Source organism: Flavobacterium algoris (genome assembly GCF_048158525.1).
In the GTDB taxonomy this organism is placed as follows: Bacteria; Bacteroidota; Bacteroidia; order Flavobacteriales; family Flavobacteriaceae; genus Flavobacterium; species Flavobacterium algoris.
Map to the genome: position 1 here is coordinate 115,344 of NZ_JBLNKT010000001.1, position 57,671 is coordinate 173,014.

At 34.8% G+C, this 57,671-nt stretch carries 34 protein-coding genes and 1 tRNA gene (2 of these 35 cut by a window edge); 13 read left to right on the top strand and 22 right to left on the bottom strand.

Annotation, left to right across the window (positions count from 1 at the left end; all coding sequences use genetic code 11):
* Together ACM55I_RS00465 and ACM55I_RS00470 are read left to right on the top strand one after the other, a co-directional pair.
* Positions 1-3,688 carry the 3' portion of a T9SS sorting signal type C domain-containing protein gene (locus ACM55I_RS00465; RefSeq protein WP_416844827.1) on the top strand. The gene continues 929 nt to the left of window position 1, outside the view, so the window shows 3,688 of its 4,617 coding nt (coding positions 930-4,617); the start codon falls outside the window, past its left edge; it ends in the stop codon at positions 3,686-3,688.
* Between the two features lie 314 nt (positions 3,689-4,002).
* Complete coding sequence (locus tag ACM55I_RS00470) at positions 4,003-7,857, top strand: T9SS sorting signal type C domain-containing protein (protein WP_416844828.1); 3,855 nt, start codon at positions 4,003-4,005, stop codon at positions 7,855-7,857.
* A 69-nt stretch (positions 7,858-7,926) separates the two neighbouring features.
* Here the strand turns inward: ACM55I_RS00470 and bioB are convergent, their stop codons facing one another.
* The 4 genes from bioB to ACM55I_RS00490 form a co-directional block, all read right to left on the bottom strand.
* Positions 7,927-9,012, bottom strand: coding sequence for a biotin synthase BioB (bioB, locus tag ACM55I_RS00475; protein ID WP_416844829.1), 1,086 nt, complete (start codon positions 9,010-9,012; stop codon positions 7,927-7,929).
* Positions 9,013-9,108: 96 nt separating this feature from the next.
* Positions 9,109-9,546, bottom strand: coding sequence for a hypothetical protein (locus ACM55I_RS00480; RefSeq protein ID WP_416844830.1), 438 nt, complete (start codon positions 9,544-9,546; stop codon positions 9,109-9,111).
* A 204-nt stretch (positions 9,547-9,750) separates the two neighbouring features.
* Entirely contained in the window at positions 9,751-10,200 is a 450-nt protein-coding gene (locus tag ACM55I_RS00485) for a hypothetical protein (protein ID WP_416844831.1), read from the bottom strand.
* 122 nt (positions 10,201-10,322) lie between these two features.
* Positions 10,323-11,252: a bifunctional riboflavin kinase/FAD synthetase gene (locus ACM55I_RS00490; protein WP_416844832.1), complete on the bottom strand. Its 930-nt coding sequence runs from the start codon at positions 11,250-11,252 to the stop codon at positions 10,323-10,325.
* A 217-nt stretch (positions 11,253-11,469) separates the two neighbouring features.
* Between ACM55I_RS00490 and ACM55I_RS00495 the strand changes: the two genes are divergently transcribed.
* Positions 11,470-14,142 carry a zinc-dependent metalloprotease gene (locus tag ACM55I_RS00495; RefSeq protein WP_416844833.1) on the top strand — a complete coding sequence of 891 codons (2,673 nt, stop codon included), beginning with the start codon at positions 11,470-11,472 and terminating at the stop codon, positions 14,140-14,142.
* Between the two features lie 52 nt (positions 14,143-14,194).
* Here the strand turns inward: ACM55I_RS00495 and pth are convergent, their stop codons facing one another.
* From pth to ACM55I_RS00510, 3 genes are all read right to left on the bottom strand, one after another.
* Positions 14,195-14,869: an aminoacyl-tRNA hydrolase gene (gene pth / locus ACM55I_RS00500; protein ID WP_416844834.1), complete on the bottom strand. Its 675-nt coding sequence runs from the start codon at positions 14,867-14,869 to the stop codon at positions 14,195-14,197.
* A 284-nt stretch (positions 14,870-15,153) separates the two neighbouring features.
* Positions 15,154-15,765 (bottom strand): 50S ribosomal protein L25/general stress protein Ctc, encoded by a 612-nt coding sequence (locus ACM55I_RS00505; RefSeq protein WP_416844835.1) that lies wholly within the window; start codon positions 15,763-15,765, stop codon positions 15,154-15,156.
* A 105-nt stretch (positions 15,766-15,870) separates the two neighbouring features.
* Positions 15,871-16,812 carry a ribose-phosphate pyrophosphokinase gene (locus ACM55I_RS00510; RefSeq protein WP_416844836.1) on the bottom strand — a complete coding sequence of 314 codons (942 nt, stop codon included), beginning with the start codon at positions 16,810-16,812 and terminating at the stop codon, positions 15,871-15,873.
* Positions 16,813-17,032: 220 nt separating this feature from the next.
* On the opposite strand from ACM55I_RS00510, the gene ACM55I_RS00515 reads away from it, so the two are divergent.
* Positions 17,033-17,112, top strand: a tRNA-Leu gene (locus ACM55I_RS00515).
* A 231-nt stretch (positions 17,113-17,343) separates the two neighbouring features.
* The gene (locus tag ACM55I_RS00520) at positions 17,344-19,260 is read left to right on the top strand and encodes a glycoside hydrolase family 97 protein (RefSeq protein ID WP_416844837.1); all 1,917 of its coding nucleotides are present in this window, start codon (positions 17,344-17,346) and stop codon (positions 19,258-19,260) included.
* 433 nt (positions 19,261-19,693) lie between these two features.
* Here the strand turns inward: ACM55I_RS00520 and ACM55I_RS00525 are convergent, their stop codons facing one another.
* From ACM55I_RS00525 to ACM55I_RS00580, 12 genes are all read right to left on the bottom strand, one after another.
* Complete coding sequence (locus ACM55I_RS00525) at positions 19,694-20,881, bottom strand: aldose epimerase family protein (protein ID WP_416844838.1); 1,188 nt, start codon at positions 20,879-20,881, stop codon at positions 19,694-19,696.
* A gap of 18 nt (positions 20,882-20,899) precedes the next feature.
* Positions 20,900-22,414, bottom strand: coding sequence for an L-arabinose isomerase (gene araA / locus ACM55I_RS00530; RefSeq protein WP_416844839.1), 1,515 nt, complete (start codon positions 22,412-22,414; stop codon positions 20,900-20,902).
* 176 nt (positions 22,415-22,590) lie between these two features.
* Positions 22,591-23,283, bottom strand: a complete 693-nt coding sequence (locus ACM55I_RS00535) for an L-ribulose-5-phosphate 4-epimerase (RefSeq protein WP_416844840.1) — start codon at positions 23,281-23,283, stop codon at positions 22,591-22,593.
* Complete coding sequence (locus tag ACM55I_RS00540) at positions 23,276-24,967, bottom strand: ribulokinase (protein WP_416844841.1); 1,692 nt, start codon at positions 24,965-24,967, stop codon at positions 23,276-23,278. The genes ACM55I_RS00535 and ACM55I_RS00540 overlap by 8 nt, the downstream gene beginning before the upstream one ends.
* Positions 24,968-25,134: 167 nt before the next feature.
* Positions 25,135-27,120: an alpha-L-arabinofuranosidase C-terminal domain-containing protein gene (locus ACM55I_RS00545; RefSeq protein ID WP_416844842.1), complete on the bottom strand. Its 1,986-nt coding sequence runs from the start codon at positions 27,118-27,120 to the stop codon at positions 25,135-25,137.
* A 92-nt stretch (positions 27,121-27,212) separates the two neighbouring features.
* The gene (locus tag ACM55I_RS00550) at positions 27,213-29,204 is read right to left on the bottom strand and encodes a glycoside hydrolase family 127 protein (protein WP_416844843.1); all 1,992 of its coding nucleotides are present in this window, start codon (positions 29,202-29,204) and stop codon (positions 27,213-27,215) included.
* A 9-nt stretch (positions 29,205-29,213) separates the two neighbouring features.
* Entirely contained in the window at positions 29,214-30,194 is a 981-nt protein-coding gene (locus ACM55I_RS00555) for an arabinan endo-1,5-alpha-L-arabinosidase (RefSeq protein ID WP_416844844.1), read from the bottom strand.
* A gap of 203 nt (positions 30,195-30,397) precedes the next feature.
* Positions 30,398-31,393: a glycoside hydrolase family 43 protein gene (locus ACM55I_RS00560; protein WP_416844845.1), complete on the bottom strand. Its 996-nt coding sequence runs from the start codon at positions 31,391-31,393 to the stop codon at positions 30,398-30,400.
* Positions 31,394-31,479: 86 nt separating this feature from the next.
* On the bottom strand, positions 31,480-33,093 hold the full coding sequence (locus ACM55I_RS00565) for an arabinan endo-1,5-alpha-L-arabinosidase (protein WP_416844846.1): 1,614 nt from the start codon (positions 33,091-33,093) through the stop codon (positions 31,480-31,482).
* Between the two features lie 11 nt (positions 33,094-33,104).
* Positions 33,105-34,652 (bottom strand): alpha-N-arabinofuranosidase, encoded by a 1,548-nt coding sequence (locus tag ACM55I_RS00570; protein ID WP_416844847.1) that lies wholly within the window; start codon positions 34,650-34,652, stop codon positions 33,105-33,107.
* 99 nt (positions 34,653-34,751) lie between these two features.
* Complete coding sequence (locus ACM55I_RS00575; protein ID WP_416844848.1) at positions 34,752-36,314, bottom strand: RagB/SusD family nutrient uptake outer membrane protein; 1,563 nt, start codon at positions 36,312-36,314, stop codon at positions 34,752-34,754.
* Between the two features lie 31 nt (positions 36,315-36,345).
* Positions 36,346-39,393 (bottom strand): SusC/RagA family TonB-linked outer membrane protein, encoded by a 3,048-nt coding sequence (locus ACM55I_RS00580; RefSeq protein WP_416844849.1) that lies wholly within the window; start codon positions 39,391-39,393, stop codon positions 36,346-36,348.
* Positions 39,394-40,026: 633 nt separating this feature from the next.
* On the opposite strand from ACM55I_RS00580, the gene ACM55I_RS00585 reads away from it, so the two are divergent.
* The gene (locus ACM55I_RS00585) at positions 40,027-40,716 is read left to right on the top strand and encodes an NUDIX hydrolase (protein WP_416844850.1); all 690 of its coding nucleotides are present in this window, start codon (positions 40,027-40,029) and stop codon (positions 40,714-40,716) included.
* 202 nt (positions 40,717-40,918) lie between these two features.
* Here the strand turns inward: ACM55I_RS00585 and fsa are convergent, their stop codons facing one another.
* From fsa to ACM55I_RS00600, 3 genes are all read right to left on the bottom strand, one after another.
* The gene (gene fsa, locus ACM55I_RS00590; protein ID WP_039110452.1) at positions 40,919-41,575 is read right to left on the bottom strand and encodes a fructose-6-phosphate aldolase; all 657 of its coding nucleotides are present in this window, start codon (positions 41,573-41,575) and stop codon (positions 40,919-40,921) included.
* A 27-nt stretch (positions 41,576-41,602) separates the two neighbouring features.
* Positions 41,603-43,642 carry a transketolase family protein gene (locus ACM55I_RS00595; RefSeq protein WP_416844851.1) on the bottom strand — a complete coding sequence of 680 codons (2,040 nt, stop codon included), beginning with the start codon at positions 43,640-43,642 and terminating at the stop codon, positions 41,603-41,605.
* 411 nt (positions 43,643-44,053) lie between these two features.
* On the bottom strand, positions 44,054-45,052 hold the full coding sequence (locus ACM55I_RS00600; RefSeq protein WP_416844852.1) for a GntR family transcriptional regulator: 999 nt from the start codon (positions 45,050-45,052) through the stop codon (positions 44,054-44,056).
* 128 nt (positions 45,053-45,180) lie between these two features.
* Between ACM55I_RS00600 and ACM55I_RS00605 the strand changes: the two genes are divergently transcribed.
* The 7 genes from ACM55I_RS00605 to ACM55I_RS00635 all read left to right on the top strand — a co-directional run.
* On the top strand, positions 45,181-46,206 hold the full coding sequence (locus tag ACM55I_RS00605) for an aldose epimerase family protein (protein ID WP_416844853.1): 1,026 nt from the start codon (positions 45,181-45,183) through the stop codon (positions 46,204-46,206).
* 163 nt (positions 46,207-46,369) lie between these two features.
* A complete protein-coding gene (gene galK / locus ACM55I_RS00610; RefSeq protein ID WP_416844854.1) occupies positions 46,370-47,539 on the top strand; it encodes a galactokinase in 1,170 nt (389 codons plus the stop codon).
* Between the two features lies 1 nt (position 47,540).
* Entirely contained in the window at positions 47,541-48,593 is a 1,053-nt protein-coding gene (locus tag ACM55I_RS00615) for a UDP-glucose--hexose-1-phosphate uridylyltransferase (RefSeq protein WP_416844855.1), read from the top strand.
* 232 nt (positions 48,594-48,825) lie between these two features.
* Positions 48,826-51,834, top strand: coding sequence for a SusC/RagA family TonB-linked outer membrane protein (locus ACM55I_RS00620; RefSeq protein WP_416844856.1), 3,009 nt, complete (start codon positions 48,826-48,828; stop codon positions 51,832-51,834).
* An 11-nt stretch (positions 51,835-51,845) separates the two neighbouring features.
* A complete protein-coding gene (locus ACM55I_RS00625) occupies positions 51,846-53,363 on the top strand; it encodes a RagB/SusD family nutrient uptake outer membrane protein (RefSeq protein ID WP_416844857.1) in 1,518 nt (505 codons plus the stop codon).
* Between the two features lie 161 nt (positions 53,364-53,524).
* Positions 53,525-56,659 (top strand): beta-galactosidase, LacZ type, encoded by a 3,135-nt coding sequence (lacZ, locus tag ACM55I_RS00630; protein WP_416844858.1) that lies wholly within the window; start codon positions 53,525-53,527, stop codon positions 56,657-56,659.
* Between the two features lie 89 nt (positions 56,660-56,748).
* Positions 56,749-57,671 carry the 5' portion of an alpha-galactosidase gene (locus tag ACM55I_RS00635; protein ID WP_416844859.1) on the top strand. Its footprint extends 1,300 nt past the window's final position, so only the first 923 of its 2,223 coding nucleotides appear in the window; the start codon lies at positions 56,749-56,751; the stop codon falls past the right edge of the window.

Here is a 57,671-nt window from a genome sequence, read left to right on the forward strand (position 1 = left end):
CAATTACTCAACTGCCAGTGCAGCTGCAAATTTACTTTTAGGTGGGGATTTTAATAATTCAGGTGCCGTTTCTCTTGGCCTGCCTTATGTTCAATTTACAGGTGGTGCTAATCAAACGATTCAAACATTTACTACAACAGGAACTGTTAGTATGCTAAAAACTGGCGGAATAGCAACTTTTTCTGGAAACGTAAGTGGGGGCGCATTACTGATAAATGGAACTGGAGGAACACTTAATCTGGGTACAGGGCTTGTTCATACTTTGGCAGGAGCTGTTGCACTAACTGCGGGAACATTAAACGGAGGTTCAAGTACCCTAAATTTAAAATTGGTAGGCGCAACTTTAAGCGGGACAGGAACATTATTTATTCCTGGTACTAGCACCGTAAATTTTGCGGCAGCTGGAGCACAAACTATAGCTGCTGCAAATTTGACTTTTAATAATGTGACTATCTCAGGATCTGGCTTAAGAACATTTGCAACAACACCAGCAGTTAATGGTAAACTTTCATTAGAAGGGACAACAGCTTCTCCCGTAGTTATAACTTCTGGGGTTGTAACTTATGGTTTAGGTGCTACTTTACAATATAATATGACAGTTGCTAACTCAGTAACCTCAGAAGAATGGATAACTCCGTTTCCAGGTTCGGGAGGGGTAATAATTACTAATTCGGGAATAATCACGGTTAATGCAGCTAAGGTCTTTAGTGCAAATGTACCGTTAACTATAAATAGCGGGGCAACATTAGCGAATGGCGGTTTCGGAATTTCTGGGTCTTTGGGTAGTTTATCTGTAGCTAATGGAGGAACTTTAAATCTAAGTGGTACCAGTTCTTTTCCCGTGGGTTTTACCCCAACCTTAAATGCTGGAAGTACTGTGTTGTATAGTGGAACTGCTCAAACGGTTGCAGTACAAAACTATGGTAATCTTATTCTTAATGGTTCAGGAAATAAGACCTTTGCCGGAGCTACTACTATTGCCGGGGGGGTAACTATTGGGGGAACTGCAATTGCCATTCTTCCTAATACTACTACTTCAAGTGCTCAAACACTAACATTTGGAGGTACACTTCAAACCTCAGGATTATGGGGAGGTACGGGTTCTTCTGCAAGCTTTAAAAATGCTGTTTTTGGTGGTGCTACTACTGGAATTTTGAATGTAAATACATCATGTATAGCAGGGACATGGTTAGGTGTTTTTGGGACAGACTGGAATACGTCTGGAAATTGGTGTGGCGGAATTTTACCAATATCAACTACCGATGTTACCATTATTTCTTCAGCTCCATCGCAACCTGTAATAGGTTTAGCTGGAGGGGTTTGTAAAAGTATGACTATAGGAGTGGGTGCTTCTTTGATAATAATGGGTTCTAATACATTGACAGTAAGTGGAGACTGGAATAATTCAGGAACTTTTACCGCCAATACAAGTACTGTGAATTATAATGGTATAGTCGCACAATCTATAGGGGGGTCTTCGATAAATACATTTTATAATCTAACGAATTCAAATACTAGTTTTATTGTCACTGCAGGTGCTGCAATTACTGTAAATAATACATTGAATATTAGTACTAATTCTATAATAAACATGGGAACTTTTGCATTGATTGGAGGAGGTACTTTTTCTAATTCTGGATCAGGACAGCTTAGAACGGCCAATAGTTCCGTTAGTCCAATTCCTTCTGGAAAAATATGGACTTCAAAAGTAGTATATAATACTCTTACTGGAGGTCAGTCTTTAGTTTCAGGAACATATAGCGGAACTCCATCTTCTTTAGAAATAGACAATGTATCCGGGACTCAAACTGCATTAGGAAATATTAGTACTGGAGGATCGTTTAATATAGACAATGGAGGGACTCCTACCCTTTTTATGAATGGTTTTAATCTTACCGTTGGGAGTTTAAATATTCCTACAGTAGATGCTGTTTTAGATATGAAAACTGGAGTTTTGTCTTATGCAGGTTTAACGGATATGGAAGGTAAAGTACGTTTCTCAGGAGCGACAAACGGTAAGGCTTTTGCAACAGGAATTGTAGACTATTATGGAACGGGACAAACAGTGGCTATCGGAGCCTATAATGAACTTTTGTTTTCTGGTGTTGGTGGCAGTTATACAATAGCTGGTGATTTGGATATTGCCAATACACTTACGGTTACTAATGGAGCGGTAAATGTTCTGGGGACATCTGCGGTATCGGTTGATGATGCAGTTACGGTAACAGCTCCAGGGACATTGACATTTCAAAATAATACCAGCCTAATACAAACAACATATACAGGCCTAAATTCTGGAAATATAATTGTAAAAAGAAATACAACACCACTCCTTTCAGATGATTTTACCTATTGGTCTTCACCTACAACTAGTTCGCAAACATTATATGATTTTTCGCCAAATACCCTAAGTGATAAATTTTTTATTTGTAATAATGATTGGGCTAATGTAAATGCAGCAACAACAGTTTTTGCAAAGGGTATCGGTTATGCCATTCGCGCTTCGGAGACAACTAGTACTGTTACGCCTACGATAGATACTTCATTGCAATTTTTGGGAGTTCCTAATAATGGTACTATAAATATTCCGGTTACATCAATATTAGAAAGTGGACAGCCTGCCGGGGTACGCTTGATAGGTAATCCATATCCGTCATCGATAGATGCAGATGCATTTATTGATGCTAATATTACTTCTGGAACGGGCACACAAACCATTACGGGCACATTGTATTTTTGGACACATAATCATAGAATATCTGGAAATGTTTATGATGGGGACGTAGATTATGCTACCTATACTAAAAGCGGTGGTATAGGTGTTCCTTCTGGTAATGGGAATGTTATTACACCAACAGGAGATATAGCCTCTGGTGAAGGTTTCTTTGTGGAAGTCGACGTTACAGGAGATCTTACTTTTAATAATGATATGAGAACGACAGCTACAAATAGTACTAATAGTAATTTTTATAGACAAGTTGCCACAAAAAAAACGAATGCAGATGGTAGTGAAGAGAAAGACAGAATGTGGTTTAATTTGACTAATGCTACTTCGGGAAGTCAAACGCTAGTAGGATATATAGCAAATACAACTAATGATTATGATCCAGGTTATGATGGATTAGTTTATAATGATACTCAGCCCTTCGCAATATACAGTACGCTAGGGATAGATAAGTTAGCGATACAAGGGAGAGCCTTGCCTTTTGTTGATACAGATGTTGTTCCACTGGGATATGCAGTAAATGTAGCAGGGAAGACAACTATTAGTTTAGATCATGTTGATGGATTGTTTTTAGGAGATCAAAACATTTATCTTGAGGATAAAGTATTAAATGTTGTCCATGATGTTAAATCAATGCCTTATAATTTTAATTCTGAGATAGGAACTTTCAATGATCGTTTTGTATTGCGTTATACTGACAAAACTTTAGGAACCGGTAGTTTTGAATCAAATGACACTAGCGTTTTAATTTCTAAAGATAAAAATGAATTAAAAATAAAATCAGAACTTGAAAATATAAAACGAGTTACTGTTTTTGATTTAATCGGAAGGAAAGTGTTTGATAAAGAGGCGGTAAATAGTAATGAATTCCGTACTTCAACTATTACTTTAAATAAGCAAACGGTAATAGTAAAAGTAACTTTAACTAATGGCCAGATAATTTCTAAAAAAGTACTTTACTAGCAGTATTTAACCAATTTAAAATTTTATAAAATCCCATTCTGTGTCTACAGAATGGGATTTTTTTTGAATCCAATAAATAAAAATTAAAGAGCAGCAGTCTTTAATTATTTATTCATGTTGAATTTGTAGTGAATGTTCAATTCCGCGGACATTTTATAATTATCAGGACTGTCTTAAAATTCATAGGTAAATATCACTAAAAGTGGGTATTGTATTACAAGAATATTATCTGTAATTTTATAGATGTTTTTAAAATGAAACAATTATGAATTTTTTTATCATTCATATTGAAACTATAAATCCGATTTAATTTGATGTTAAAACTACCTTTCTTCGTTATTTTGTTCAGTCTTTTTTTTATTAATTCCAGCTATTCCCAACAAGGGAAAGTAGATTTAGCATTTAATGTTTTAGATGATGGTCTTCAAGGTGATGGTTTTGATAACACGGTTAGAACTGTTTCTTTACAAGCCGATGGAAAATTAATAGTAGGAGGTGATTTTTTGAATTTTAATGGTGCTGTAACTCCGTATTTATGTAGATTGTTTTCAGATGGTTCCAAAGATATTTCTTTTGGGTTAGGCTCTGGTTTTAATGGAAAAATATATTGCTCTTTACTGCTGCCAGACGGGAAGATAATTTTAGGAGGATCTTTTACCGCTTTTGATGGCTCAGCTGCAGGACGATTAATACGACTTAACAGTGATGGTTCTTTTGATGCTACTTTTAATACTTCAGTCGCGGCAAGTACTGGTATAGTCCATGGATTAGCTTTGCAAACTGATGGTAGTATTATTATTGTTGGAAGTTTTACAAAGTATAATGGCGTAACAGCAAATCATATCGCTCGGATATTGTCAAACGGTAATTTAGACACTTCTTTTGTTACGGGTTCTGGAGCAAGTGCAAATGTAGATGAAGTTCAAATCCAAACTGATGGAAAAATAATTGTTGCAGGTTCTTTTATTTCTTTTAATGGAACTATTTGTAACCGAATAATAAGATTAAATAGTAATGGCTCTATTGATGCTACATTTGGAATTGGAACAAGTTTTAATGATAATATTGGGGCTCTTTTCTTGCAACCTGATGGAAAAATTTTGGTAGGAGGAGATTTTACAAGTTACAATGGAACTGCGGCCAATAGAATCATTCGTTTAAATACTGATGGGTCCATTGATGGTGCTTTTAGTTCCGGATCAGGATTTAGTACAGTAGGAATAAATAGTATAAAAATAAATTCTAGTGGATCGATTATGGTTGCAGGTTCTTTTACTGGAAGTTATAATGCGACAGCAGTCAATAGATTAGTTTTGTTAGGTTCTAATGGAGTAATTAATCCTTTATTTGATATTGGTTTTGGTCCTTCTTCAGCAACGGTTTATGCATTAGCCGATACACCTGATGGTTCTTGGTTTGTAGGGGGGTCTTTTTCTGTTTTTGATTCCCAAAATCAAGGCAGACTTGCCAAAATCGACGCAGTTGGAACTTTAGATATTGGATATCTAACCGCTGGTGTAGGTTTTGATAATTCGGTTTTAAAGATTATTTCTTTACCAGATAATAAGACGATGACTTTTGGGAGTTTTGCTAAATTCAATGGAGGAAGTGTCAATAGAATTGCTTGTTTGTTAGAAGATGGAGTTATCGATCCTACATTTAATTCTTCGGGTATAGGAGCGAATAATGTAATTAAGAGCGCTGTTATACAGGCGGATGATAAAATTATTTTAGTCGGCAGTTTTACAAATTATAATGGAGTTACTGCTAACAGAATAATTAGGATTTTGTCAAATGGAGATTTAGATACTACATTTTCAATTGGTACAGGAGCTAACAATCAGATATATACAGTGGTACTTCAGCCAGATGGGAAAATAATTATAGCTGGAAATTTTACGAATTACAATGGTATTTCTGTTAATAGAATTGCTAGGTTATTGCCAGATGGTACAATTGATGTAAGTTTTAGTACAGGCTTGGGTGCCGATGCTATAGTAGAAGCTCTTTTATTGCAATCGGATGGAAAGATTATTTTAGGTGGACGATTTACAACTTTCAATGGACTTTCGTATAATAAAATGGTCCGTCTGAATACGGATGGAAGCACTGATTTTGGATTTGTTATAGGCACAGGGTTTGATAAATATGTTTATGCCATTGCAATACAATCAGATAATAAACTCATTATTGGTGGGACATTTTTAAATTATGGAGGCGCTTCCGCAAAAAGAATAACCAGGCTTAATAGTAATGGTAGTTTAGATACTTCTTTTACTTCGGGAGCGGGTTTTAGTAGTGGAGAAGTCAGAACAATTTTGGTTCAACCAGACAACCGATTGCTTATAGGAGGAACTTTTTCAGGAACATATAATGGAACTGCTGTTAAACGAATGGTTCGATTGCTTACAACTGGAGTCTATGATACAACTTTTTCCGTAAATCTAAACGGTACGTTATATAGTATTTGCTTTACTCCAAATAATAAAGTGATGATTGGAGGTAATTTTAATTCTATTTCGGGTATTACAAAACATCGTATAGCTCGTATTAAATTATGCACGAACAGCTCTATTTGGGACGAAATTACTTGGAGTAATGGATTGCCATCGCCTGAAAAAACGATAATATTCAACGGAAACTTCCCTGTTTTCAACTCAACAAATGCCTGTTCTTGTTCAATAAGTTTAGGGAATACGGTCACAATTCCAAATGGAAATACTTTAGGATTGACTTTCGATTATACTGGATTAGGGACATTAGTTTTAGAAAATAATGCAGCTCTTCATCAATCGGATGATCAAATTATTAACACAGGAAATATTCGAATAAAAAGACAAACTACTCCTGTTTTAAAAACGGATTATACGTATTGGTCTTCGCCGGTTTCAAATCAAAAACTGATTGATATCTCTCCTCTCACACTTTTGGATAAGTTTTATTCTTTCGATGCTTCGGCGGATAATTGGCATAACGAAACACCAACAAATGCGATGGGTTTAGGAAACGGTTATATTATCCGTGGCCCTGAAAATTATTCAACAATAATTTCATCTATTTATGAAGCTGTTTTTTCAGGAGTTCCTAATAATGGAATTATTTCAGTTCCAATAGCAACAACTGACACTTCAAATCTTATAGGAAATCCATATCCATCCGCAATTGATGCCGATGTTTTTATTACAACAAATACCAGCGTCACAGATGGGACAATTTATCTCTGGACTCATAATACGGCTATTACAAATAATACGTATACCTCAGATGATTATGCTGTTTATAACTTGTTAGGCGGAGTAGGAACCAGTGCTGCTTTGAAATTAGGGGTAAATAATACGAAACCTAATGGTAAAATTGCCTCTGGCCAGGCATTTTTTGTAACAAGTATTAATGGGGGTGGAGCAGTCGTTTTTAATAATAGTATGCGTATTGCTGGAAATAATTCTAGTTTTTTTAAATCGAATGCAATAAAAAAACAAAAACAGATAAATATTGAGAAGGATCGAATCTGGTTAAATTTATCCAATAGCCAAGGAGCTTTCAAGCAAACTTTAATTGGCTATATAGAAGGGGCAACTAATGATTATGATGCCAGTTTTGATGGGGAAAGTTTTGACGGAAATGAATACATCGATTTTTATAGTATTAATCAGGATAAGAATTTAGTGATTCAAGGTAGGGCTTTACCATTTAACGAAACAGATGTTATTCCTTTAGGTTACAGTACAACTATTGAGGGTGTTTTTACAATAAATATTGATACCGTTGATGGATTATTATCCAATCAAGTGGTTTTTATAGAAGACAAGTTAAACAATACAAATTTTGATTTAAAAAGTGGGAGTTATACTTTTAATACAGAAATAGGTGCTTTTAATAACCGTTTTGTATTGCATTTTATGGATAAAACTTTAGCTGTGAAAACGTTTCAAACAGAGAAAGATTCTGTTTTAGTGTTTAATAAAAACAAACAAATACAAATAAATTCAACAGCGGAAGTCATAGATAAAATTATACTATATGATTTGTCAGGAAGAAAAATATATCAAAAAAATAATATAGATAGCATTGAATTTTTGGTGCCAAATTTGGTTTCAAACCGATCAATCGTATTAGTAAAAATTGTGTTACAAAATGGGCATACAGTTAACAAGAAAATTATTTATTAAAAAAAGTGATGTATAAAAACACACCATCTGATAGTAACAGATGGTGTGTTTTTATATGCTTTGAAAAGTTTATTTTTCTTTATTGGATGCTTCAAGATTTCTCTCGATGCTATGTCCCGGTCTTGACCATTTTGGTTTTTCACCTAACGGAGCAAATTGAGAATCTGCTGCTTCAACCGTTTGTGGCTGAGAAACTTTTGTAAATGGTTTTTGAGGATTTAAACCCAACATTTCAAACATTTTCATGTCTTCATTTACATCAGGATTTGGAGTAGTTAGTAATTTATCTCCAGCAAATATAGAATTGGCACCAGCAAAGAAACACATAGCTTGTCCCTCACGGCTCATGTTCATTCTTCCGGCAGATAAACGTACTTGAGTTTCCGGCATGATAATTCTGGTAGTGGCTACCATTCTAATCATTTCCCAAATTTCTACTGGTTTTTCTTCTTCCATCGGGGTTCCTTCAACAGCAACCAATGCATTTATTGGCACTGATTCTGGTTGGGGATTTAATGTAGAAAGTGCTACAAGCATTCCAGCTCTGTCTTCAATACTTTCTCCCATTCCTATAATTCCACCGCTACAAACAGTAACATTCGTTTTACGAACATTCTCTATGGTTTGTAAACGGTCTTCAAATCCGCGTGTTGAGATTACTTCTTTGTAATATTCTTCTGAAGTGTCTAAATTGTGGTTGTAAGCATATAAACCAGCTTCTGCCAAACGATGTGCCTGGTTTTCAGTGATCATTCCAAGTGTACAACACACTTCCATGTCCAGTTTATTTATGGTACGAACCATTTCCAATACTTGGTCAAATTCAGGACCATCTTTTACATTTCTCCATGCTGCTCCCATACATACACGGGAAGAACCACTTGATTTAGCTCGTAAAGCTTGTGCTTTTACTTGGCTTACAGACATTAGATCATTGCCTTCAACAGCTGTATGATAACGGGCTGCTTGTGGACAATACCCACAATCTTCTGGGCAACCACCTGTTTTTATGGATAATAAAGTCGAAACTTGAACGACATTAGGGTCATGATGTTCTCTATGAATTGAAGCTGCTTCAAAAAGCAAATCCATCATAGGTTTATTATATATTGCGATAATTTCGTCTTTCGTCCAGTTATGTTTTGTAATGCTCATCTATACGATTTTTTGATGCACCAAAAGTAGTCAAATTGTTCTAAAGAAGCAATGCAATAGTGTCTAAAAGCCAAAGTAGAATAATTTATGGACTAGTTAATCAGTTGTAAGACGGTTGTTCCAATATAACATGAGCAACATGGTAACAATTACTGAAGAGGCAATCCCTTCAAAGAGTAAACAAATAGAATAAGTGTTTACGGATGGATTTCCGCCAAATAAAAATGTTTTCGGTAAGGATTTCACATAGGAATCTCCGCCTTGCATGTAGCTATAGACCACCAGTCCGATGATGCTTAAAAATACGCCTACAAGTGATGTAGTCATTGCTGATATTGCATTAGCAATGAATGTTTTTTTACCTTCTGCAAGATTCATTGCTATAGTTCTGTTTACGCCATAAAAAACAAAAAACACATTAACAAGGCGTAAGTAAAATAAATCGGCATAACCTAATGCATTCATTAATAGAAAGTAAACGCCAATTCCAATAAAAATAAGACATCCGTTTAATAACTCTTTTGGTAGTTTCATAGGATTAGTTTTTTAAATTAAAATAATTTAGTTCGTTTAGAAACAGAATGTCTTTTTGATTTTGAAAAGATGGTTTTTTGAAATCTACAGCGCTTTTTTTCTTGTGTCTCTAAGTTAAATGTCTATTTATATTATGAAATTGCAGCTGTAAATTGTTTCTTTATGATAGTTGAATACAAACCAGAAAAGTAGATTTTTATTGATTTAACTTTGATGCTTATCCGAAGAGTAAAGGCTGTCCCAATACAATAGTAGCATAAATGTGACAATTACAGCTGATACGATTCCTTCAAAAAGCAAAGAAATAGAATAGGTCATTACTGAGGGATTTCCTCCAAATAAAAAAGTTTTTGACAATGAACCTACATAAGCATCACCACCTCTTGAATAGCTGTAAGTTATGAGTCCAATGACACTTAAAAAAATCCCTGTGAGCGATGTGGTTAATGCCGAAGCAGCATTAGAAACAAGAATAGTTTTCCCTTCGGTAAAATTTGCTTTTAAAGTTCTGTTGGTACCGTAAAAAACAAATAATACATTGAAGAGGCGTAAGTAAAACAAATCAGCAAGACCTAAAAGCTCCATAAACAAAAAGTAAAGTCCAATTCCAAGGAAAATTATAAATCCGTTGTAAAATTCTTTTGGCATTTTCATATGATTAATTTTTAGAAGAGTTAAAAATAATACGACTATGAGAAACAATATATGTACATCAAATTTACAGAAAATATGACAATATTTTATGAAATGTGTTAAAAAAAGAATTTAATATGAAGTTAAATTTTACTCAGGTAATCCGTTGCCGTTTTTTTGTCTTTTTCAAGTTGCTCTTTTAAAAGTGCTACCGAATCAAATTTTTGTTCAGAACGAATTCTGTGCAAAATGGAAATCCTGATTTTTTGGTTGTATAAATCGGTATCAAAATCAAAATAATGGACTTCTATAGTTTGAATTTGCCCGTCAACAGTAGGATTAAATCCAATGTTCATCATACCAAAAACAGTTTTTTGGTTGATGGTGCTTTTTACAATATAAACCCCATTTTGTGGAATAAGCTTGTAATTTTCTTCTATTTTTAAGTTGGCAGTTGGAAAGTTGATGGTTCTTCCTAATTGTTTTCCTTTAACAACGATTCCAGTTAAGAAATAATCATAGCCTAAATATTTATTTGCCAAATCCATGTCCCCATCTAACAATGCCGTTCTGATTTTAGTGGAACTTACTGAAATGTCATTTATTTCTTGAACTGATATTTGCTCTACTTCAAAATTATACTCTTTTCCAAAAGCAATAAGGTCGTCAATGTTTGCTGTACGATTTCGACCAAATCGATGGTCATAACCTATTATTATTTTTTGAATATGAAATCGGTCTACAAGAATTGTTTTTACAAACTCTTCGGCTGTCAATCTCGAAAAAGTCTCATCAAAAGGGTGGATGACAAGATTTTCAATACCTATTTGCTCCAGTAAATCTATTTTTTCATCTATAGTATTGAGTAGTTTTATGTCGGAATGTTCTTGTAAAACCATTCTGGGATGGGGAAAAAAAGTAAGCACTAAACTTTCGTAGTCTTCGTTTTTTGTTTTTTGGATAAGCTTTTCCAGAATTTTTTTGTGACCAATATGAACTCCGTCAAAGGTGCCTAAAGTTAGGATTGTTTTTTTATTGGAACTGAAATCGTTTATAGAATGGAAAATCTTCAAAGCAAATGTTTTATAATAGTGCAAATTTATACTATCTATTTTAAAAGTAACGGTATGGAAATTAATTTTCGATAGAATTTAGCCTCGTTTCTTAAAAAAGCAGCAAAAAAATAAAAAAATAAACCTCTAAGAACTCATGATTCCTTTAAAATATTTAGAATTACTTTTATACATTAACATAAATGCTTTAATTTTGAAGTTCAAACACCCACTAACCATGAAAAGAATTATACTATTCTTTGTAATTATTGTTTCTAATTCAATAATCAATGCTCAAAACGGGTCTCCTTGGAAAAGAATTGATCGAAATAAGGTTGCTGTTTCAGATCGAATAAGTGTAAAACCAATTACGGATAATCAATTGTTATTTAAATTTGATGAAAGTTTAATTAAAGAATCCTTGTTATCACTCCAAAATAAAACAAGGAAGGAGAATAGAATTGAGATTTCAATTCCAAATATGAATGGTGTTTTAGAAAAATTTTCCGTTTGGGAGTCTTCTAATTTTGAACCTGAATTGCAAGCAAAATATCCAGATATAAGGGCTTATAACGGTATTGGGATTACTGATAAAAATGCATCTCTTTATTTTAGTTTCTCACCAAAAGGGATTCAGACTATGATTTTGAGAGGGGAAAGTGGTTCAGAATTTATTGAGCCGTATTCAAAAGACAATACTGTCTATGTTCTTTTTAATTCGAAAAATAGATCCACAGGAAGTTTGCCATTTGTCTGTAAAACAGAAGATGTTGCATTAAACAAACACTTGCTAAGTAAAACCAGTGAAATTGCAGCGAGTAATAAGGTTTTCAAAACCTTGAAACTTGCGTTGTCTTGTACAGGTGAATATGCTACTTATTTTGGAGGAACTGTTAATGGAGCATTGGCAGCCATGAATGCTACTATGACTAGAGTAAATGGAATCTTTAATAAAGATTTAGCCGTAAAATTGAGTATTATCGCAAATGATAATCTCATAATTTATACAAATGCGGCAACTGATCCATATTCTGATGCAACTGCCGGAGCAGGAGGTAAGTGGAATCAAGAGTTACAGAGTAATTTAAGTAGTACGATAACAGATGGAGGGTATGATATGGGACATTTATTTGGAGCTACAGGTAGTGGGGGTAATTCTGGTTGTATAGGTTGTGTGTGTGTGAATCCTACTATTGCTAATCCATTAGCAAAAGGGAGTGCTTTTACATCACCAGCTGATGCGAAACCTGCTGGGGATACCTTTGACATTGATTTTGTAGCACATGAGATGGGGCATCAATTAGGTGCTAACCACACCTTTTCTTATTCACTTGAAGGAACGGGAGTATGTGTTGAGCCAGGAAGCGGATCAACAATTATGGGTTATGCTGGGATTACGGATTATGATGTTCAAGCAAATTCGGATGATTACTTTGCTTATGTAAGCATTAAACAAATACAAGATAATCTTTTGAATAAAACGTGTCCAGTTAGTACTGTAATAAGTAATAGTCCTCCAACAATTAGTGCGGGTTTAGATTATACTATTCCTAACGGAACTGCTTTTAAGTTGACAGGTACGGGCTCTGATGTTAATGGAGATACTATTTCTTATTGTTGGGAACAAAATGACACAGCTACTACTACAAGCGGAGCAAATAGTATTGCTTTACCCACCAAAATAGATGGCCCTCTTTTTAGATCTATGTATCCAAGTAGTTCACCTATACGATATATGCCTACTTACAGTACTGTATTGTCCAGTAAATTAACTACAACATGGGAATCAGTTTCCACAATTGCAAGAACACTTCATTTTACTTTAACAGGCAGAGACAACGCTGCACTTGGAACGGCTCAAACGGGTACAGATGAAATGATTGTAAATGTAAGCGGAACAGTTGGTCCATTTGCAGTAACCTCACAAAATACAGAAAATTTGAGTTGGTTTTATGGAACATCGCAAACAATAACTTGGAGTGGATATGACTCAACCTTACAAGGTTCTCAATTTGTGAATATCAAACTTTCTACTGATGGTGGGTTAACTTTTCCAACAACTTTAGTTTCGGCGACTCCAAATGATGGTTCACAAACAGTAACGGTTCCAAATATTACTGCAAAAAATTGTCGAATTTTGATTGAACCAACAGCAAATATCTATTATGCAGTAAACAGCAAGTCCTTTGCTATTGGATATTCGGTTACTTCTTCTTGTAATACGTATACTTTTGCAGCTCCTTTTTCAATACCGGAATCAACAACTTATACTTCTAAAACAATCAATGCTTCTGGTTCAATAGGAGCTATAGCAGATGTAAATGTTTCTGTTGGTCTTACTCATACTTATTTGTCTGACGTGCAAATAGATTTGGTAAGTCCGCTAGGGACAACTGTAAGATTACTTGAAAGAAGTTGTGGATCCACTAGTGGTAGCTTAGTGTTGAATTATGATGATTTAGGAGGGGTTTTAGCTTGTGGGACTACGGCTGCTCAAACCGTAGCTCCATTTGAGCCCTTATCTGCTTTTAATGGACAAAATCAACAAGGAGCTTGGACATTGAGAGTTCGGGATGCTTATCAAGCTAATGTGGGAACATTAGATTCGGCATCGATAACAATTTGTACACAAACCTTTACTTTAGCGGCGCCGGATTTTCAAATCAATGATTTTGTCTTGTATCCAAATCCAAACAAAGGGAATTTTAATATTCAATTTACCAGTGCATCATCAAATGGGGTGAAGGTATTAGTGCATGATTTGTTGGGCAGAAAACTTTTTGAGAATAAATTTGAAAGCAATTCTAATTTTAATGAAAACATTCAATTGAAAAATGTTCAACCCGGACTTTATTTATTGACCGTGATTGATGGAGATAGGAAAGAGGTAAGAAAGATCGTGATTGAATAATCACAAAATAGAATTACTAAAAAAGGGAAACGTATAAAATGTTTCCCTTTTTTTATTTTCCATTAAATGAAGTCATGGTGATTTCTAATCCAGCTGTTCCAAATGATTTTATAATCTCTGAAGCTAATTCTAGTCGTTCGGGAAGTGCTACTTTTTCAGCATCGTCCCAGTCTCCAAGGACATAATCAACTTGTTTTCCTTTTTTGAATTCATCACTAATCCCAAAACGGAATCGCGCGTAGTTCTGTGTATTCAGGACAAGATTGATATTTTTTAATCCGTTGTGTCCGCCATCGCTTCCTTTTTGTCTGATGCGAATGGTTCCAAAGGAAAGATTCAAATCATCGGTGATTACCAAGATGTTTTCCCAAGGAATTTTTTCTTTTTCCATCCAGTATTGTACTGCTTTCCCGCTCAAATTCATGTAGGTATTGGGTTTCAAAAGTAAAAAAGTCCTTCCTTTGAATTTATATTCGGCTAGGGAACCCAATTTTACGGTTTCGAAATTGATTCCTTCTTTTCGAGCTAAAAAATCGACTACTTTAAAACCGATGTTGTGTCGTGTGTTTACATATTCGGCACCAATGTTGCCGAGTCCAACTATTAAAAATTTATTACTCACGCTTTTTATATTGTTTTTTTTGTGTTCTTGAACCTCCGGTTTCATACAATCCGTATTGTCTTCTGTTTTTGTCGATGAGAATAAATTTGAAATCCATTTTATCATGTTGCAAAAATAGACTTAATTAGAGTATTGGACTATTAGATTTTTAGAAAATCGTTATTGAGAACAAAATAGTTCTGAGTAGCCCTGATGGGAATGGCATCCTTTTTTTATTTTTCCTGTCCGGGTTCTAAACCCTGACAGGAAAAAAGGGAAAAAGATAGAATGGACAGCAGGAGGATTCGTGCTTGAAATGGAGCTATTTGTGCTCCTAGTAATAAAAAAATAAAAGCATAAAAAAAGCACCAGTTTTACAACTGATGCTTTCTTGAATGATTGAAAAAATATTATTTTTTCTTTCCTTTTACAGGAGCTTTCGCTGCTTTTGCTGCCTCTTGAGCCGCTTTCATTGCAGCACGAGAAATCTTCACTTGACAAATTACTGTGTTGTCGGGGTGCATGATTTTGTAGTCTGGAGAAGCCACTTTAGTAACGTATAATTTGTTACCCATGTCAAGTGGAGTAATATCAGCTTCGATGAAATCTGGAAGATTTTTCGGTAAAGCTTTTACTTTAAGTTTACGTGTGTTCAAACGTAAATCTCCACCACCCATAACTCCTTTAGAGTTACCAACGATTTTCACAGGAACTTCCATAGTGATTTCTTTGTCATCAAATAATTGAAAGAAGTCAATATGTAAAATCTTGTCAGACACCGGGTGAACCTGGATGTCTTGTAAAATAGCGTTAAATGATTTTCCTTTTCCAAGATCGATCTCAACTGTGTGAGCGTTTGGAGTGTAAACCAAGTTTTTGAAAGCCATAACTTCTGCTGAGAAATGAACTGCCTGATTTCCTCCGTATAATACGCAAGGAACCAATCCAGCATTACGTAAGGCTTTAGTTGCTACTTTGCCCACGCTTTCTCTTTCTGATCCTTTAATTGTAATCGATTTCATTGTAAAAAAAATATAGTTATTAATAATATTACTTGTTTGGCTTCCAGTTTTGGGCTTTCAGCAAGGCTTTATAACTTTAATAGATTAGACTTTATGCCTAACGTATTACATTATAAATTTTCCACTAATGGAATTGTTGTGGTGCACCATGTGCATAACTTCGGCAAAAAGTGGTGCACAACTCAACACTTTTATTTTGTTTGATTCTTTCTTTAATGGAATAGAATCGGTAACTATCAATTCTAATAATTTAGAATTTTCTATTTTTTCGTAAGCACCACCGGATAAAATGGCGTGCGTACAAATGGCTCTTACACTTAATGCTCCTTTTTCGATCATTAAATCTGCGGCTTTCGCCAAAGTGCCTCCGGTATCAATCATGTCATCTACTAAGATTACATTTCTACCTTTTACCTCACCAATTAATTCCATGGTGTCGATAACGTTTGCTTCTTTTCTTTGTTTGTAGCAAATAACTACATCTGAATTTAAAAATTTAGAATAAGCATAAGCTCTTTTAGAACCTCCCATGTCTGGAGAAGCAATCGTTAAATTGTCTAAACCTAAACTTTCTATATACGGTATGAAAATAGTCGATGCAAAAAGATGATCTACTGGTTTTTCAAAGAATCCTTGAATTTGATCAGCATGCAAATCCATGGTCATTACTCTTGTTGCGCCTGCAGCATCTAATAAATTAGCTACTAATTTAGCTCCTATCGGAACTCTTGGCTTGTCTTTTCTATCTTGTCTTGCCCAGCCAAAGTAAGGAATTACTGCGGTAATGTGTCTTGCCGAAGCACGTTTTGCAGCATCAATCATCAGTAACATTTCCATTAAATTGTCTGCAGTTGGAAAAGTTGAACAAACGATAAACACGCGTAAACCCCTGATAGACTCCTCGTAAGAAGGCTGAAATTCACCGTCGCTGTACTTTGACATGGTGATTTTTCCTAATGGGATTCCGTATTGCTCTGCTATTTTTTCTGCAAGATAGACACTTTGTGAACAAGCAAAAATTTTAGCTTCTGGTTCTAGGTGTGACATTTAATTTGTTGTTTTGTAGTTAGTTGTGTGTTCCGTTTTTAGCGAGGTGCAAATTTATAAAATTTATTCAACTCTGAAAGGAAAATTTTAAGTATTTTTAGTTGAACATTTAATATTATTTTTTACATTTGCACCGTGTTAAAGGAATTGATGGTTGATTTAAACACAATCACATCTTTTATTGCGTTGAGGTAACTGTCGTTATTTCATGTCTAGCTAAGCCCGGATGGCGGAATTGGTAGACGCGCTGGTCTCAAACACCTGTGGGAAACCGTGCCGGTTCGACTCCGGCTCCGGGTACAAAAACCGCTTCGAAAGAAGCGGTTTTTTTGGTTTTATACGTTTTTTCTTCTCCAGAAATATTCATTTTAAAATTGTTAATTACTTGATTACTGGTCAATTTGTAGCGTTTTTTTATAATCAAATTCATTTTTTTGTGATATTCTAAATTAAGTCAGGAAATTTTAACTACATCGTTATTTATATAAATTTATTTTCGTATCCTTGTAAGTGTAGATTAAACATTTAATTATGAAAAAAATAGTTTTGCTAACTTTATTGGCAGTGTCATTAACTTCGTTTGTGGGGAAACCAACCGCTTATTATTTTGTCAATTCGGATAAAACAATAAAAATGGAATTTAATCTAACTGCAAAGAAGACGCCTTCTTACAAAGTTTTCTTTAAAGATAAATTGGTCATCAATACTTCCGATTTGGGGATTATAAGAGAAGATGCCAATTTTTATACCGGTTTAAAAATAGTAAATGTTTCTTCGCTAAAACCAATTAAATCAACCTATTCCATGTTACAAGGGAAACGAAAACAAATCTCTTATGCTGCAAATCAATATACGGTGCGATTACAAAACAGTACCGGAGAAGTTATTGAAATTATTTTTCAATTATCCCACGATGGAATTGCGTTGCGATACCATTTCCCAGAAACTTCAACAGCAATCAAAAAAATAGTCGAAGAAAAAACTACTTATAATTTTGACACTAAGACAAAAGCTTGGTTGCAACCCATGTCTAAAGCTAAAACAGGATGGAAAGAAACCAATCCTGCTTATGAGGAACATTATGCTATGGGCGTTCCCGTAAATACAAAACCAGTGATTGGTGAAGGGTGGGTGTATCCGGCTTTGTTTCATGCAAATAACACTTGGCTTTTAGTTTCTGAAGTGGGATTGCCAAGGAATTACTGTGGCAGCCGATTGGTGTATAATGACATTTCAAAAGCGATGCAGGTAACTTTTCCACAAAAAGAAGAAATTTTTCCTAATGGTGCTTTGAATCCTGAATCTACTTTGCCTTGGTTTACCCCTTGGCGAATTATAACCATTGGTTCCTTAAAAACAATCACCGAAAGTACTATGGGAACAGATTTAGCTGATCCGTCCATCGCGATGGATACTTCTTTCATAAAAAGTGGGCTGTCTTCTTGGAGTTGGGTTTTGCTAAAAGATGAATCGGTTAATTATGAAACTACGGTAAAATTCGTTGATTACGCTTCCAAAATGAATTGGCCGTATAGCTTAATTGATGCTGATTGGGATACTAGAATTGGCTATGATAAAATGAAGGAATTAGCGGCTTACGCCAAAGGTAAAAATGTGAAGCTATTGGTTTGGTACAATTCATCAGGCTCATGGAACAGCACTGAATACCATCCTAAAAGCAAATTATTGACTCATGCCGACAGAGATAGAGAATTTACTAGACTTATGGATATGGGAATTGCAGGAATAAAAGTAGATTTCTTTGGTGGCGACGGACAATCGATGATTGGGTATTATCATGATATGTTAGTAGATGCTGCTGCTCATAAGCTAATGGTAAATTTCCATGGCGCCACTTTGCCTAGAGGATGGCAACGTACGTACCCTAATTTAGTTTCCACAGAAGCAGTTAAGGGTTATGAGTACATTACGTTTTTTCAGGATATTGCTGATTTGGCTCCAAGTCATTGCTCTATGCTTCCTTTTGCACGTAATGTTTTTGATCCAATGGATTTTACGCCAATGGTCTTGGATTCCATTCCAAACATAACTAGAAAAACAACTCCAGCTTTCGAATTGGCATTGCCTGTTTTATTCTTATCCGGAGTGCAACATATTGCTGAAATTCCAGAAGGAATGGCGAAAATGCCACAGTACGTAGTGGGTTATTTAAAAGATATTCCAACAAATTGGGATGATTCTAAATTTATTGCCGGTTATCCAGGGAAGTACATTGTAATGGCAAGAAAAAAAGATAACGTTTGGCATATCGTTGGTATAAATGGAGAAAACACTGCCAAAGAAATAGAGATTGATTTGTCTTTTGTAACCAATGCTAAAGGGTTTGTTATTTCTGAAAATGAGAAAGGATTTCAACAAAATGCAGTGTCAAAAAGTAAACTGAAAGTAACTATGAAACCTCATGGTGGGTTTGTGGTGAAGATATAATGTTTTAAAAGGACGTTATTAATTTTAAAAGACCTCGAGAGTTTATGCTTTCGAGGTTTTTTTGTGGGTGTTAGTTTAAGATATTGTTATACTATTTTAGTATCGAATTTACTAGAACAGGGAATTTGTCATTTCGACGAAGGAGAAATCACATTAGTTGCTCTCGTTATGTGATTTGCTTCGCCTGTTCGCTATCGCTCGGGTCTCCTTCGTCGAAATGACAAATAATAAGGATTCTTCCCAGTAAATTATAAGCCTACTTTAATTTATTTCTTTATAAAGAAATCTAAAACGGAATAAACAAGCATAAAAAAACCCCGGAAGCTTTACTTCCGGGCTTACTAACTAATTCCATATGATAAACCAAACCATTCAACTTATTAATTACGGTATAGAAAAATAATCTATAATAGTTAGTGTCTTTTTATTAAACTTATTTTACTGAAAATTTAAATGTAGTTTTTGTTTTGTAATTCTCCCCTGGGCTTAAAACCGTAGATGGAAAATCTTTTTGATTTGGAGAATCTGGATAATGTTGCGTTTCTAAACAAAAGCCAGTTCTGTGCGCGTACGTACCACCGTTTCTCATTGGTAAAGTACCGTCTAAGAAGTTTCCGGTATAGAATTGTATTCCCGGTTGATCGGTATATACTTCTAATACTCTTCCGCTTCCTGCATCATAGGCAGATGCCGCAAAGCGATATCCCTTATCCTGATTGTTGAGTACCCAACAATGGTCGTAACCCAATCCGTTTTTCAATTGTTCGTCTTTGGCTTCTATGTCTTTTCCAATAGCTTTTGGTTTTCTGAAATCGAAAGGCGTATTAGTTACATCCGTTAGTTTACCTGTTGGGATAAGTGTTGCAGCTACTGGAACTAATTTATCTGCATCTATTGTGATTTGTTCATCTAAAATAGGTTTAGAAAAATCTGCTGACAAGTTAAAGTAAGAATGCTGTGTCAAATTCACAATCGTTTTCTTGTCAGTAGTCGCTTCATAAAGTACATCTAAAGAATTATCATTTTTTAGCGTGTAGGTTACAAAAACGGTCAAGTTTCCTGGATAACCTTCTTCCATATTCTTGCTTACATACTTCAATTTCAACGAAGCGCTGTCTCCACCTTTTGCTTCAGCGGCAGTCCAAACGACTCTGTTAAAGCCTTCTGGGCCACCATGTAATGCATTAGGCGCATTGTTGATAGCTAATGAATATTCTTTTCCGTCTAAAGTAAATTTACCTTTTGCAATTCGGTTGCCATATCTTCCAATGATAGCTCCAAAGTATGGATTTGCTTTCATGTATTGTTCCAAAGAATTGAAACCAATAACAACTTCTTCAGATTTTCCCGCTTTATTAGGCACTTTTAAAGAAGAAATAATACCACCATAAGTAATGATATTTACTTCCATTCCCTTTTGGTTTTTCAGGGTATAGCGCTCTATTTTTTCTCCTTTTGGCGTAGTGCCATACGCTGTTTTTGCTATAGACACTGAATCTGTAGCTTTAGTCTCTAAAGTAGTTTCATCGGCTCCAGCCTTTTTATCTCCTTTACATTGAATATTCATACTTGCTAAACTCATAATGGAAATTCCATAAATACAACGTTTTATTACATTCATAATTACTTTTTTTAGTTATTACAGACCGTGCTGAAACAAATGATAGTACGCTTCGTTAGCATTAATTTTATCTTTAAAGTCTCTGATAGTCGTTTTCTCATCGATAACAAGCAATTCTATGCCTGCAATATCGGCAAAATCTTCCATATATTCTGTTGTAAGCACTTGACTGTACACGGTATGATGCGCACCACCTGCTAAAATCCATGTAGTTGCAGCAATATCAAGGTTAGGTTTGCAATCCCATAATACACGCGCAACGGGAAGTTTAGGTAAATCAGCCATAGGTTTTACCGCTTCTACTTCGTTTACAATCAATCTAAAACGGTTGCCCATATCAATCAATGAAGCATTGATGGCATTTCCCGCTGCTACATTAAATACTAAACGAACGGGGTCTTCTTTTCCTCCAATTCCTAATGGATGTACTTCACAAGAAGGTTTTGCATCAGCAATAGAAGAACAAATTTCTAACATATGCGAACCTAAAACATATGATTTTTCAGGGGTGAAATGATACGTATAATCTTCCATGAAAGACGTTCCGCCTTGGCTTTCAAGACCTACATTCATTACTTTCATTGCTCTAAGCATGGCTGCTGTTTTCCAGTCGCCTTCGCCACCAAAACCGTATCCATCTGCCATAAGGCGTTGAACTGCAATTCCAGGAAGTTGTTTCAACGAACCAAGATTTTCGAAAGTATCGGTAAATGCTTTAAAACCACCTTCTTCAAGGAAAGCTCTAAGTCCTATTTCTATTTTAGCCGCTTCTACTAATGAATGTCTTTGCGCACCGTCTTTTTGAAGCGCTGGAGCTAATGTATAAGAGGCTTCATAAACTTCAACTAATTTATTGATGTCGGCATCAGAAACTTTATCAATATGTTTTATAACGTCTGAAGAGTCGAAACCGTTTACCGAAAAACCAAAACGGATTTGGGCTTCGACTTTATCTCCTTCAGTTACTGCAACTTCACGCATATTGTCCCCAATTCTCGCGACTTTTAAGTTTTGGAATTCATCCCAACCTAAAACCACTCTGGACCAAATAGCTAATTTTTTTTGAACACGCTCGTCTTCCCAATGTCCTACAACCACTTTGCGTTTTTTACGCATTCTGGACATGATAAAACCAAATTCTCTGTCTCCGTGAGCCGATTGATTTAAATTCATGAAGTCCATATCCATAGAAGCCCATGGAATTTCAGCATTGAACTGCGTATGTAAGTGACATAATGGTTTTTTAAGAATGCTTAAACCACCAATCCACATTTTAGCTGGCGAAAAAGTATGCATCCAAGCCACAATACCAATACAGTTTTTGTTTGAATTAGCTTCTAAACATACATTTGTAATTTGAGCTGGAGATTTTACCACATCTTTATATACAATTTTTACTGGTATATGAGACGAAGCATGTAACCCTTTTGCAATGTGTTGTGAATGCTCGGCTACTTTTCTTAGCGTTTCTTCGCCGTATAATTCTTGGCTGCCTACTACAAACCAAACTTCTTTTTGAGATATATCTATCATTATTTTATTGTTTTATATAGTATTGAATAACATTATTTTACCTGTTCTGGGAAATAACATTGAGTTATAAAATGATTTAAGATTTTTGATTTTAGAAGTTTGGACTCGCATAAAATGAGAAATCTAGTGCTGTGAAATCTGAAATCAAAAATCGTTAATCATCATTCAAAAATCTATTATTGTCCGTAATACGAGTCTTTTCCGTGTTTACGTTCGTAATGTTTCTTTATTAAGGAATCTTTTAATCTTGGCGCATTTGGGTTTATTTGCAAAGTCAAGTGCGCCATTTCGGCGATTACCTCTAAAACTTTACTGTTGTAAACTGCTTTTGCTGCGTTCTTTCCCCAAGCAAAAGGACCGTGATTTCCAATCAAAACCATTTCTACTTCTTCGTACGAAAGATTTTTTTCTTTGAAGCAATCCAAGATTTGAATTCCTGTGTTGTGTTCGTAATTGCCTTCGATAAGTGCGTCGGCCATTGGCGCAGCACAAGGAATATCAGTGGTTAAGTGATCGGCATGCGTTGTTCCAAATATTGGAATGTCTCTTTGTGCTTGTGCCCAAGCCACAGAATACGTAGCGTGAGTATGTGCCACACCGCCAATGTTTGGCCAATTTTTGTATAAATAAGCATGCGTTTTTGTATCCGAAGAAGGACGCATATTACCCTCGATAATGTTGTTGTCAAAATCCACAATAACAATGTCTTCCAGTTTTAAATCTTCATAAGGAACGCCGCTGGGTTTTATGGCAAAAACACCATTTTTTCGATCTACTGCGCTTACATTCCCAAAAGTATATACCACTAAATTCAATGCGTTTAATTGCATATTTGCTTCGTAGCATTCTTGTTTTAAATCTTTATACATAGTGTTCCTTTTGAAGTTTTTTAAGAGATGGATCTGCAAATGAACTTAATTGGTCATACGCTAACAACAACTTGTGATACGCTGCAACTTTGTCTAATTGAGGAAAATATTCTCCATCAAAATCACTTCCCATTTTTTGACTGGCTTCAATTACGTTAGGATAAATTCCTGCCGCAACTGCTGCATAAATTGCTGCACCCAATGCTGGTGTTTGGTCAGAAGCTGCAATTTTAATAGGCTTGTTTAAAACGTTAGCCAAAGTTTGCATGATATATGGAGATTTTCTCGCTACACCACCAATCCCGATTACGCTGTTTATTTTTACCCCTTCTTCTTCAAAACGGTCTACGATTTTCTTGGAACCAAAACAGATGGCGTTAACCAAAGATTTGAATAAATGGGGCGCTTTGGTTCCTAATGATAAATTAGAAATAGCACTTTTTATTTCCTGATTAGCATCCGGAGTTCTTCTTCCGTTAATCCAATCTAGAGCAATAGGCACACTTTCGGATACAGGGATTTTCTCCGCTTCAGCAGTTAATTGTATAATTAAATTATCGCTGATTTCTTCTTTTAGTTGCTCTTTTTGGGCATCTGTCAAAAGTGTCGAATTAGCTAATAAATGATCTGTTGGCCAAAGTAGTAACTCTTTGTACCAAGCCAATAAATCTCCAAAAGCCGATTGACCTGCTTCAAGACCTATATAACCCGGAATTACAGAGCCATCTACTTGTCCGCAGATTCCACGTACTGATTTAGTCCCTATCGTTTCTTCTGAAGCAACAATTATATCACAGGTTGAGGTTCCCATAACACGAACCAAGGTGTGCTCTTCTATTTTTGCTCCTACAGCACCAGAGTGTGCATCGAAAGTTCCTACGGCTATAACCGTATCTGTTGTAAGTCCCAATCTGGTTGCCCATTCTGGACTTAAATTTCCTGCAACAAGGTCAGATGTATACGTTTCATCGTACAATCTTCCGCGAAGTGCCGCAAGATAAGGGTGTAGTTTTCCTAGGAATTCTTCTGGAGGTAAACCATTCCAGTCTTCATGCCACATGGCTTTATGACCCGCTGCACAACGACTTCTTTTAAATGATTTTAAATCTTTATTGTCAATCAATAAATACGTCATTAAATCACAATGTTCCATCCAAGTATAAGCGGCATTTTTTACTGCTTCGTCTTGTTTGGCTATGTGTAAAATTTTTGCCCAAAACCATTCTGAAGAATAAATTCCTCCAACATATTTGGTAAAATTTTCTCCACCCCAAGTAGCGGCAAGTTCATTGATTTCGTTGGCTTCATTTATTGAAGTATGATCTTTCCAAAGTACCATCATGGCATTAGGATTGTTCTCAAAACCTTTTGTCAAAGCTAATGGTGTTCCATCTTCAGTAACGGGTACAGGAGAAGAACCGGTTGTGTCGATGCAAATACTTCGTATAAGAGAAGGATCTAAATTGCTATTTTCAACAACATATTTTATAGTGGTTTCTAATCCTTCGATATGATCTAAAGGGTGTTGACGAAACTGGTTTATGGATGCGTTGCAATATTCCTTGTTTTTCCATCGCTTGTAGTGACAAACATTAGATGCTATTTCTTGTCCATTTTCAGTGTCTATTAACATCGCTCGAACAGAATCTGTTCCATAGTCTAATCCTATAACATAATTTTTCATTCTAGATTCTTTTAATTATAATGACAAATATAGTATAAATAATTTATAAGTGTATAAAAAACACTTAATTTAATTTAACATTGTTATTTTTATTAAAACAGCATTAAAACAGGTGTTTACGAATAGAATAGATAATAAACGTTTGTTATAAATTTATTATATTGCGATTATTTCATCTTTAACTTCAAAACTGTTACTGAATAGGCTGGAAGGCTTGTTTGTGCTTTGTCACCTTTTAACTTAAATTCCCTTTCTGTAGGGCTTATTTTTTTAGGAGCAGCAAAAGAATTTTCATCTTCCAGGTTCGCACTTGTAAGTGTTATAAGAGTTCCTTTAGCCGCTAATTTGCTTCCTTTTAAATCAATATTTACCTCTTGTGCAGCTGCAGATGTATTTACCAGTTTTACAATTACTTCTTTTGTATTTACATCTTTTACCGCCGAAGCAAACAAATTATTTTGACCTGTTACTGGTTTTCCGTCTTTGGTAATTGCAATTAAGTCAGTTCCCTTATTGGTTGAAAATAATTTTTGCACATAGTAATTAGCAGAACCATACGCTTCTAAATTATTGAACCAAAGTAAATCCGGTGTCCATTGCCAAGCTTCTTCATGCGCCATCAATGGGGCATAGGAAGTTAGGTTTACCACTTCGGCATTTCTTTCTAAACCAGTCATGAAAGCGGCTTCAGAAAACGCACATTCCCAGTTGTTTTTATTATCAGGGCTTGCAATAGCGACACTTTGAGCGGCATATTCTCCTGCAAAAACTTTAGGTCCTTTTCTGTCGTATTTGTCATAACGAGTTGCATTTTCTCTAAACCATTGTGGGTTTTTATAATAATGTTCATCAACGATTTCGGCATTTAATTTTTTAAGTTCCTGCATACCATAATCAAAATAATCACCTTCTGGAAATGGACCGGCTCCTGAAACGATAGTCATTTTTGGATATTTTGATTTTATGGCTTTTTCAAATACTTTAAATCTTTCGATGTATTGAGGACCCCATTGTTCGTTTCCAACACCAATAAGTTTTAAGTTGAAAGGTTTTGGATGTCCCATTTCTGAACGGATTCTACCCCAAGGAGTTTCAACGCCACCATTAGCAAATTCGATTAAATCCAACGCATCTTGCACATAGGGATCTAATTCATCCATCGGAACTAATTCCCCAGTATTGAACTGACAAGCCATTCCACAACTTAAAATAGGTAAGGGTTGTGCACCAAGATCTTCGGAAAGTTGGAAATATTCAAAAAATCCCAATCCAAAAGTTTGGAAATAATCCGGTGCTGGTTTGTGTGTAAATTCGGTATTCCAACGGTTTATTAATGTCTCTCTATTTTCTACATCACCCACGGTTTTTTTCCATTGGTAGCGTTGTGCCAATGTTCTTCCTTCAACAATACAACCTCCGGGAAATCTTAAAAATCCTGGTTTCATATCATATAATAATTGTACGATGTCTTTTCGCAAACCATTTTTTCTGTTTTTCCAAGTGTCTTCGGGGAATAATGAAATCATATCCATGTCGATCGTTCCTGTTCCTTCGAAGGTAATTTTCAATTGTGCTTTTGCTTCGGTTTGGGTTGCTATAAATTGAGCAGAATACCCTTTCCAGTCATTAGACGTTGGTATGATGCTGGTTTCACCTAAAACTTTTTTGTTTTTATCAATAAATTGGATGATAATTTTTTTGATAGTGCCATTGTGATTCGCTGCTTTTAGAGAAAGATTGTATTTGGCATCTTTCTTAATTCCCATTCCTCTAAATCCGGTGTTAATTATTTCAAATCCTTTGTCATTATTTACAAGAACTCTACAAAAACTAGGATTTGTTTTGTTTTCTAATGCTTTGATAGTTGTGGCAATACCGGATGCTGTATTGAAAGAATGGGTGTCACTATTGGGTTGTTCCCAGCCCATAAGCGGTGTGTCAAATTCAAAAGAACGGTTCTTGATCATTTCAGCATACAATCCCCCATCAGCAGCAAAATTGATGTCTTCAAAAAAGGCACCATACATCGTTGGTTGAATTTTAGTAATTGTTTTGCGGGTATTTACTTCGAGATTTGTTTTTTGTGCATTGGCGTATATACCATTTAGCAATAAACCGCAAAGGGTTAATTTGGTGATTAAATTTGGTTTCATGTTTCTTTATTTGTTTAAAAGTTCAATTGAGCGGATCAAAATTCATTAGTCTTTCCGTCTATTATCTGTTTTCTTAAAATTTAATATCTCTTTTATTCTTTATAATCTATCCAGACTTTCATTTTTCCAACGCCTCTATTGGACCATGAATAATAAGGAATAGCTTTTAATTTTTTGTTTTGAATGGTATTCACACCTTCTAGAAGATTAGATTCTTTTTTAACTTCGAAAGTATCATTTGCATTGATAGCAATTTTATCAAAAGCAGTTGCATTGTCAATTTCCTCAATAGCATATACAATTGGTCCGTATTCTAAAGCTACTTTTCCTATGTTGCCGGCTACTTTGGTATTGGTCACGACTTCTTTCACTTCCATAGGAAAATCTAATGCTATTGTTTCTCCTTTTTTCCATTTTCTGGTAATGATAATATATCCTTTGTCTTCTTTATAGGCGATACGTTTTCCGTCTATAGTAACTGAAGTTTTCGCAGCCGACGTGTTTCTATAACTATATAAATCTCCCGGTAAAACTTGATTTCTCGCCCAGCTTGGAATACGTAATTTGATGGTAAATGGAGTTTCATTTTTAGGAGTAAGAGTAAGAGAGACTTTGCCGTCCCATGGATAATTGGTTTTTTGTGAAATTTCCAACTTTGTGCTTTCCAATGCTATCTTCGCCGTATTGGAAGCATATAAATTCACATAAAGAGCATCTTTACTTGTAGAATAAATCAACCCTGGAATTGATGGAATAAAACGTATCAAATTGGTAGGGCAACAAGAACAATCAAACCACGATTGGCGAGTGCAAGAACCTCTATTGTTTTTGTAAACCCCATCTGATTCTAGTGCGTTTGGATAGAAAAATTGTTTTCCATCTAATGAAATTCCGGAGATTAATCCGTTGTATAATGTTCGTTCAATTACATCAAAATATTCTGAATTACCAGTTAAGTTGTGCAGTCTGTGGTTCCAATAGACATCGCCAATAGCGGCGCAAGTTTCGTTGTAGGCTGTAAGGTTTGGTAATTCGTAGTTTGCACCAAATGCTTCGCCGTCATGTATAGCACCAATCCCACCAGTGATGTACATTTTCTTGTTGACCATGTTCGTCCACAAAGCATTCATGGCATTTAGGTAGTCTTTGTCGTTGTATATTGCGGCAATATCAGTCATTCCTGCATACATATACACTGCTCTTACGGCATGGCCTACTGGTTCTTTTTGTTGGATAACGGGAATGTCATCTTGTGCATAAGTTCCATATAGTTTATGGTTTTTTGGATTTCCTCTGTTGTCCAAGTAGTATTTGGCCAAATTTAAATAGGCTTTATTGTTAGTGATTTGATAGAGATTTACCAAACCAGTTTCCACAATTTGATGACCTGGAACACCATGAACTTGGTTTGCTCCATCGCCAAAAGTGCGTACTAACATATCAGCATTTTTGATGGCAATGTCCAAAAAATTTCTTTTTCCGGTAGCTTGATAATGTACAACAGCAGCTTCTATCATGTGACCTGAGTTGTACAATTCATGACTTATTTGCAAGGATTCCCAACGCTTTCCTTCTATAACGGGTACCCATGGGGCTGGTGGTTTAGCTGGATTTATAGTTCTCCAAGTCGTAAGATAGCCATCTTTTTCCTGACCAATTTTCACAATGCTTATGAGTGAATCCAGTAAAGTTTCGAGTTTTGGATTGGGTTCACTTATTAATGTGTTTGAAGCGCCTTCGATGATTTTGTATACGTCAGTATCGTCAAAAGGCATTTGTCCTTTTACAGTTCCTTTCATTTTACCGCCTGCAATTAAAAAATTATCAAGACGTCCTTCTTCTTCACATTTATGAATGGCATATTCGATGGTTTTTTCCTGTACTTTTTTTATTATTGGCAACCAGAACGCATCGGTTAATTTTACATTCTGAATGTTTACCGGGGTGATGGCATAACCTGATTTTTTTGTTGCATTTGATTTCTTTGTACGCTGTTGGCTCTGTCCGTAGACGGTCATTAATACAAAAATTGCTAGTATTATTTTTTTTATCAAGGTCATTTTACCTACTATTAATCGATTCATATATTTAATCTAGAACTTTGGCCATAAATTGGTATCCCATTGCAATTCTTTGATTTCTAATTTTGGCCTTCCATTATTTTTGATTTCATAGGCATGAAAAACAATGTAATCTTTCCCGTCAAAAGTATAGGTGCTGTTGTGACCTGCTCCATACCAGTTTTTATCTCCTTGAATCAATAAAGAACCTCCGCCTTCGGTTAATAGTTTCCCGTCTTTATCTACATAAGGACCAGTTATATTTTTTGATCTTCCCATTACTACTTTATAAGTGCTTTTTTCACCTTGACAACAGAAATCCCAAGAAAGGAACAAGTAATAATATCCATTTTTTCTAAATACAAATGGAGCTTCTAAAGCAGCATCGCCCGGGTCAGAGTCTACTAATTCGCTAGTTCGTTTGCGTTTGGCTATGGCGTGCCATTCTTCAGGCTGTGCCACTGATTTTAAACTGGCATTTAATTTCACCATTTTGAGACCGTTCCAAAAAGAGCCAAAAGCTAACCAAGGGGTGTTGTTCTCATCAAAAGTCAAATTAGGATCTATGGCATTCCACATATCCCGATTAGGAACTGATTGGATGACAATTCCGTGATCTTCCCATTTGTAAGCCGGGTCTTTTGGGTCTAAAGTGGTATTGGTTGTCAATCCTATCGCCGAAGTGTTTTTTCCGAAAGCAGAAACGGAATAATACAAATAATAGGTGTTGTTGTGAAAGGAAATGTCCGGCGCCCAAATATGATTATCGAAATTAGTGACTACTTTATCTACCCAGACTGGTTTTTCTTTGAATATAGCCGGTTCCGGTTTCCAGTTTTTCAAGTCTTTAGAACTAAAAACGCTAATTCCTTGCCCTGTACAGTATAAATAATAGGTGTCTTTTTGTTTAATCATCACTGGATCATGAACAGTAATGTCTTGGGCAAATGATACACAGCTAATTAATAGGGTTAGGGAAAAGATTAGATTTTGTATTTGTTTGTGTAATTTCATGTTTTACTTTTTTAACCATATAAGGTTTTAAGAAAATATAAGTTTGTTCTATTTAATACTTTCAGAATTATTTTTAATTTCAACTTAAATGGACTTATATTTCTTATATGTTAGATTTTTTTAACGATATAAGTCATTTAAGAAAATGTAAGTTTAAATGGTTTTGTTAATCGTTTATGTTTAAAACAATTTCTGAAAACTACTTATTGTGTTATCCCTTCCGAAGTCATAATTACTCGTTTCATAGTTCCATCTTCATTGTAATACAAACGGTCAACGCAAACGGATCTTCTAAAACTACCACCATTGGGTTGAGTAGCACCATTGTGATAAATAAAATAATCTTTTCCTTTAAACGAAATGATAGCTTGATGATTTGTATTTGAGTTTCCAGCGAGTTCGTTCAAAATTCCTTTGTATTCCCATGGTCCATTGATAGACTTGCTCATGGCATAGGCGATTTTTTCAGGAAATTGATAGGCGTAGGACAAATAATACCAATTGTTATGTTTGTGAATCCAAGGTGCTTCGGTAAAATTGGGTAAAGAGATTGTTTGTATTGGACCGTCAAGTTCAATCATGTTTGCTTTTAATTTTGCATAATGACAAACGGAATTTCCCCAAAAAAGATAGGCTTGACCATCATCATCTATCATTACTGTTGGATCAATATCATCCCAGTCAATCTTGGTTTGTGTGGTCATATCATTAGTAACAAGTGCTTTTCCTAAGGCATCTTTGAAAGGTCCTGTTGGACTGTCAGAAACACCAACACCTATGGCTTTTCCATTGATGGCTCCATGTGAAACGGTTACATACCAATAAAATTTTCCGTTGCGTTCAATAACTTGAGAAGCCCAAGCATCGGATGTTGCCCAAGCAAAATCAGTGACTTTAAGCGGTACGGGATGTTCCTCCCAATGCACCATATCCGATGAGGAATACACCAGCCATTCATTCATTTTATAAAAATTGAAATCATTTGGCGCTTCATCGTGACCTGCATAGAGATATACTTTGTCTTTGTAAACCAAAGCTGCAGGATCACCTGTGTATTTATCTTTTATGATGGGGTTGTTGAGTACTATTGAATTACTGCTTTTTCCCCCATTGGCGGAAGCCATACCTTCATCAGTTTTTACCGTTTTACAAGAAGAAATTAAGACGACGGAAAATAGGGTTAAAAATATGTTTTTCATTTTTTGGTTTATTTTTTATTCAAACGCCCTTCCTAAAATAGAAAGGGCCGTTTGTGTTTTTTAATTAAATAGCAAAAGGAAATAAATTAGTTTATTTTTTTACCCCAAACTGGAAGTCCTCCTGCAGTAAGGCCAGAATAGGTAATGGTTACTTTACGGGTGGCACTTTCCCAGTCCCAAGCATCGCTTACTTTACATTTATTTCCATTTACGGTTAATGTTTTATTGGTACTGTCATACGACCAAGTCCCTGTAGCACCACCGCTCACTTTTTTGTCGGCAGTTAAGTATATAGTGACTGATTTTTGAATGACTTTGTATTGGTAATTCATCGTTATTTGTTCCCATGTTCCTATAAAGGAGGTTTCGGTAATAGTTGTGGTGGGTACGGCAGCATAACGTTCGGGAGCGATTACAGGCCATCCGTCTTCTGTCCATTGTATGCCACGAACGTGACCCATCATTATTGCATTAGATGCTGCAATTCCTGGAACTCCTTCCGGTAAACGTGCTTGAGACGAATAAAACCATTCTTTGGTTTCTGGGTTTTGGAAAACAGCACAATGTGAGATTCCAACCCAACCGGTATGATTATTAAACGAATAAGGGTGTGTTAGCATTGGCCAACAATCAGCACCACTGGTCACATCGGCACCATTGATTCCCAGATAGGGACCCATAATGTTTTTGGAACGAGCCACACGAGTATTGTAGGGCACATCAAGTCCGTCATACGCCATAAATAGATAGTAATATTCAGTATCTGGATTGTATATAATCTCTGGTCCTTCGGAACCTTGCCAACGACTTGTAGCACTGCGAGTGGCAATGCGGGTTCCATAATCACTCAGCGTTTTCAATTGGTCCGGTTTCCCAGTTGTAGGATTCAGTTTTAAGGCTGCAATACCAGAATGCCAAGATCCGTAAATTAGGTATTGCTCTCCGCCAGGAGTTTCAAGAAAACTTGGGTCAATGGCGTTGAATTTGAAATACGCTTCCCAATCATTACCACCATTTCTGACGTAACTTTTCACGCCATCTGGTTCAGAACAAACTACCATTCCTTTATCTGTCCAAACATTAGAAGCTAAATCATCTGTTTCGGCAAGACCAATAAAAGCACGTTCTGACCAAGAGGTATTGTAATCTGTTCCTATGATAGGCTCAGTAACCACAATACTGTAATACATTCTATATTTATTACCAACTTTTCGAACACAAGGTGCCCAATAGCCATAACTTGGATTTGCTATTGCAGGTAAAGCCGGAACCATACGAGCTCTTTTGTTATTCAAAGAATCCTTTACCCAAGCCGGAGCTGTGGTCATAGATGATCCCATAAATTCCCAATTTACAAGATCTTTAGAACGTCTGTAAAAAAAATGTCCATGTCCTTCGGTGGCGTTTCCGTAAGAAGCATCCGTTTGATACATATAATAATAATCGCCACATTTAGCAACTGTTGGGTCGTGAACGTTTGCCAAATTCCATTGTGAATTAGAACCCCAAGAAGAAATAGAGGTGTAATTATCTAAGTAACTAGGTCCAGGAAAACCAGGTACAACCACTACCGGCGGAACAGGAGTTGGTGTTGGAGTTGGGGTAGGAGCGTCACTGCTCGAACAACTACTAACGGTAACAGCTACTAAAAAAAGTACTAGATAGGGTACTAATTTTAAAATGGAATTTGATTTTTTCATTTTATTCTTTTTTATTTACCTTCTAACATTATTACAGAAAAAGGAGGAACTGTTATTACTAACTTACCCTTTTTTATTTCAAACCCTTTGAAAGCGGTCGGTTGGATTTTTGTTGGGTTGTCAAAGGAATTGAAATCTTGCAATTTTGGGGATGCTAATAGGTTTCCCGAAACGTTTTTGATTCCAAGTTCTTTTATGTCGATTTCGATTTTGTTTTCTTTTTTAGAGTCAATATTTACTAATGAAATATGAACTAATCCGTTTTTATCTTTTGATGCTGAAGCAGATAATGCCGGAAGTGTTTCGCCATTATAGGTGTATAGTGGAGAATTTATTGTAATTGGTAATAATTTTGCATCTTGATGTACGCTATACATTTGCATCACATGATAAGTAGGTGTCAAAATCATTTTGGCTTTATCCGTAAGAATAACTGCTTGCAAAACATTTACGCATTGCGCTAGATTAGCCATACGAACTCTGTCAGCATGGTTATTGAAAATATTAAGAGTTGCCCCAGCCAAAACAGCATCTCTCATCGTATTTTGTTGGTATAAAAATCCAGGATTGCTTCCTTTCTCTACATCGTACCAACCGCCCCATTCATCTACAACCAAAGCAATTTTTTGCTCAGGATCGTATTTATCCATGATAGCGCCATGTTTGGTAATAAGTTCATCCATTTTTAAGGCTTCTTTCATGGTGGTGAAATATTGTCCTTCAGTAAAATCTACTGCATCTCCTTTTTTGTTCCATTCTATTACAGAATAATGGTGCATTGCTACACCGCCCAACATACTTCCTGGGATATTCTTCATTAATGTTTCGGTCCAATTATAATCGGCATCACTTGCGCCAGATGCAATACGCATTAACCCGCCAGTGTTTTCCCAATCAGACATAAATGTGGCATATTTACGGTATTCGCCAGCATAATAGTCGGGTTTCATATTACCACCACAACCCCAAGCTTCATTACCAATTCCCCAAATTTTTACTTTCCAAGGTGCAGTTCTGCCATTTTTTTTACGCAAATCACTCATTGGGCTTTTACCTCCAAAGTTGGCGTATTGTACCCAATCAGAAAGTTCCTGAACGGTACCGCTTCCCACATTTCCGGATAAGTAAGGTTCTGCTCCAAGTAATTCACATAGGTTTAAAAAATCATGAGTTCCAAAACTATTGTCTTCAGTAGTTCCTCCCCACCATTGATTTACGATTGTTGGTCTGTTTTCTTTTGGACCAATACCATCTTTCCAGTGATACGTATCCGCAAAACAACCACCTGGCCACCTTAAATTAGGGATTTTTAATTTTTTAAGAGCATCAATAATGTCGTTACGAACGCCAGCTGTATTTGGTATTTTTGATGTATCCCCAACAAAGAAGCCACCATAGATTGATCTTCCTAAATGTTCTGCAAAATGTCCGTAGATATTTTTATTGATTGTAGGTGCATTAGCAGTATTTTTTATAGAAAGTACTGTGGTCTCTTTTTGTGCAACAATAATTTGATTGCAAAAAGTAAAAATAAATAAGATTAATAGGGCTTTTTTCATGTTGTATCTAAGTTGTAATATCACATGGTAAGCTAATTAAAAGCTTACCACATGATACTAAAGAATGCTAAAATTATAATTAACTAACTCAAAATAATATTAATAACCACTGTTTTGGATTGTTCCTGGATTGTTATCCATTTCCAATTGTGGTATTGGGAAAAATTCTCTTCCTGTTGCATAGGAATTAAATTCAACGTCTCTTGATTTTAACCATGCTAATTTTGTAGCATCTTGTAACCAACCCCAACGACGAATATCATCAAAACGGTGTCCTTCTAATGGGAACTCTAAGAATCTTTCGTGACCTATTTGTTCTCTCATGGCAGCTTGACTTAATCCTGGTTTTGCTGTAGCTAAATTAGGTAAGCCAACTCTGTTTCTAACCATTTGAATGTAAGTATATGCACCTGGCGTATCGCCTGTTTCATTTAAACATTCAGCATACATTAGTAATATGTCAGAATATCTTAATAAACGCTCGTTTATGCCAGAACGCCAATCGAATTCGTTTGCATAGGCCCCGTCTGAATTCTCGTATTTTCTACAAAACAAATCATTTAAATCTCCTGGATTTCCTGCGTAAAAAGTCCCAAAATTTTGTCCGTAAAGCTGCATTCCACCTGGTTTGTTGTAAAACATTGTAGCATCTAAACGTGGGTCTACTGCACCAGAAGTAGTCAATTCATCATGGAATTCATTAAATAATGTTCTAGTTGGTTGAACGTCTGTCCATCCAAAAGCTCTTGGTCCGTAAGTAATAGCTCTTGCAGATGTTTTCCCCCAACCAGAAGCTGGAGCACCACCCCAACCTAAATCAACACCGCCGGCTTGTCTGCTAAATTGTACTTCGAATAGTGATTCTGAATTGTTCTCGTTAGAGTCCGTAAAGTTATCACGGTAATTAGATACTAAAGAGTAAACCCCTAAATCAATCACTTGTTTAAATGTTGTTTTTGCATTTGCAAAATCTTTAGTAAACAAGTATGCTTTTCCTAAATATCCTAAAGCTGCTCCTTTAGTAGCACGTCCTTTTTGACCTGCGTCTAAACCAGTAACATTGTCGTAAGACGCTGGAAGTAAATCAGCAGCAGCTTTGAAATCAGCAATAACTTGCGCCCAACCTTCTTCGTTTGTTTTTTGAGGATAGTAAACAGAAATTTCTGTTGGCAATGGTACGCTTTTAAACATGTTTACTGCATGAAATAAATACAACCCTCTCAAGAAATAGGCTTGACCCAGAATTCTGTTTTTAAGTGTTGCATCAACCATTTCGATAGTAGGTACTTTTGTTATAACTTGATTCGCACGGTAAATACCTTGATAATACGTTTCATAAGCCCAACCATAAATGGCAGCGTCTGATACATTAGAATTAAAACGGCCGACGTTTTGCATGGCTCCCCATGGACTGTTACTTCTGGTATCATCCCCTTTTAAGTCTAATAATAAGGGTGTGCTTCTCATGTAAGTACCATCAGTCAATAAGCTTCCGTAAGCGGCATTTACACCTTCAATAGCGTCTTGGTCTGTTTTCCAGAATGAATCTACTGCATCATTATTTGGGTCAACTTGAACTAAATCTTCATTGTTAACACAACTTGTCGTTGCGACTGCTAGTGAGAAGAAAACGGTTAGATAATTAAATATTTTATATTTCATTTTGATTCGTTTTTAATTTGTTTGGTTAGTTTTAAAAATTCACTTCAAGTCCTAAAGAAACAGTTCTAGGATTTGGGAATGAACCACCATCGTATCCTCTAGAGAACAATCCGTCATTGCTATTGAAATCAGGATCGTATCCTTTGTATTTGCTGATTATCAATAGGTTTTGACCATTTACAAATACTTTAGCTTTTTGAATAAAACTTGCAGTAGGAACAGGAATTTCATATCCAATCTCCATTGTTTGTAATTTTATATAATCTCCTTTTTCAATAAATCTATTAGAATCTCTTGTGTTAGCATTTGGATCTCCAATAATTGGACGTGGTACATTCGTATTTGTATTTGTAGGAGTCCAATAATTAAGCTCGTCAGTACTATGGTTTCCATATTGACCAGCCATTAAATTGCGGTACATGCCATCAAATACTTTGTTTCCGCCACTTCCTTGCCAAAACATAGAGAAATCCCAGTTTTTATATGAACTGCTAAAGTTGATACCGTAACTGTATTTAGGAATTGTAATTCCTTGGAATGTTCTGTCTAGATCACTAATTTTACCATCTCCATTGATATCTTTGAACTTAACATCCCCAATTCCAGCATTTGTTTGTGTTGGAGATGAAGCAATATCTGCTGCATTTTGGAAAATTCCATTTGTTTCATAAGCATAAATCTCACCTACTGATCTACCCACTTCAGTTTTTGATGCAGCACCATAGATTGGATTTCCATCAAGACCAATTTGTAATACTTTATTTTTCAAGGTTCCTAAGTTAGCAGAGATGCTGTACTTGAAATCATGATGATTGTTATTGTATGTTGCAGAAAACTCTAAACCGTTATTTCTAACCGAACCTGCATTTGTAGTTACACTAGCAGGAAAAGCACCTGTTGAAAATGGTAATGGAACACCAATTAAAAGATCAGTTGATTTCTTAACATAATATTCAGCCGTAAACTGCAAGTCATTATTGAATAATCCTAACTCAAGTGCCACATTGGTAGTTTTTGTTTCTTCCCAATGTACATTGGGATCTAATGCACTTACTACTGTTGTACCTGGAGCTAATTGATTATTAAAGTCATAACCAGCAAAACTATTAATTGTACTAGCGAAGAAATAGGTTGGTATCGTGTTATTTCCTAATATACCGTAACCACCTCTTAATTTAATATTGCTTACCCATTCTGGCAAGTGAAGAAATTTTTCATTACTAATTTTCCAAGCCCCTGAAAAAGAATAAAAATTACCTTTATTGTATTTTTGACTAAAAAGAGACGTTTTATCTTGTCTAAAGTTAGCTTGTAACAAATAGCGATCATCATAACCGTAATTTATTCTACTCAAATATGATACACCAGTAACCGTATTTTCATACTCTCCAGCACTTGTAGCATCAGCATATTCTAAATGGCTAATTTCACCTGGTTTGTAACCCACACCTCTTGACCAGTGATTGTAATTATCATTTCTTTCTTGAACCCATCCTACTAAAACATCAAATTTATGCTTACCAATTGCTTTTTCGTAAGTTAATAAATTATTAAGGAAAGTTCTAGACTGACTACCAGTAGATACATCTAGTGAAGCTTCATCATTAGTAGTAATATAATACCAACCTAAATCACTTGGCGGTACAAATTTTCTGTTTTGCCAATCTAATCTGTCAAAACTGGCGTCAATTTTGTATTTTAATCCTTTTACGATTTCAAGTTCTCCCCAAATATCCCCAATGAAACGATTTCTTTTGGCGTTGTTTGTTATTAAGTTATTGTATCCAATAACGTTCATGGATATTGCTCTTTGTGTTAAGTTAGTTGTCCCTCCGTATCCACCTAGTCTATTTACATCATAAACAGGCATTGTAGGAATAGCACCTAATAAATCACTGACTGGTGATTCCCCGGCATTGTATTCGTTAAAATTTTCTTTACCAGATTGAGTGAAACCTATTTTTGAACCGTATTTAAATTTCCCTTTTTTACCTGTTAAGTTTAAAGTGGTAGATAATCTCTTGTAATCTTGAGGTGAATTAAGATAGCTGCTGTTTTTGAAATAATCCACATTCATGTTATATCCTAAGCTTTCTGCACCACCACTAAAAGTTAAGGAATGGTTTTCTATGATACCAGTTTGGAATGCCGCTTTTTGCCAGTTAGTATCTACATTATTAATATAAGAAGGACTTGTTGGGTCATTTCCTGGAGCCACACTTAATCCTGCATTTATCTCAGCTGCGCTAGTGATGTTTTGATATCCTACTCTGTCAGTTAGAGACCATTTTTTAGCTACATTTTGAAATCCAACAAGGGATTTATATTTAATGTCAAATTTACCAGATTTCCCTTTTTTGGTAGTAATAATGATTACACCGTTAGCTCCACGAACCCCATAAATTGCTGCCGAAGATGCGTCTTTTAAAACTTGCATAGATTCTATTTCTCCTGTAGCAAAATCATAAGGACTGTCTACAATCATACCGTCTACTACGAAAAGTGGATTGTTATTACTAAAAGAGCTGATTCCTCTAATTTTGATATTAACAAAACCTCCCGGTTCTCCAGAGCTTTGCATAGTTACACCAGCAACTTGCCCCTGAAGCATTTTTGCAACATCGTAGCTTACTGTTTTTTTTGCGTTGTCCATGTTTACTACACTCACAGATCCGGTAAGATCTGATTTTTTCTGAGTTCCGTATCCAACAACAACGACTTCATTTAGTTTATTCAAATCATCATTCATTACTATGTTTAGTTGAGATTTGTTCCCTACAGTAACTTCTTGATTTGCAAAACCTATATAACTAAAGACAAGAATATCATTTGAGTCCGCTTTTATTGTATATTCTCCATCAAAGCCAGTAACAACTACTTTGTTGGTACCTTTTATTAAAACATTTACACCCGGTAAAGGCATCGCGTCTTTTGTTGATGTAACGATTCCTTTTATAGTCTTATCTTGTTGTGCAGAAAGAGTATAGGAAGAAAATAACATAACTATTATTGCTAATAGCCATTCTTTTCTTGGCAATAAAAAATTGCAATAGAAAAATAATCGTTGGTTTGTTTTCATTCTGTTTTGTTTTGGTTAATTTATAAGTGTGTATTTTACATTTGTAAATTTAATTAAAAAAAAACTACAAAAACAAATTAATCTGATAAAAAAAACTCCTTAAAAAAATACATCTTGTAAATTAAGTGTAAAAACAACATTTAAATATTGTGGTTTTGTAAAAAAAGTTCCCGTTTTTACAATTTATTTATTTAAAACCCACCCTTTTAGTAAAAAAACAAACTTTTCTACAAAAAACGGGATGCGGTAATTATTTAAAAAAAAATGGAATACTCTCTTTTTTAACTATAAATCAGAGTGATAATGTAAAGAAAGTCTTGTTTAAAACTTAGTTTTTTTAGAAAAAAAGCCAAATTGTAACCTGATAAAGAATCATTTTTCTTCTCAATCGATTGAAATGGTATTTCATAAATCAATAATTTTGAAATTCAACGTGTTATCTTTTTCCAATTAGAAGATAAAAAGAGTATTTTGAAATGTATAAAGCCTTATTTTAAATGAAGTGTTAATTACTTCTTGAACCCTATTTTAGAGTGTTATTTTTTGTTTTAAATTTACGAAGTGTAAAATCTACATTAATAAAATTATGAAACCTTTAAGGAAGTTTATATATTTACCCTAAAAAAAAGTAGTATGCTTAATAGTTATAGTTCTGCGGATAAAGTTTTATTGGCGGTAGATTGTATCATTTTTGGTTTTGATGATGAGGGTTTAAAAATACTTTTGATTAAAAGAGATTTTGAACCTGAAAAAGGGAAATGGTCTTTAATAGGGGGGTTTCTTAAAAAAGAAGAAGTGTTAGATACTGCCGCAATTAGAATTCTTGATCGGTATACAGGTCTTCAGGATATCTATATGGAACAACTATATGCCTACAGTGAAATAAATCGTGACCCTGTCGAAAGAACGATATCGGTTGCTTATTATGCATTAATTAATATTGAGAATCACAACGCAGAATTAACTCAAAACTATCATGCACAATGGTTTAGTATTGGTCAGGCTCCTAAATTAATTTTTGACCATGATTCTATGGTAGAACATGCCATTAGAAGATTGCGTTATAGAACTTCTATAAAACCGGTTGGATTTGAGCTTTTGCCAGAAAAATTTTCCATGCGTCAATTATTGGAATTATACGAAGCTATTTTAAGTAAAGAACTGGATAAAAGAAATTTTATCAGTAAAATCAATTCGTTAGATATTCTTATAAAATTAGAAGAGAAAGACATGATGTCCTCCAGAAAAGGATCGTACCTATATACTTTTGACAAAGAAAAATATGATGCAAAATTATTGGATAATTTTGTATTGAATTTATAAATAGTTTTAGCCTGTTTTCAGAGCATAAAAAAAGGAAGCCTTATTTAAGAGCTTCCTTTTTTTGTATAACTAACTAAAATTAGGTAGAGATAATCCTATTTTCTTTGATTTACTACAATTTCAAGATCTCAGATTATTTCTTATAAATCAGAACTACTGCAATTATAAAATGACTAAAAATAAGTAGTTCTAAATTTTGGGTTTAACTATTTCCTTTGTTATAATCTGCTAAAAATGTTGCTAAACCACTATCAGTAAGGGGATGTTTTAGCAAACCTTCAATGGCGCTTAATGGACCAGTGATTACATCGGCTCCAATTTTTGCACAATTCAAAATATGCATAACGTGACGTACTGAAGCAGCTAAAATTTGTGTTTCATATCCGTAATTATCATAAATCAATTTGATTTCGGCAATTAATGCCATTCCATCTGTAGAAATATCGTCTAGTCTTCCAATGAAAGGAGACACATAAGTTGCACCGGCTTTAGCAGCAAGTAAGGCTTGACCTGCTGAAAATACTAAAGTACAATTGGTTCTGATTCCTTTATTCGAAAAGTATTTTATTGCTTTTATCCCATCTTTAATCATTGGAATTTTCACCACAATTTGAGGATGCAAAGCCGCTAGTCTTTCTCCTTCAGTAATCATTCCTGCAAAATCAGTTGAAATTACTTCGGCGCTAACATCGCCATCTACCAATTCACATATTTTTACGTAATGTGCAATAATATTTTCAGCTCCCGTAATTCCTTCCTTCGCCATAAGCGATGGGTTAGTGGTTACACCGTCTAGAATACCTAGATCATTGGCTTCTTTTATGTCTTTTAAATTCGCGGTATCGATAAAAAATTTCATTTTTTTATTATTTAGTTTTTTGATTATTTATTTACTTTCTTCAATATATTTAAGGATTGCTGCACAAGCGTGTTCACTTGTAAATCCAAATTTTTCGTCCAATACACTTGCTGGAGCTGAATATCCAAAATGGTCCAGTCCAATTACTTTTCCGCTATCGCCAATCAACCCTTCAAGATTTACGGGAAGTCCGGCAGTCAATCCAAATACTAATTTTCCTTTTGGAATGATGCTTTCTTGGTATGATTTTGATTGTTCTTTGAATAAGCCTTCAGATATAATTGAGGCTACGTTTATTTTTAGATTTTTAGATTTTTCCAATATAACAGCGGCTTCTAAAAGTGTTGCCACTTCTGATCCATTTGCAATTAAAGTGATATCAGGATTTTGAATTGATTTAACCAAATAACCTCCTTTTGTTGATTCAGTTGCCTCTTCATATCTTGAACTTCCTTGTGCTGGAATGTCTTTGATATTTTGTCTCGAAAGAATCAAACCGGTTGGTGTTTTGGTATTGTTTAATGCCATATTCCAAGCCACCGAAGTTTCTATAGCATCTGCAGGACGTAGTGCCAGTAAGCTTTGGTTTCCGGAATGGTTTTTTATTTTTTCCATTAAACGAATTTGCGCTTCTTGTTCAATAGGTTGGTGTGTTGGTCCGTCTTCACCCACTCGGAAAGAATCGTGTGTCCAAACATATTTTACAGGAAGTTCTTGAATAGCGGCTAATCGAATGGCAGGTTTCATATAATCAGAAAAAACAAAAAACGTTGCCACTACAGGAATAACGCCTCCGTGAAGTGCAATCCCATTAGCTATTGAAGTCATGGTAAGTTCCGCAACTCCTGCTTGTAAAAAAGCTCCTCTAAAATCATTTTTTTGTAAAACAGATGATTTTTTCAGGAATCCGTCCGTTTTGTCACTATTGGATAAATCTGCTGAAGAAACAATCATATTTTCCACGTTTTCCGCTAAATAGGCCAATACAGCGGATGAAGCATCTCTAGTGGCAGCATTTGGTTTTTGGATAACGCTACTTAGATCTAATTCAGGTAGTTTTCCGGATAAAAATAAATCCATCTTTTGTGATAGTTCCGGATTTTCTTTTCTCCAAGTGGCTATTTGAAGTTTTTTGTAAGCTGATTTTTCCGCTTTTATTGCTAGTATCTTTGCATAATGCGTTTCCACTTCTTCAAAAATGGCAAACGGATTTTCAGGATTTGCATTCAGATTAATAAGCGTTTTTACATAATCTGCTTTGGTGTCACCAATAGGTTTTCCATGCAATTCACATTCTCCTTCGTATATGGCGCCAGTTGCGGTAACACAACCTTTTCCCATAATTGTTTTTCCAATTATCAGGGTAGGTTTTTCAGATTCTGCATGAGCTTCATTCAACGCTTTTCTAATTTGATCATGGTCATGACCATCTATAGTTATTACATTCCACCCCCAAGCTTCATATTTCATGGCTGTGTTTTCTGAGGTAACTTCCTCTGTCATAGAAGAAAGCTGCACATCATTAGAATCATAGAACATGATAAAATTATTCAATCCTAAATGTCCCGCGATTCTCCCTGCTCCTTGAGAAATTTCTTCCTGAACGCCACCATCAGTTATGAAACCGTATATTTTGTGATTGAAAAGTCCTTTGAATCTTGCCTCTAGAAATTTTGCTGCAATGGCGGCTCCCACTCCCATAGCATGTCCTTGACCAAGAGGGCCTGAGGTGTTTTCAATACCTCTTAGTACATCTACTTCTGGGTGGCCTGGTGTAACAGAACCCCATTGTCTAAAATTTTGAAGGTCTTCTTTTTTATAATTTCCCAATAAATAATATTGAGAATACATTAATGCAGATAAATGTCCCGCATCCATAAAGAAACGATCTCTAAATGTCCAATCCATTTCTGTAGGATCAAAATCCACATATTCAGTATACAAAATGTGCATAAAATCAGCACCTCCCATGGCACCTCCCGGATGTCCTGAATTTGCTTTTTCTACCATTGAAATGGCAAGTGCTCTTATATTATCGGCTGCTAATTGGTCAATTTTTTTATTCATAATTTAATTGTCATAATTTGGTGTAAATAGAAAAAAGCATATACTTCGTTTGTAGTATAGGCATTTCAACATAGAAATTTTAAAGTTTCTAAATCCATTTCAAACGGCTCAGTTTTGAAGTGGTTGGTCAAAATTTAATGTGCTAATAGCTTTAAAAACGGATTGCTGTATTTAATTATTTTTTTCTGTGGTTTTTAAATCAATCAAATAAGAGGCTGTTTTTGAGTGAATAACGTGGAAATTAATAATAAGTGTAAAAAATACATTTGCAAATATATGTAAATTTATTTTACAATAACAAATAAATTATTTTTCTTGCTTTTCTAAAATGGGAATCACATTTTCTTTGCCAATAAAAAATAAGATCCCTATTTTTTTGAATTTATGTATGTAAATAAGAGAATTGTTTTTTTATAAAGAATTTCGAATAATTAAGGCGCACTTGTTTTCTATTTGTTCTTTTTTTCCTTGTAGAATCATCTGTGCCATAATTTTCCCCATGGCTTCAAAATTCGTGGAAATTGTCGTAATTCCATTTGCAACTACTTTTTTGAGAGGAGTTTCGTTATAGGAAATAATGCCAAAATCACTGCCTAATTTTAAGTTTTGAAGCTTTGATTTTTCAATCACACGAACTAGATCTCTGTCGTTTGGTATGATGTATACTTCGCCGATGCTTATTTTCCTGTCGGTAAACTCAGTAATAACTTCATAATCAAATGAATAGTCGTTACAGAAATCTAAAAAACCTTCTTTCATTCCCGGTGGTTCTCTAAATCCAGGGAAAATCATAATGAGTTTTTTGTATTTATTTAACCTAGATTTTCCTTTGCATAACCCATCAAAGATGTCTTTTTTGTGATTCTGGTAAATTGCTGGATAGGATTCTAGTTCAATATTGGTCTGATCTAGTATAAAAACTTCATTTACTGGTAGGGTTTTTATAAATTCAGCTACATCGATTAAGTTGGTTGGCATTATAATGTACTTCGTGTAATTCCCATTATTGTCATTTATTAGTTTTTTAAAAACTTGCACATTAAAATAATGGAAAAAAATATCTACCTGCGCATTTTTTCCAATATTTTTTACAAATGAATTATAAGTGTCTTCTTTGAAAATGTTTAATTCATCAAAAAGTAAAAAAATCCTTTGTTTTATAGTGATTTCAACACTTTTAATGTAGTATCCTTTCCCTGGAATGGCGTAAACAATACCTCTTTTTTTCAATTCATCGTATGCCTGTAGTACAGTGTCACGTGATAATGAAGAGGCCAAACAAACTTTATTTACAGAAGGAAGTCGATCTCCTTTTTTTAGTTTTTCATCTTCTATTGCCTTTTCAACGGAGAGAATTATCTGCTTATATTTTGGAACTCCAAGATTGTTTTGGATTGAAATAATTTTCATAAATAGAAATTTTTCGTGCAATATACGAAAAACTGGTAGGTACTGGTATGCTAAAGTGAATTAATCGTATAATTTTGAATTTAATATTTCGTAAAAAAAGAATTAAAATAAAACATATATCATATTTTATGTCTAATTATATAATGGAATTATTTGGTTTAATGCCCGGAGGTGAGATTGTCGATTCTTGTGAATTGACTAACAAAAATGGAATGCAATTAAATGTTATTAATTATGGTGCTACCATTACCTCATTAAAAATGCCATTGAAAAATGGAGAAATTGTGGATGTAGTTTTAGGATTTGATACTTTAGAAGGCTACATGGAATCCTTTGATTTAGAAAGTGCTCCTTATTTTGGAGCAACAGTTGGGAGATTTGCAGGAAGAATAAAGGATGGTGTTTTTAGTTTGAATGGAAAAAAAAATCTATTGAATAAAAACAATAATAACCATTCATTACATGGCGGAAAAGCCAATTTTAGCCAGAAAATTTGGAAGATAGAAAATGTAAATGAGGGTAAAAATCCATCAATAACGCTATCATACGTCAGTCCAAATAACGAAGAGAATTATCCGGGAGAATTAGCAATTGAGTTAACCTATACATTATCTGAGGAAAACGAATTAATTATAGAATACAAAGCAAACACTACTGAGGATACCATTGTGAATTTGACGCATCACAGTTATTTTAATCTTGATGGTCACGAATCCGAAATCTCAGAACAGGAATTGATTATAAATTCCGAGAAAATGTTAGAAACGACAAATGAAAATATTCCAACAGGAAGGTTTTTAAATACTGCTAATTCTTCGTTTGATTTTAGTCAACCAAAAAAATGTCCTTCAAAAATTGATACAACGTTTGTTTTAGAAAAAGGAAATGAATTTTCAGCTTCACTTTTTAATAAAAAGAATAATCTAAAAATGGCAGTTTATACCAACCAACCGGGTGTTCACATTTATGTTGGAGGCAATTGTTTCAATACTGTAAAAGGAAAAGAAAATGTAGATTATCATTCGTTAAGTGGTATTTGTTTTGAAACACAAAATTTTCCTGATGCGCCAAATCACGAACATTTTCCGAATTCAATTTTAAAAAAAGAGGAGATTTATCAGCATAAAACGATCTATAAGTTTCAATCTTTTTAACAAAAACTAATTATAATAATTGCTTCCGATTGGAAGAAATCCATTAAAATCCTAGGCAAATAGTACTAGCATTATTCTTAAAACATCAAGTTTAAAAAAAACAATAAAAATAACGTCAAGCTCCGAACGATTACAAAAATGGAACGCTTACAATTTCTAAATAATGAATGATATTTTAATCAAAAAAACGATCACTTTTTTTAAAGAAACATTTGATGCTGAGCCACAAAAAGTAGTGCTTTCTCCGGGAAGAATTAATATCATTGGAGAACATATTGATTACAATGATGGCTATGTTTTGCCTGCAGCGATTGATAAAATTATTTGTTTTGCTTTCGAAAAAAGTAATTCGGATACATCAAGAATAATTGCCATAGATCTTGACGATGAATTTGAAATTGATGTTACTGATTCAATGGAATTAACGGATAATGTTTGGACTAATTATATTCGCGGTGTTGTTAATCAATTGAAAATAAATGGTTTTGAGTTTCAAGGATTCAACTGTGTTTTTAGCAGTAATATTCCGGTTGGTTCCGGTTTATCTTCTTCGGCAGCTTTAGAATGTGGTTTTTTATTTGGAATAAATGAACTTTTCAATTTGAATATAAAACCAGTTAATATTGCACTAATAGGTCAAAGTGCCGAGCATTGGGTAGGTATCAATTGTGGGATAATGGACCAGTTTTCGAGTGTTATGGGTCTAGAAAATAAAGTGATAAAAATTGATTGCAAAACATTGGAGTTCGAATATCATAATGCGGATTTCAATGATTATTCTCTGATTTTATTCGATTCGAATGTAAAACATTCATTAATGACCTCGGCATATAATGAAAGAAGAGAGCAGTGTGAGCAAGGTATTGCTATTATAAAAAATAATTTTCCGGAGATAACTAGTTTTAGAGATTGTAACGAAGATCATATTTTAGGATTACAAAAGGTAATGAGTGCTAATGTTTTCAAAAGATGTCTTTTTGTTGTAAAAGAAATCAATCGGGTAAAACTAGCCTGTGAAGCATTGGATAATGGAAAAATTGAAGTTTTAGGACAATTGATGTTTGAAACTCACGAAGGTTTGTCAACTGATTATGAAGTAAGTTGTGCGGAATTAGACATGATTGTTGATACCCTTAAAGAGGAAGAAGCGGTAGTTGGTTCCCGATTAATGGGTGGTGGTTTTGGAGGTTGCACCATCAACTTGATTAAAAAAGGGCATGAAGAGGGGATTAAAAAGAAACTTTCGGCACTTTATTTTGACGCTTTTGGAATCGAATTAAAAATTTATGATGTTAAAATCGGAAACGGTACATCACTTTATAACAATAACTAGGATGAAAAATTTTGATATCAACGAAGATCCACACAGACGTTATAATCCGTTAATTAACGAATGGGTTTTGGTTTCTCCACATCGTTCTAAACGTCCTTGGCAAGGTCAAAATGAAATCGTTACTTCAGACGCATTGCCAGAATATGATCCAACTTGTTACTTATGCCCGGGCAATGTTCGTGCGAATGGAGAAGTGAATCCAGCGTATGAAAATGCTTTTGTTTTTGAAAATGATTTTGCGGCCTTAAAGCAAGAAGAAATTGCATTTGAAGAGGACAAAAATCAAACTTTTTTCAAAGCGCAACCTGAAAGAGGAATTTCCAGAGTGGTTTGTTTTTCACCAAAACATAATCTTACACTGCCGGAAATGCCTGTTGCTGCTATTGAAAATATCATTCATACGTGGCAAAAAGAATATACTGATTTAGGTAATGTTGATTACATCAATCACGTTCAGATTTTTGAAAATAAAGGAAGTGTTATGGGATGCAGTAACCCGCATCCGCATGGACAAATCTGGGCGCAATCTTCATTGCCGACAGAAGTAGAGAAAACGCAAAATAACCTGAAAGCGTATTTTGATAAACATGGAAGCACACTTTTGCAAGATTATTTAAAAGAGGAATTAAAACTAAACGAACGTATAGTAATCGAAAATGATCATTTTGTGGTATTGGTTCCTTTTTGGGCAATTTGGCCTTACGAAACAATGATAATCAGCAAGCGTCATTTTGGGAAAATCACTGATTTTACCGAAGAAGAAATCACTGATTTTGCCTTGACCTTAAAGCAATTGACGACTAAATACGATAATTTGTTTGAAACTTCATTCCCATATTCATCAGGAATTCATCAGTCTCCAACTGATGGAGAATTACACCCTGAATGGCAATTTCACATGCATTTTTATCCACCATTATTACGCTCTGCAACCGTAAAAAAATTCATGGTAGGGTATGAAATGCTTGGTGAATCACAACGAGACATTACTCCTGAAAAGAGTGCTGAAATTCTAAAAAACCTATTAGGATTTCATTATAAGCATTCCCTATAGACTACACAGAATATAGTAAAATTTCCGAATGAATTGATTTTTAGCTCAATTTCAATTTCTTTCTTTAGCAAGGAAGGCTACTATTCTTTTGTGTTTTTTTTAAAAGGATAATTAAATAAATATCCAAAAAAACTATTAACTAACCAATTTTTAAAACCATGAATTTATGAAAATCATTAAGAACGTAAATCAGCTGTTAAGGATTAAAACATTCTTAACATCTAAACTCAGTATGTCAATAATCATTATGACGTTGTGTATTAGTTTACAAGCTCAGAACACCATTACTGGGTCAATTGTTGATCAAAAAACATCTCAAACCGTTATTGGAGCTTCTGTGGCCGTCAAAGGAACGACAAATGCAACAATGACTGACGGCGATGGAAATTATAAATTAAATGTAGCTGACCCTAATGCTACACTAGTTTTCTCTTACATTGGATATGCTAAAGTAGAAGAAGCTATTGCGGGTAGAAAAGTGATCAATGTTTCACTTAAAGAAGAGAATAATACCTTAGATGAAGTAGTAGTAATTGGATACGGTACTGTTAAGAAAAGTGATTTAACTGGAGCTGTGGGAGGATTAAAAGCAGCACAATTAGATTCTCAAAGTAATACAAATTTAGGGAGTGCAATACAAGGTAAAATTGCCGGTGTTACTGTAGAGTCTGCTGGTGGTGCTCCTGGTTCTGGAACCAGAATTCAGATTAGAGGTGCAGGATCATTAAACAATAACAATCCTTTGATATTAGTTGATGATATTGCTGTTGCCTCAATGAATAACCTTAACCCAAATGACATCGAATCAATTCAAGTTTTGAAAGATGCATCTGCGGCTGCAATTTATGGTTCAAGAGCTGCCAATGGTGTAATTTTAATTACTACTAAGAGCGGGAAAAAAGGAGAAATGAAAGTGAGTTTTGATTCATTTTATGGAATTGCCAGTGTGACCAAAAAACTTGATTTATTAAATCAAGAACAATGGGCAAAAGTAAGTAATGCAGCATATAGTGCAGCAGGTAAAGCACCACTAGACATTGCTTTAAATCCTCAGGTTCCTGGAGTGGGAATTAATTGGCAGAATGAAATTTTCAGAGCAGCTCCTACACAAAACTATTCATTAGGGCTTTCTGGAGGTTCTGATAATTTAAAATATAATATGTCTTTGAGCTACTTTAATCAAGAAGGAGTTATCAAGGAAACGAATTATGACCGTGTTAACTTAAGAGTTAAATCGGATTACAAAAAAGGTATTTTTAAAATTGGGGAAACAGTAATGTTGACCAAAGAAAAAAGAAATGATTTACCAGGAATACCAGGACAAGGAAGAAATATTCTTGGAGCTGCTATTTCTATGATTCCAGGGTTTGCAATTTATAATGAAAATGCAGTAGGTGGATATGGTGGAGCATCAGGTGCAGTTACGGATATATTCAATCCAGTGGCAGCTTTGAATCTTTTTGATGTTAAAAATGATTATTACCAAGCATTGATTAATACTTATGCTGAAGCAAGTTTCTTTGATGGTTTTAAATATAAATTAAATGTTGGGGTTACCGCTTCAGAACATAAAAGTTATAACTATACGCCACGTTATGAAGTGGGTGGATTCTTCAAGAATTTAAAAAATACTTTAGCGGAAGGAAGTGACTTAAACCAATACTATCAAATAGAAAATACTTTAAACTATTCTAAAAAATTTGGTAAGCATTCGGTAAACTTATTGGTAGGACATACTATTTATGAAAATAATTTCCGTTCTATTTCAGGTTCTGTTCAAGGTATGCCTGATGGTATATTTGTTTTAGCAGGTGCTGAACAACCAGCTATATCAGGGTATGCTACTGAGAGTAAATTGATTTCTTATCTTGGACGTGCGATATATTCGTATGATAATAAATATATCCTTACGGCAACTTTTAGACGTGATGGTTCCTCTCGTTTTAGCCCAGAAAATAAATGGGGAAATTTCCCTTCCATTTCTGCAGCATGGGGAATAGGAAAAGAACAGTTTTTCAAAAACTTAGGTTTGCCTGTGTCTGAATTCAAAATACGTACTAGTTATGGTATTTTAGGAAATCAAGAAATTGGAGATTACCAGTATCTTGGGTCAATTACATCAGGAATAAGTTATGGTACAGGAGAACCAAATACACTTTGGATAGGAAACATTCAAACAGATTATCCTGCGATTGGATTAAAATGGGAATCAACTTCAACGGCTAATGTTGGTTTTGATTTAGGGTTATGGAATGGTAAATTAGATTATACTTTTGATTACTTCCAAAAAAACACTTCCGATTTACTTTTACGTGTGCCAATTCCATTGTCAGTAGGTTCTAGTAATGACCCTTATACTAATGCTGGTAAGGTTTCAAATAAAGGTTTTGAAATGGGATTAACATACAATCAAAAAGTTGGAGAAGTTAATTTCTCTATAACTTCTAATATTTCAAGTGTAAAAAACCGTGTTGATGAATTGAGTACTGGAAGCCAGATTCTTGCAGGTTCTAGCGGATCATTTCATGGATCAGCAGTGACATACAGCAAAGTAGGGTATCCTATTTATTCTTTTTTCCTTGTTAAGACCGACGGATTATTCAGAACACAAGAAGAACTGGATGCACATAATGTAAATGGAAATCCTATTCAGCCTAGAGCCCAAATTGGAGACGTCAGATATGTTGATTTTAATGGAGATGGAAAAATTGATGCTGGAGACAGACAATTTAGAGGTAGTGCTTTTCCTGATTTTGAATACGGATTCCGTCTTCAAGCAGATTGGAAAGGAATTGATATGACCCTTGCTCTTCAAGGAGTTCAAGGAAATGAAATATATAATGGAAATAATACTGACTTAGCAACAGTAAAAGCAAATACAAATTATGCTAGTTCAACTTTAAATTCATTTACTTTTAATCCAAATTCTAATTTTCCAAGATTAAATATTGATGATCCAAATGATAATGGTGCTGATTACTCAGATCGTTTCCTTGAAAATGGATCTTATCTTAGATTAAAAACGATTCAATTAGGATATACGTTTCCTAATTACTTAAGTCAAAAATTAGCAATTGACAAATGTCGATTCTATGTTGCAGGTGATAATCTTTTTACTTCTACTAAATACACAGGATACAATCCAGATGTTTCGGCTGATGGACTTGGAGGTAGAGGAATCGATTATAAATCGTATCCATTAAGCAAGACTATTATTTTTGGGATGCAACTTAACTTTTAAATCAACGAAAAATGAAAAAGAAATTAATAATATTATATTTTATGGGAGGACTGGCTTTGCTAAGCTCTTGCTCTGATAACCTCGAATTACAAAATCCTAGTAAAGTAACAACCGGATCTTTCTGGCAAACTCCTGAGGATTTGGAGTCTGGATTAGCAACTGTTTACAATGTATTAGTAGATAACAATAACGCAGGTTATTGGGAAATACAAGCGATGCAGTTGAAAGAAAACAGAACCGAAAATTTTGTGGCAAGAAATGATGTACCAGGTCGTTATGCGGTTTCCAGTTATAAAAATACACCTAGTACAAGTGAGACTACAGGAATGTATAAAGCAATGTATATTGGTATATTTCGTGCTAATCAAGTAATTAATTATGCTCCTCAAATCAAGAATATTGATGAAACAAAAAGAGCACAAATAGTTGCTGAAGCTACGTTTCTTAGAGGATTGAACTATTTTAATTTGGTAAATGAATTTGGAAGTGTTCCAATTTTTACAGATTTAGTAAAAGAGTCAGCAGATTATTTTAAAGAAAAATCAACGGAAGAGGAAGTGTGGAAACAAATAATTGCTGATTTTCAAGCGGCAGCTACAAGTCCTTTACCTGAAATCTATCCTTCAGCTTTAAAAGGTAGAGTAACAAAAAATACAGCAATCGCTTACCTTGGAAAATCGTATTTGTATTTAAAAGATTGGGCAAAAGCCGAAGAGCAATTTTCTAAACTGGTAAATAACGAATCTGCAAATGGGTTTGGTCTTTTGGAGGATTACGCACAATTATTTGATGGTAAACATGAAAACAGTAAAGAATCAGTCTTTGAAATTCAATTCAGCAGACAAGGTGGTGCTACTATTTGGGGTGGAAATCCATCCGAAAGAACTAGAGCAACTACTATGGCACAAGAATTAGCGCCAGGAGAAGTTGGAGGATGGTTTGAGTTGTTGCCTACAAAAGTATTATTGGATGCCATGACAAAAGAAAAAACGGCTGATAATAATTTTGACCCTAGAGCTCTTGCTACTTTGGCTTGGAACTATCCGGGTAGTACCTATTATAATTCTGATTTCGCATCAAAGTTTGGGGCAAATGCTATATGGATTAGAAAAAACCAAAACTGGTGGAATAATGACGAAGGGGATTGGAAATCAGAATTGAATGAATATGCTATGCGCTATGCTGATGTTCTTTTAATGCTTGCTGAAGCAAAAACAATGCAAGGAAAAGTGGCTGAAGCGATACCTTTAGTTAAAAGAATAAGAGACAGAGCGAAATTAGCTACTATCACAATGACAGGATGGAATCAAACCCAAATGATGGATGAGATTATGCACCAAAGAAATGTTGAATTTGCTCGTGAAGGGATTCACTGGTATGATTTAAGAAGATGGGGTACTTTAGAAAAAGTAATCAAAGATAGTCAAGTTGGCGGTTATCTTAATTACTCAGCAAAATACAACTACTTCCCTATTCCAGAAAGTGAGTTGAATAACAACCCAAAAATGACCCAAAATGCCAATTGGTAATATTGGTTATACCTTTTAATTAATAAAAGATTAAAATAAGAACTTGACAAATGGTTGATGCGTTATATTATAGCGGATTAATCATTTGTCATCTCTTATAAACATCCGATAGCTTTATGTTTATCAGATAAAAGTAATTCGATTTTAAAAATTAATTATATATGAAAAAAGCAATAATTTTATCCTGCATTTTTACTATTATTTCTTTGGTTGTGTGTGCACAAGAAAAGCCAACAACTAACGATTGGGAAAATCCAGCTATATTTCAGATTAATAGAGAGCCTGCAAGAGCGGCTTTTTTGCCTTATGCTGATGAGTCATCTGCTATTGCGGATGATTATACGCGTTCTCCTTGGTTTCTAACGTTAGACGGAAAATGGAAATTTAATTGGTCACCAACACCAGATGAACGTCCGATGGATTTCTTTAAAACAGATTTTAATGCTACCAATTGGAAAGAAATTGCGGTGCCGTCAAACTGGGAATTAGATGGCTATGGGATTCCTATTTATACTAATATTACCTATCCATTTGTCAAAAATCCACCGTTTATTAATCATGCGGATAATCCAGTGGGGTCATACCGACGTGCTTTCGAGTTGCCAGAAAACTGGAACGGACGCCGTGTTTACCTTCATTTTGAAGCAGGAACTTCAGCGATGTATATTTGGGTAAATGGAGAAAAAGTTGGGTATAGTGAAAATACAAAAAGTCCAACGGAATTTGATATAACTAAATATGTAAAAGCCGGTAAAAATCAAGTTGCTGTTGAGGTGTATCGTTGGAGTGATGGATCGTATTTAGAGGACCAAGATTTTTGGCGTTTGTCAGGAATCGACCGCGATGTCTATCTTTATAGTACAACTAATACCCGTATTGCTGATTTCTTTGCACGTCCTGATCTTGATGCTTCCTATAAAAACGGAAGTCTGTCTGTTGATGTTAAACTCAAGAATATGAATTTGGTTGCAAAAAACAACCAAATTGTTGAAGCTAAATTAGTAGATGCAGCCGGGAAAGAAGTTTTTAAGAAAATAATAAAAATTAATATAGGAGCTAATTCAGTTGAATCAACAACTTTTACACAAAATGTCTCTACACCTAAATTATGGAGTAATGAAACACCAAATCTTTATGCTTTATTGCTTACGCTAAAGGATGAGAATGGAAATTTTATTGAAACGGTTGCTACGCAAATTGGTTTCCGAAAAGTAGAATTGAAGAACGGGCAATTATTGGTCAATGGCATCCGAATTATGGTTCATGGTGTGAATATTCATGAACATAATCCTAAAACAGGTCATTATCAGGATAAAGAAACCATGATGAAGGACATTAAGTTGATGAAGCAATTAAACATTAATGCGGTGCGTTGCAGTCATTATCCAAATAACTTAATGTGGGTGAAACTATGCAATAAATATGGTTTATTCTTGGTAGATGAAGCTAATATTGAAAGTCATGGAATGGGAGCTGAATTACAAGGCTCTTTTGATAAAACAAAACATCCTGCTTATCTTCCGGAGTGGAAAGCCGCTCACATGGATCGTATTTATAGCTTAGTGGAACGCGACAAAAACCAACCTTCGGTTATTCTTTGGTCTTTGGGTAATGAATGCGGAAACGGACCAGTTTTTCAAGAGGCTTATAATTGGATAAAAAATAGAGATAAAACACGATTGGTTCAATTTGAGCAAGCAGGAGAAAAAGAAAATACGGATGTGGTTTGTCCGATGTATCCAAGTATGGATTACATGAAAGAATATGCTAAACGTAAGGACGTAAAACGCCCTTTTATTATGTGTGAATATGCTCATGCTATGGGCAATAGCAGTGGAAATTTTCAAGAATATTGGGATGTTATTCGCAGTAGCAAAAACATGCAAGGAGGATTTATTTGGGATTGGGTAGATCAAGGATTTGAAATGACTGATGAAGTAGGACGTAAATACTGGGCCTATGGTGGTGATATGGGAAGTCAAAATTATACCAATGACGAGAATTTCTGTCACAACGGTTTAGTTTGGCCAGATCGTACGCCCCATCCAGGTGCTTTTGAAGTTAAAAAAGTGTACCAAGATATTTTATTTTCAGGAGTTGATTTGAAAAAAGGACTTGTTCAAATAGAAAATGGATTTAGTTATACCAATCTTGATAAATATCTTTTCAAATATGAAGTGCTGAAAAATGGGTTAGTTGTCAAAACGGGAACTATTGCTATTCGTCTTGCACCACAATCTAAGAAACAGGTTCAGCTAGAATTGCCAAAATTATCTACCGAAGACGGAGTAGAATATCTTTTAAATATTTTTGCCTACACAAAAGATGGTACTGAAGTTTTACCTCAAAATTTTGAAGTAGCCCGCGAACAGTTTTCAATTGGAGAGCCTAAATACTTTGTTAAAGCAGCTGATGCTGGTACAAATCCTATAGTTAAAAATACTGAAGATAAGGTCACTCTTAGTGCAGCTGGTGTTGAAGTGACTATAAATAAGAAAACGGGTTTAATGCAACAATATAAATCTAACGACGAATATTATTTCAATCAAATGCCGGTTCCTAATTTTTGGCGAGCACCTACGGATAATGATTTTGGTAATTATATGCAAGTAAGCAGTAATGTATGGAGAACAGTGGGAAGATTCAGTAATTTGGATGCTATTGAGGTCAAAGAAGTGTCCGGTAAAACGATAGTAGTGGCTCACCTTTTCTTAAAGGATGTAGCTTCCGCTTATACAATTACTTACACAATGGATTCTACTGGTAGTTTAACGGTGGAAAATTCATTCAAAGCGGGAGAAAATCAATTAGCCGAAATGCCTCGTTTTGGGATGCTATTCTCACTTAAAAAGGAGTTAGATAATTTTAGTTATTATGGAAGAGGACCTTGGGAAAACTATCAAGATAGAAATACCTCTTCTTTGAAAGGAATTTACCAAAGTAAAGTTGCCGATCAATATGTTCCTTACACACGTCCTCAAGAAAATGGATATAAAACGGACGTTCGTTGGTTAACACTTACAAATAGTTCAGGAAATGGTATTGAAATTGAAGGTTTACAGCCGCTAGGGGTAAGCGCATTAAATAATTATCCTGAAGATTTTGATCCAGGTTTGACTAAAAAACACCGTCATACTAATGATATTACACCACGTCATGAAGTTGTAGTATGTGTTGATTTAGCACAAAGAGGTGTTGGTGGAGACAACAGTTGGGGCGCTATGCCACACGAACAATATCAATTGAAAAATAAAGAATATAATTACGGTTTTGTTATTAAACCTAAAAAGAAATAAAAAATAAAAATTTCACTCCTGTTTTAGCAATTATAAATAGGGGTGAAATAAAATGAGCTGATAGAAAGGTGCTGTTAAAATTATTTATTATGAAAGAAAAACTAAAATTCTGTTTCAATAAAAAGGGTGTTTTTACATTGTTTTTTATGTTTGGTGTCATCAGTTTATGGGCGCAAAAAGTTACAATACCTATCGCAACTAATAGCAATATGATGTTGTTGCAAACAGATAATAATAATCGTTTGATGACAGTTTATTTTGGTAAACCACTTGAAAATGAAAATGAATTTGCAACGGTTTCGGCGGGATATAATTATGATTATTCTAATCAGGGAATTTACAATTCTGCATACACGCCATCGGGCACTTGGAATCTTTCTGAACCAGCCATTCAGGTCAAACATGCAGATGGAAATACTTCTTTAGAACTAAAATATGTAAGTCATAAAACTGAAAAAATAGACGCTAATAGTTCGATTACCAGTATTATTCTTAAAGATCCAATTTATCCGTTTGAGGTAACTTTGTTTTATAAAGTTTGGGCAAAAGAAAATGTAATTGAGCAATGGACTGAGATAAAACATAACGAGAAGAAAGCGGTATTGTTACAAAAATACGCTTCAGCAAATTTGTTTTTTGGAGGAAAAGATTTCTATCTCACCAGTTTTCAAGGAGAATATCTAAAAGAAATGCAACCTGTTGAAACTAAGCTTGTGCAGGGAATAAGATCTTTAGATACAAAATTAGGAACTAGAGCGATGCTTACACAAACTCCTAATTTTATGGTTTCTTTTGGAAAACCAGCTTCAGAAAATGATGGAACAGTGATGTTAGGTCAATTAGCTTGGAGTAGTAATTTTAAACTTGAATTTGAAATCGACTCTAATAAAAATCTTAGACTAATTGCTGGAATCAATCCTTTTGCTTCTGAATATTCATTGGCTCCAAACGAAATTTTTAAAACTCCTTCTTTAATTTATGCACTTTCAAATAATGGTACAGGCGAAGCCAG

What these genes read in the sequence shown, in the direction of transcription:
- ACM55I_RS00595 (WP_416844851.1), bottom strand. Translation starts at nt 43,642, where the DNA reads ATGAATAAAAAAATTGACCAATTAGCAGCCGATAATATAAGAGCACTT.
- ACM55I_RS00615 (WP_416844855.1), top strand. Translation starts at nt 47,541, where the DNA reads ATGAAAAATTTTGATATCAACGAAGATCCACACAGACGTTATAATCCG.
- ACM55I_RS00625 (WP_416844857.1), top strand. Translation starts at nt 51,846, where the DNA reads ATGAAAAAGAAATTAATAATATTATATTTTATGGGAGGACTGGCTTTG.
- galK (WP_416844854.1), top strand. Translation starts at nt 46,370, where the DNA reads ATGAATGATATTTTAATCAAAAAAACGATCACTTTTTTTAAAGAAACA.
- ACM55I_RS00555 (WP_416844844.1), bottom strand. Translation starts at nt 30,194, where the DNA reads ATGAAATTACACAAACAAATACAAAATCTAATCTTTTCCCTAACCCTA.
- ACM55I_RS00510 (WP_416844836.1), bottom strand. Translation starts at nt 16,812, where the DNA reads ATGTCACACCTAGAACCAGAAGCTAAAATTTTTGCTTGTTCACAAAGT.
- ACM55I_RS00605 (WP_416844853.1), top strand. Translation starts at nt 45,181, where the DNA reads ATGTCTAATTATATAATGGAATTATTTGGTTTAATGCCCGGAGGTGAG.
- ACM55I_RS00485 (WP_416844831.1), bottom strand. Translation starts at nt 10,200, where the DNA reads ATGAAAATGCCAAAAGAATTTTACAACGGATTTATAATTTTCCTTGGA.
- ACM55I_RS00535 (WP_416844840.1), bottom strand. Translation starts at nt 23,283, where the DNA reads ATGTATAAAGATTTAAAACAAGAATGCTACGAAGCAAATATGCAATTA.
- ACM55I_RS00600 (WP_416844852.1), bottom strand. Translation starts at nt 45,052, where the DNA reads ATGAAAATTATTTCAATCCAAAACAATCTTGGAGTTCCAAAATATAAG.
- ACM55I_RS00570 (WP_416844847.1), bottom strand. Translation starts at nt 34,652, where the DNA reads ATGAAAAAAGCCCTATTAATCTTATTTATTTTTACTTTTTGCAATCAA.
- ACM55I_RS00540 (WP_416844841.1), bottom strand. Translation starts at nt 24,967, where the DNA reads ATGAAAAATTATGTTATAGGATTAGACTATGGAACAGATTCTGTTCGA.
- ACM55I_RS00565 (WP_416844846.1), bottom strand. Translation starts at nt 33,093, where the DNA reads ATGAAAAAATCAAATTCCATTTTAAAATTAGTACCCTATCTAGTACTT.
- araA (WP_416844839.1), bottom strand. Translation starts at nt 22,414, where the DNA reads ATGATAGATATATCTCAAAAAGAAGTTTGGTTTGTAGTAGGCAGCCAA.
- ACM55I_RS00545 (WP_416844842.1), bottom strand. Translation starts at nt 27,120, where the DNA reads ATGAAACCAAATTTAATCACCAAATTAACCCTTTGCGGTTTATTGCTA.
- fsa (WP_039110452.1), bottom strand. Translation starts at nt 41,575, where the DNA reads ATGAAATTTTTTATCGATACCGCGAATTTAAAAGACATAAAAGAAGCC.
- ACM55I_RS00505 (WP_416844835.1), bottom strand. Translation starts at nt 15,765, where the DNA reads ATGAAATCGATTACAATTAAAGGATCAGAAAGAGAAAGCGTGGGCAAA.
- pth (WP_416844834.1), bottom strand. Translation starts at nt 14,869, where the DNA reads ATGATAAAATGGATTTCAAATTTATTCTCATCGACAAAAACAGAAGAC.
- ACM55I_RS00470 (WP_416844828.1), top strand. Translation starts at nt 4,003, where the DNA reads ATGTTAAAACTACCTTTCTTCGTTATTTTGTTCAGTCTTTTTTTTATT.
- ACM55I_RS00525 (WP_416844838.1), bottom strand. Translation starts at nt 20,881, where the DNA reads ATGAATGTAATAAAACGTTGTATTTATGGAATTTCCATTATGAGTTTA.
- ACM55I_RS00495 (WP_416844833.1), top strand. Translation starts at nt 11,470, where the DNA reads ATGAAAAGAATTATACTATTCTTTGTAATTATTGTTTCTAATTCAATA.
- ACM55I_RS00580 (WP_416844849.1), bottom strand. Translation starts at nt 39,393, where the DNA reads ATGAAAACAAACCAACGATTATTTTTCTATTGCAATTTTTTATTGCCA.
- ACM55I_RS00520 (WP_416844837.1), top strand. Translation starts at nt 17,344, where the DNA reads ATGAAAAAAATAGTTTTGCTAACTTTATTGGCAGTGTCATTAACTTCG.
- ACM55I_RS00575 (WP_416844848.1), bottom strand. Translation starts at nt 36,314, where the DNA reads ATGAAATATAAAATATTTAATTATCTAACCGTTTTCTTCTCACTAGCA.
- bioB (WP_416844829.1), bottom strand. Translation starts at nt 9,012, where the DNA reads ATGAGCATTACAAAACATAACTGGACGAAAGACGAAATTATCGCAATA.
- ACM55I_RS00550 (WP_416844843.1), bottom strand. Translation starts at nt 29,204, where the DNA reads ATGAATCGATTAATAGTAGGTAAAATGACCTTGATAAAAAAAATAATA.
- ACM55I_RS00620 (WP_416844856.1), top strand. Translation starts at nt 48,826, where the DNA reads ATGTCAATAATCATTATGACGTTGTGTATTAGTTTACAAGCTCAGAAC.
- ACM55I_RS00560 (WP_416844845.1), bottom strand. Translation starts at nt 31,393, where the DNA reads ATGAAAAACATATTTTTAACCCTATTTTCCGTCGTCTTAATTTCTTCT.
- ACM55I_RS00480 (WP_416844830.1), bottom strand. Translation starts at nt 9,546, where the DNA reads ATGAAACTACCAAAAGAGTTATTAAACGGATGTCTTATTTTTATTGGA.
- ACM55I_RS00585 (WP_416844850.1), top strand. Translation starts at nt 40,027, where the DNA reads ATGCTTAATAGTTATAGTTCTGCGGATAAAGTTTTATTGGCGGTAGAT.
- lacZ (WP_416844858.1), top strand. Translation starts at nt 53,525, where the DNA reads ATGAAAAAAGCAATAATTTTATCCTGCATTTTTACTATTATTTCTTTG.